The organism is Sorangium sp. So ce406 (assembly GCF_051474675.1).
Classification (GTDB): domain Bacteria; phylum Myxococcota_A; class Polyangia; order Polyangiales; family Polyangiaceae; genus Sorangium; species Sorangium cellulosum_G.
In genome coordinates this window covers 2,940,343-2,997,288 of the sequence record NZ_CP150340.1, presented here as the reverse complement: position 1 = coordinate 2,997,288, position 56,946 = coordinate 2,940,343, and the positions used below count along the sequence as shown (strand labels likewise).

The following is a 56,946-nucleotide window of genomic DNA, read 5'->3' as shown; positions in this document are numbered from 1 at the left end:
GACAGACGCGTCGTCGAGCTCCGGCGGCGCTGCGACCACCGGCGGCGGCTCCGCGACCACCGGCGGCTCCGCGACCACCGGCGGCTCCGCGACCTCCGGCGGCGGCTCCGCGACCAGCGGCGGCTCCGCGACCTCCGGCGGCGGCTCCGCGACCAGCGGCGGCTCCGCGACGGCGAGCAGCAGCTCCACCGGCGGCGCGACGACGGAGCCGTTCAGCTTCTTCGTGACCAGCCTCGCGGCGATGCGGGAGCTGTCGGGCTCCCAGGACGGCTTCGGGGGCGATCTCCGCTTCGGCGAGACGGGCCCGGGCGCCGGTCTCCGCGGCGCGGACAAGATCTGCGCGACGATCGCCGAGAAGAGCATGCCGGGCGCGGGGAGCAAGACGTGGCGCGCGTTCCTGAGCGCCGCGGCAGGAGAGGACGGCAAGCAGGTCGACGCAATCGACCGGATCGGCGAGGGGCCCTGGTACGATCGGCTCGGCCGGCTGGTCGCCAACAACAAGGGCGAGCTGATCGGCGAGCGTCCCAGCGGGGCCGACGAGGCGATCGGCGATGATCTGCCGAACGAGGATGGCGTCCCGAACCACCAGCCCGAGCCGAGCCAGCCCGAGGTCGACAACCACGACACCATGACCGGGAGCAACCAGCAAGGCCGGCTGTCTGGCCCGACGGCGACGTGCAACGACTGGACGAGCGCGTCGGGCGACAGGAGCTCCGGGAAGCCGCGCCTCGGCCACTCGTGGCCGAGGAACTTCGGCGGCGGGGGCGGCGACTTCAACATGGCCCACTGGATATCGGCCCACGAAGCGCCGGGGTGCTCGCCCAGCGTCAACCTCGTGGACGCGGGAGGACCGGCGCAGGGCGCGACAGGCGTGGGATCCGGCGGCGGTTACGGCGGGATCTACTGCTTCGCCCTGACGCCCTGACGCCCTGACGCCCTGACGCCCTGACGCACGCGTCCCTCCGCGCGTGGCGCCGACGGAGGCCGCCTGGTAAGCCGGGAATGATGAGAAACCGTGGCGCTTTCCCCCTCCTTTTCCTGCCCCTCGTCGTGGCGAGCCAGAGCGGCTGTCCGGTCGACGAGGGGGCCGCGTCCGCGGTGGTGTTCGACCGGTCGGTGCTCCACAGGGTCGAGATCACCGTCGATGACGCGCATCTGAACCAGCTCGCGACGGACCTCGACGAGCGCGTGCCGTGCACCCTGACCTACGACGGCGAGGTCGTCACCGGCGCCGGCATCCGGCAGAAGGGCAACGCGCTCGTGGAGCTCTCGGAGAAGCCGAGCTTCAGCCTCAAGTTCGACGAGTTCGACGAGAAGGCGGATCTGCACGGGCTCAAGAAGCTCCTGCTGAACAGCGCCAAGCAGGACCCGACGTTCATGCGCGAGCAGGTCGGCGAGGAGCTGCACGCCCGCGCCGGGTTGCCCGCGGCGCGCAGCGTGCACGCGGTGGTGACGCTGAACGGCGTCGACAAGGGGATCTACGTCGTCACCGAGGCGATCGACAAGCGGTTCCTGAGGCGCCATTTCGGCGAGGTCAACGACGAGGGGGCGCTCTACGAGGGCCCGTGCTGCGGCGACTTCGTCGAGGATATCGACGCCGTGGAGCTCGACGGCGGGGACGACGACGGCGCGGCCGAGCTCCGCGCGCTCGCCGACGTCATCCGCGACGCGCCGGACGAGCAGCTCGCCGCGCAGGCGAGCCAGCACCTCGACCTGGATCGGTACATCACGACCTACGCCCTCGAGGCGCTGATGGGCCACTGGGACGGCTACGCGTACCGGGCGAACAACTACTATCTTTACGAGAACCCCGTGGACGGGCGCTTCGTGTTCATGCCCCACGGGATGGATCGAATCCTGGAAGACCCGTGGTTCGACACCGAGACGGCGCCCGTCGCCGTGCTCCCGGGCCGGATCCGCGAGATCCCGGCGCTCGACGAGCGCTTCCGCGCGGAGCTCACCCGCCTCGCGAGCGAGGCCTGGGACGAGGGCGCCTTGCTCGCGGTCGTCGATCTGGCGGCGCGGGTGATCGGCAACGCCAGCGCCGGCGAGGCGACCCGGGCCGATCTGCGCGAGTTCACCGCGAACGTGAACGCCCTGCGCGACGACCTGAAGCTGCGCCGCGACCTGATCGATCCCGCGGTCGCGTGCGGCGACGGCGACGTCGGGGGGCTCGAGACGTGCGATGACGGCAACACGACGGGGGGCGACGGGTGCAGCGCGAGGTGCCGCATCGAGCCGTGATCGGCGGCGCCCTCACGCCACCCCGGGACGGCCGATCACCCCGTGATCCCCACCGTGATCCCCAGCACGAGGCGCGCCGGCGGGGGCAGGAGATCGGCGTCGTCCACGAGGGTTGACGGCATGCCGCGGTGCTCCCGCGCGACGAAGCCACACTGCAGCGCGCGCCGCGGGGCGCCGCTGCGGTTGCGGGTCCCGGCGTGCCAGAGGTGGCCGTTGAAGACGAGCAACGAGCCCGCCTCCGCCTGGACCGTCGTCTCCTGGGGATGACGGCTCGCGGGATCCGCGAGATCTTTCGGCGGCCTCCGGCGCAGCTTGTGAGACCCCGGCACGAGCCGCGTCGCGCCGTTCTCGGGCACGACCCTGTCGAGGTAACACAGCGCGGTCACGACGTGGAACAGGCCCGGATCCCCCTGCGCGCCCCAGTCCATGTGCAGGCCCTGCTGGCCCAGGCCGGGCCGCGGGCAGCGCCACGCCACCGCCCCCAGCGCGAACGGCCGGCGGAGCACGTGCCACGCCGCCGCGAGCAGCCGCGGCCACTGGAGGACGCGGAGGATGGCGCCCTGGCGCTCGCCGAGGCACGCCAGCTGCTGGTTGCCGCCCTGGGCCGTGACGCCCTCGCTCCCGTCGCAGTCCGCGCGCAGCGCCTCGAGCCACGCCGGGTCGATCGCCGCGCGGAACAGGACGTGGCCCGCGTCGTCCAGCGCGCGCTTCTCGTCGGCGGAGAGCGCAGCCGGCCCCGCGCCGAGCGCGGCCAGGGCCTCCTCGAACGCGCCGTCCGGGTCGAGCGTCGGATCTCCCACGGCGCCCAGCATACACCGGCGGCGGCCGCGCTGGCCGCGGGCGCGCGGCGCGACGTCAGGGCGACATCACGCGCCGCCGCGCGCGGGGCGGAGCGCGAGCGGCGCGGTGCCGGCGAGCAGCCCCGCCGCGAGGGCGACCACGCCGCCGAAGCCGACGCAGGCGCAGCCGAGCGCGCCCGTCAGGGCGGCGACGCCGCACGCCGACGCCCACGAGGCCCCGAGCCGCTCGGACCGGCGCAGCGCGCGCGAGAGCAGCACGCCCGCGGCGATGCCGCCCGTCAGGCACGCAGGGACGCAGATCGACACGCACCCTTCCGGCGTGCACAGGTGACCGTAGACGCGCGCCGCGTGCGCCGCCGCGAACGGCACGAGCCCCGCCGCCACGCCCGGGAGCACGCCCCGCCCGAGCTGCCGCCCTCGCCAGGAGAGCAGCGCCGCGGCGACGTAGAGCGCCGCGCCGATGACCGCGGTGGTGAGCGGGCGGTCGCTCATCAGCGCCGCCACGAGCGCGATCGCGAGCGTCGGGGACGCCGCCCAGGCGGCCTGTCGCGCCCTCCCGCGCTCGTACGCGCGATAGGCCCTCTCCTTCAAGCCCACGAGCGCCTCAGGTTCCATAGATCCTCCTCCACGCCTCCCGGAGGCGGGCAAATGCGCGCTCGCGGCGCTTCCGGAACGCCGCGCCCGACAGCGAGGGGTCGCGGTCGCTCTCCAGCACGGTCGCCCGCAGCGTCTCGCGATCTGCCTCGGCCAGCGTGCCGAGCACCTCGCGCGCCGCGTCGTCGAGATCGCGGGCGATCGCCGCGTCCTCGGGCGTGGGCGCGTCGGCCGCGATCGACGGGACGAGCTCGTCCGGCGCTTCCCTGGACCGCGACCGCCGCCGCCGCGTCGTGCGGCACTCCCACGCCGCGATCGCGAGCGCCCAGGTGAGCGCGTCCGCCTCGGGATCGAACGAGCTGGCGCGGTCGAAGACCTTGAGGAGCGCCTGCTGCGCCGCGTCCTCGGCGTCCGCCTCGCCGCCGAGCATGCGGCGGCAGAACGCGCTGATCGCCGGCCACAGGGCCGCATAGACAGGATCGAACGCCGCGCGATCGCCGTCAGCAAGGCGTCTCATCGACGCGTTGAGCAGCGATCGCGCGCGCGGTTCCAAGGGCGATGGTCCTCAGCCGCAGGGGCAGTCCGGGCAGGGGCAATCCGCGCACGGACAGCCGCCCGCGAGCTGCGTACCCGCGTAGGCCGCCGTGGGGATTCCGAGGACGGCCGCGATCAGGGTCACCTTGAGCCAACGACGCATGGGCGTTCTCCTTTTCTGCTTCTTGTTCCGGTCCGGCCGGCTGTCGTCGCCTGCCTTCCTCGGCTCTAGGCGCGAGCAGGGCCGAGCGTGACACCCGCGGCGATCGAAATCCTGGCGCGCCCGTCGTTGCAGCCCTGGCGGGCCCGGCTTACCACCGGCGGCGCTTGCACGCGTTCGCTCGCATCACCCTCGCCGCCGGCATCCTCCTCCTCGTCACCGGCGTGCTCTTCCTCGCGAGCGCCGCGCTCGGCTGGCTGGGATGGGCCTTCGACCCGGACATCGGAGCGCTGTTTGGACGGGCGCGATCGCTCCAGGCGCCGGCGGGCGTCGCCATGGCGCTCGTCGGCGGGCTGCTCGCCGCGCTGAGCCGGGCCACGCTCGGCGACGAGGCGGCGGCGCGCGCCCAGCGCGATTTCGAGGTCCAGGTCCGCCGGGCGCACGGCTGGATGTCGCTCCTGCTCGGAGCGGCGGCGCTGCTCCTGGGAACGGGGCTCGCGGCGCACACCGCGCGGACCGGCGAGCTGGTGGTCGCGCTCGCCCTCGGGAGCCTGATGCTCGGCGGGAGCCTGTTTGCGCTGTGGCCGAAGGGCTCGTCGCTCCCGCGCTGGCTCGCCTGGCCGCTCGTGCTCGGGTTCGCGGGGGTCAACGCGAGCAGCGCGGCGCGCGCGGCGCTGGGCATCGCGCGGGCAGACGCCGGCTGGGAATCCCTGGGCTCCGGGCCCGCGTGGCGCTCGCCCCTCGTGCTCTTGACGCGCCGGGGGACGCTCTTCGCCACCACCCGCGGCGACGAGAAGAGCAGCCATCTGAGCCGCGACGGCGGCCGCTCGTGGGAGCGCCTGCGCCTGCCCGGCCATCCGGGGACGAGCCTGGTCGAGGACGCTGCCGGCGGGCGGATCTGGATGGCGCCGGGCGCCGGGCGCGCGCTCACGTTCTTCGATGAGGCCAGGCGAGGCTGGTACGAGGTCCCCGCGCCGGTGGAGGGCGCCATGCGAGGCCTCGCCGTCGATGAGCGGCAGGTGCTCGCGGCCTACGCAGCTGGGCTCTACCAGAGTCCCCACGACAGCGACGGCTGGACCGCGTCGCCGGAGGTCGAGCGCTGCTCGGCGCTGGCCGCGTTCCGGGACCGCCGCCTCGTCGTGGGCTCGCGCTGGCTGCTCTCGGACGACGGCGGCGAGCGCTGGCGCGAGCTCGACCGGCGTGGCGTCCCCGATCTCGCCGCGAGCGCGGCGCTCGGGCCGACGCGAGCGTACATCCTGGTGCACGGCGGGCCGATGGGCGGCGCGTGGTTCGTGGCGGTCGCCGGCGAGCGCACGCAGCTCGAGGCGGCGCCGTGCACGACGGGCTCGGCCGTGCAGGTCAACCCGGAGCGCGAGGACGAGCTCGTGATCGGTTGCTCGGGAGAGGGCGTGCTGCACAGCGCCGACGGCGGGAAGAGCTGGCGCTCGCTCGGCCTGGCGGGCGCACAGGTCGAGTCGATCGCCGTCGACTACGCGCAGCGCTGGGTTTACGCCGGCGCGCACGCCATCCTCGGGGCAAACGGCCTCTTCCGCCGGAGCTTCTGATCTCCGCACCTCCCGGGCCGCGCAAGCGCCGCTCGCGCCCAGAGCGCGCCTCGACTCCCGATTCCAGCTTTGCAGGTCATTCCGCCAGACAGGCTGAACGTGCTAGGGTGGCGCGCCTATGTCCGGCCGCTTGTGTACCGCTGCCCTCGGCGTCCTGTGGCTCGTCGGGTGCACGTCGTCGCGGCGCGACACCGGCTCGACCGCCGGCCCGGCGGGGAGCGCCGGCGTGGCGGTCGCGGAGCCGGAGGGCGCACGACCGGCGGACGCCGTCGCGCCGGCCGTCGCTCCGGCGCCCTCGCCGGCGGCTCCGGCCGCCGCGGTCGCGCCCGCCGTGGCCGCAGGGGAGCCGACGGCGCCGGCGGCGCTCGCGCGCGTGTACTCGAAGAGCCGCGAGGTGATGATCCGGGCGGCCCCGCGGCCGAAGTCCCAGTGGATCGGCCAGCTCACGATCGGCAGCTCGGTCCGGCTGAAGAGCGCCGAGCCGCTCCGGGGCGCGGGCGACTGCCCGGCGTTCTACGCCGTCGAGCCGCGCGGCTACGTCTGCGTCGACGGCGAGCGCGCCACGCTCGACGCGGCCGATCCCATGCTCCAGACGCTGGCCGCCCACGCCCCGCTGGCGGATCAGCCGTTGCCGTACCGCTACGGCGAGTCGCTCGGGCTCAAGCGCCTCTTCCAGGTGGAGGGCTTCGAGACCCCGGAGTGGCCCTCGGGGATGCACGATACGCGGCACATGCAGGTCCGCCCGCGGTCGTCGGTCGCGTGGACGCGGGAGGTCGAGGCTGGCGGAGCGACGTGGCTCTGGGCGTCGGATCTCACGTTCGTGCCGAAGGACAAGGTCAAGCCGTACGAGGGCGCCACCTTCCAGGGCGTGCACCTCACCTCCGAGGTCCGCCTCCCCGTCGCGTTCTTCCGCCGCAAGCCGCGCCCCAAGTACCGCCTCACCGAGGAGAAGCAGCTCGAGAAGACGGACGCCGTGTGGGAGCGCCTCGACAGGGTCGGGCTGACGGGCAAATCGAGGCAGGTCGGCAAGCTCACCTACCTCGAGACCCGCGACGACGGGTACTGGGTGCTCGAGCGCGACGCGGTGGTCGTCAAGCCGCGGAAATCGCGGAACCCGTGGGGGCGCCCCATCCAGCTCGGCGGCGGCGCGCCCGAGGCGGTGGCCGAGGGGCCGAGGAACACGTGGATCGAGATCGCCGCGCTCGAGGGCTGGCTCATCGCCTACGAGGGCGACCGGCCCGTCTTCGCGACGCTGATCTCGGCCGGGCGCAACGGGGCCGAGGATCCGGAGAGGACCGAGGCCGAGCCCTTCGTGCCGCCCTCGACGACCCCGCTCGGCCAGTACCGCATCAACCGCAAGTGGATCACGAAGACGCTGATCACGCCCCACGTCGACGAGGACGACTGGATCGAGGCGGAGGTGCCGTGGAGCCAGCACTTCTTCAGCAAGTACCTCCTGCACGCCGCGTACTGGCACAACAACTGGGGCGACGGGCAGAGCGGCGGGTGCGTGAACCTCTCGCCGGTCGACGCGAAGTGGCTATTTCACTGGACCGAGCCGGCCGTGCCCGAGGGGTGGTACGCCGTCCAGGTCACGCGCAAGGACCCGTCGACCCGCCTCGTGATCCACCGCTGATCCGCGGCCGCACGCGCGCTTGGCGCGCGCCTATTTCGCGGCCGGCGCGGCGCCGCCGCCCTCGCCCGTAGCGGCCATGCGCCGCATGCAGAGCTTCAGGCCGGCGCGCAGGTTGCCCACCGTCGTCACGCCCGACAGGTCGAGCCCCAGCGCGATCATCGTCTGCGCCACGTTCGACCGGATCCCCGTGATGATCCCCTCCGCCCCCAGCAGCCGGATCGCGTTGATCATCTCGATCAGGTACCCCGCTGTCCCGGTGTCGACCGCGTCCACGCCCGTGAGATCGAGGATCGCGAACCGAGCGTCCTTGTTCACGATCGCGTCGAGCAGGTTGTCCATCACCTCGGAGATCCGCAGGCTGTCCACCACCCCCACCATCGGCAGCGTCAGCACCTTGTCCCATACCTCGATGATCGGCGTCGACAGGTCGCGGATGACCCGCTGCTGCTTCTCGATCAGCTCCAGCTTGTTCCGGAGCTCTTGCTCTCGCTGCCCCGCCGCGGTGGCATCCATGGTGATGCTGACCGCGCCGGGCTCCCCGTCGTGGCGCACGGGGACGACCCATGTCTCCCAGTTGATGCCGTGCGCCTCGGTGACGGTGTGCGCCGCATGCCCTTCGATCGCCTCCCGGACGGCCTCCACCGCCTCCGGCGCGCCCGCGTAGAGCTCGTAGAAGCTCTTGCCGACGTGCTCCCCCGGCTTGATGCCGGAGACCTCCAGCCCCTTGCCGTCGTGGAACCTGAAGGTGCCCTCGCGATCGTACCTGCACACGGCGACCGGCAGGTTGTCGAGGAGGGTCCGGAGGAGCAGCTCTGCCTCTCCGACCTTCGCCTCGGGCTCCTTGTCGATCTCCGCGCCCGTCAACGGCTCCCCTGCCCCCATGATGCGACCGCTATTTCGCCGCCGGCGCGGCGGCGCCGCCCTCGCCCGCAGCGGCCATGCGCCGCATGCAGAGCTTCAGGCCGGCGCGCAGGTTGCCTACCGTCGTCACGCCCGACAGGTCGAGCCCCAGCGCGATCATCGTCTGCGCCACGTTCGACCGGATCCCCGTGATGATCCCCTCCGCCCCCAGCAGCCGGATCGCGTTGATCATCTCGATCAGGTACCCGGCCGTCCGCGTGTCGACCGCGTCCACGCCCGTGAGATCGAGGATCGCGAACCGAGCGTCCTTGTTCACGACCGCGTTGAGCAGGTTGTCCATCACCTCGGAGATCCGCAGGCTGTCCACCACCCCCACCATCGGCAGCGTCAGCACCTTGTCCCATACCTCGATGATCGGCGTCGACAGGTCGCGGATGACCCGCTGCTGCTTCTCGATCAGCTCCAGCTTGTTCCGGAGCTCCTGCTCTCGCTGCCTCGCCGCGGTGGCATCCATGGTGATCGTGACCGCGCCGGGCTCCCCGTTGTAGCGCACGGGGACGAACCATGTCTCCCAGGTGAGGCCGTGCGCCTCGGTGACGGTGTGCGTCGCCTTACCCACGAGCGCCTGCTTGATGGCCTCCACGGCCCCCGGCGCGCCCGCGTAGAGCTCGTAGACGCTCTTGCCGAGGTGCTCCCCCGGCTTGATGCCGGAGACCTCCAGCCCCTTGCCGTCGTGGAACCTGAAGATGCCCTCGCGATCGTACCTGCACACGGCGACCGGCAGGTTGTCGAGGATGGTCCGGAGGAGCAGCTCTGCCTCTCCGAGCCTCGCCTCGGGCTCATTCTGGATCTCCGCACCCGTCATCGACATCGACGTACCGCCCCCCGTCATGGAAGCCTTCTACCCCGCGCGCGTGCTGCTCGTCGAGGGTCTGTCGACCCCCGCCGGAGCGTTTCGTGAACCCGCCTGAGGAAATATCGCACCGCATCGCTGAGCTCGCCCGGCGCTCGCTGCGCGATCGACGCACTCGCCATCTCCGCGGCCGCGGCTCCCGTGCTCGCCCGAGGATCGCCGCGCGCCTTATTTCACCGCCGGCGCGACGCCGCCGCGCTCGCCCGCCGCGGCCATGCGCCGCATGCAGAGCTTCAGGCCGGCGCGCAGGTTGCCCACCGTCGTCACGCTCGACAGGTCGAGCCCCAGCGCGATCATCGTCTGCGCCACGTTCGACCGGATCCCCGTGATGATCCCCTCCGCCCCCAGCAGCCGGATCGCGTTGATCATCTCGATCAGGTACCCCGCTGTCCCGGTGTCGACCGCGTCCACGCCCGTGAGATCGAGGATCGCGAACCGAGCGTCCTTGTTCACGATCGCGTCGAGCAGGCTGTCCATCACCTCGGAGATCCGCAGGCTGTCCACCACCCCCACCATCGGCAGCGTCAGCACCTTGTCCCATACCTCGATGATCGGCGTCGACAGGTCGCGGATGACCCGCTGCTGCTTCTCGATCCTGTCGATCTGTATCTGGAGCTCCCGCTCTCGCTGGCTCGCCTCGGTCGCGTCCAGCGTGACGGTGATGAGCCCATCGGGCTGCCCGCGCTGGTCGCGCACCGGGACTTGCCATGACTCGAAGACGACGCCGTGCGCCTCGTAGATCTGGTGCGAGGCTTCCCCCGCCAACCCCCGCCGCAGGTCCTCCACGGCCTCCTCGTGATCCGCGTAGAGATCGAGCACGTTCGCGCCGACGAGCTGGCCCGGCTTCATGCCGACGACCCCGAGCCCCTTGCCGTCCTGGAAGGTGAAGACGCCCTCGCGGTCGTACCTGGCCACGCTGATCGGGAGGTGATCGAGGACGGCGCGGAGCAGCAGCTCCGCCTCTCCGCGCTCCTCCGCGAGCTCATTCTGGATCTCGTCGCCCGCCGTCAGCTCGCCAGCGCCCGTCATGGGAATCTTCTACCGCGGGCGCGCGCTGCGCGTCGAGAGTTCGCCGACCTTCGCGGAGCCTTTCGTGACCGCGCCGAGGGAACCATCGCGCCGCCTCGCGGAGCAAGCCTGAGCCCGCCTGGCCCGCCGGCGCGCGCATGAAAAACACCCCTGGCGCCCGCTCGTCCCCGCGCGCCGCGGATCCGGCAAGTGTACAACGAACACCGAACTTCGCGTACAAGATACACCGATGGAGGTTCGCATGTCTGTCTCGTATGAGCACCCGCGGCCGGCGCTGACGGTGGATTGCGTCGTGTTCGGCCTCGACGACGGGGACCTCAAGGTCCTGCTCATCCGGCGGGACCTCGAGCCGTTCCGCGGCAGGTGGGCGCTCCCGGGCGGCTTCGTGCGCGTCGACGAGGCGCTGGACGACGCCGCGCGGCGGGAGCTCGCCGAGGAGACGGGGCTCTCGGGGGTGTTCCTGGAGCAGCTCTACACGTTCGGCGCCCTCGGGCGCGACCCGCGCGAGCGCGTCGTCTCGGTGGCGTACTACGCGCTGGTCAAGCTCGGGGATCACCGGGTCAAGGCGGCGACCGACGCCCGCGAGGCCGCGTGGTTCGCGGTGGACGACACGCCGGCGCTCGCCTTCGATCACGAGGAGATCCTCGCGGTCGCGCTGGAGCGGCTCAAGGGCAAGGTGCGGTACCGGCCGATCGGGTTCGAGCTCCTCCCGCCGAAGTTCACGCTCTCGCAGCTCCAGCGGCTCTACGAGGCGATCCTCGAGCGCCCGCTCGACAAGCGCAACTTCCGGAAGAAGGCGCTCGGCACCGGGCTGCTCGTGGAGCTCGACGAGGTCGAGCAGGACGTCGCGCACCGCGCGGCGCGGCTCTACCGGTTCGACCGGCGGAAGTACGAGCGGCTCGAGAAGGACGGCTTCAGCTTCGAGATCTAGGCGCCCGCCGCGGCCCACCGGCCCCCCGGACGCCACACCCCCCCGGACCTGCGCCCGCGCAGGGCGCGCTCCGCCCGGCGAGGGCGGCCGGCCCGCCTCCGGCCGGGTTGACAAGTGTACGATCGACACTAAGCTTGGTGTGTAAGTTACACGAACGGCCGGCCGCTCACCGCGTCCGGGCGCGGAAGGGAACACCATGCCTCGCGAGGTCGCTTTCTTGGCTGACATGGGTGGCGACGCGGCCTTCGAGGTCGCCGGCGGCACGGTGACCGGGGCCGACCACCTCGCGGCGGGGCGGCCCAACCAGGACGCCTATGCCTTCCGGATCGACGGCGGCTGCCTGGCCGCGGTGGTGTGCGACGGCTGCGGCAGCGGCGCGCGCAGCGAGGTGGGCGCGGCGCTCGGGGCGAGGATCGTGACCGAGCAGGTGCTCGGCGCGCTCCGGCGCGGCGGAGACATCGAGTCGCCGGAGACGTGGGAAGAGGTGCGGCGCGGCGCGCTCGCGCCGCTCCGGGCGGCGGCCGGCGGCATGGGCGGGCGCCTCACCGAGGTCGTGTCGACCTTCTTCCTGTTCACCGTGGTCGGCCTCGTCATCGCCGGCGACAGGGCGTGCGTGTTCTCCCTCGGAGACGGCCTCATCGCCCTCGGCGACGACCTCCTGCGGCTCGGCCCGTTCCCGGGGAACGAGCCCCCGTACCTCGGGTATGGCCTGCTCGATCGCCCGCCCGGCGGCGAGGCGCCGCGCTTCACCGTGCACCGCGCGTTCCCTGCGAGCGCGCTCCGGGCTGCCCTGCTCGGGACCGACGGCGCCGTCGATCTGCTGGAGTCGTCAGCGCGGCAGATCCCGGGCGGCGGCGGCGAGGTCGGCCCGCTGTCGAGGTTCTGGGAGGACGATCGGTATTTCCGCAACCCCGACGCGGTGAGGCGGCGGCTCGCGCTCATCAATCGAAACGTGGCGCGGCCGGTGTGGAAGGAAGAGCGCATGGAGCGCGAGGGCGGGCTGCTCCGCGACGACACGACGCTGGTGGTGGTGCGGAGATCCCCGCGGCAGCGCGATTGACGCGCGCCGCGCGCGGCTCGGCGGAGGACAGCTCGGCATTTCTTGCGCCCGAAGGAGGCGAAGGTGGACGCATATCTGGGCACGAAGCGGATAAAGCTCGATCCTCGGGCCTCGATCGGCAAGGGCGGGGAGGCGGACGTGTTCGACCTCGGCGACGGCCGCGCGCTCAAGGTCTGGAAGACGCCCGATCACCCGGATTACGCCGGTCAGGGCGCCGAGCAGCGCGCCGCCGAGGCCCGCATCGAGCGCCACCAGGACAAGCTGCGCGCGTTCCCGACCGCGCTGCCCGATCAGGTGATCGCGCCCGCCGAGCTCGCGACCGACAGGTCGAAGAAGCGCATCGTGGGTTACGCCATGCGCCTCGTGCGCGGCGCGGAGCCGCTCCTGCGCTACGGCGAGCCGTCGATGCGCCACGGCGGCCTCTCGGCGGCCGCCGTGTCCGGGGTGCTCGCGCGGCTCCACCGGACGGTGGCGGCGATCCACGACCGGGGCGTGGTGATCGGCGACTTCAACGATCTCAACGTGCTTGTCGCCGGCGGCGAGGCGTTCGTCATCGACGCCGACAGCTTCCAGTTCGGCCCGTTCCTCTGTCAGGTGTTCACCGAGCGCTTCGTCGATCCGCTGCTCTGCGACCCTTCCCTCCCCCGCCCGATGCTGGCGCGGCCTTACGCGCGCGAGTCCGACTGGTACGCGTTCGCCGTCATGGTCATGCAGAGCCTGCTCTGCGTCGGGCCGTATGGAGGCGTCTTCCGCCCGCGTTCCGCGGCGGCGCGGGTGCCCGAGAGCGCGAGGCCGCTCCGCCGCATCACCGTGTTCGATCGCGAGGTGCGGTATCCGAAGCCGGCGATCCCGTACCGCGTCCTGCCCGACGACCTGCTCGACGCGCTGTACCGCGTCTTCGTCAAGGACGAGCGCGGCGTGTTCCCGCGCCGGCTGCTCGACGCGCTCGCCTGGACGAGGTGCCCTTCGTGCGGCGTCGAGCACGCGCGCGCCGCCTGCCCGACCTGCGCTTCCGCCGCGCCGGCCGCCGTGAAGTCGTCCACCGTGGTCCACGGCGAGGTGCTCGCGACGCGGATCCTGAGCACGCGCGGGGTGATCCTTGCCGCGTCCGTCGGCGCCGATGGGCTCTCTGCCCTGGTGCACGAGGGCGGGCGATTCGTGCGGGAGGACGGCGCCGTCGTCATGTCCGGCGCGCCCCACCCCGCGATGCGCTTCGCGGTGCAGGGCGCGGCGACGCTGATCGGCCGCGGCGGCGAGCTCGTGGTGCTCTCGCCGGGCGCCGCGCCCGAGCGCATCCAGGTGGATTGCCTCGGGACGAGGCCGATCTTCGCCGTCAACGAGCGGGCCCGCTACTGGGCGCGCGGCGGCCAGCTCCTGCGCAGCGGCAGGCCGGGCGCGCCCGCGCTCTCGGGCGAGGCGGGCGCCGTCGCGATGGGCGATGTCCTCGAAGGGCAGACGATGTTCTGGGTCGGCCCCCGGTTCGGCCTCGGCTTCTACCGCGCCGGCAGCGTCTCGATCGCGTTCGTCTTCGACGCCGAGCGGCCTGGCCTCAAGGACACGGTCAAGCTGCCTTTCCCCGGCGGCAAGCTCACCGCGGCCACGTGCGTGTTCGACGCGGGCGCCGGGCGAAGCTCCCGTGGCGAGCGCTCGCGCGGCGACCGCGCGCGCGCGTGGCTGTTCCTCGCCGCCGAGCAGGCCGGGCGCACGGTGCATCGCTGCGTTGTCGTGCGCGAGGACGGCGAGGTCGAGGCCGCCGCCGACGGCGACGCGGGGGGCGGCTCATGGCTCGGGGCGCTCACCGGCAAGTGCGCGGCGTCGGGGTTCCTGCTCTCGGCGACCGACAGCGGCGTCGTCCGCGTCGAGGTCCGCGGGGGAGCGCTCGTCGAGGCGCGGCAGTTCCCCGGCACCGAGCCGTTCGTCAACCAGGCTTCCCGGCTGCTCGTCGGCCCCGAGGGGCTGTTCGTCGTCGACGCGCAGGCGATCACGCTGCTTCGCATCTCGTGAATCCACGGCTGTTCTTCAGGCCCGCGCGCGCGGGCCGTTCGAGAGGAGAGAGACCATGAAAACGACAGAGCTCCCGCTGCCCGCCTTCTACGATCCGAAGAACGCCGAGCGGTGGGGTTATCACCCCGACGAGACGGCGCTCCACGGCGCGGCCGCGGCGTGGAGGAAGGCGCACGGCGTGAAGCCCTCGGCCGCCGACGCGCAGAACGTCCACCTCCTGCTCATCGACGTGCAGAAGGACTTCTGCTTCCCGCAGGGCTCGCTCTACGTCGCGGGCAGGAGCGGCACGGGCGCGGTCGACGACAGCCGCCGCATCGCGGAGTTCATCTACAGGAACCTCGGGTCGATCACGAACGTCACCGTCACGATGGACACCCACTTTGCATACCAGATATTCTTCCCGGCCTTCTGGGTGGATCGCGAGGACCGGCCGCTCACTGCGCACCGGGAGATCACGACGGCGCAGATCGACGCGGGCGAGGTGCGGCCGAACCCGGCCGTGGCGCGGTGGCTCTGCGGCGGCAGCTACCCGTGGCTCATGAAGCAGGTCCGGTATTACTGCGAGGAGCTCGAGAAGGCGGGCAAATACAAGCTCTACTTGTGGCCGCCGCACTGCATCCTCGGCAGCGACGGGCACGCGCTCGCGGGGGTCGTGCACGAGGCGCGGATGTTCCACGCGTTTGCGCGCGGGGTGCAGTCGTGGGTGGAGGTGAAGGGCGGCAACCCGCTCACCGAGAACTATTCGGTGATGCAGCCCGAGGTGCTCACGCGGCACGACGGTCAGCCGCTGGCGCAGCGGAGCACGCTCTTCCTGAAGACGCTGCTCCACGCGGACGCGGTGATCATCGCCGGCCAGGCCGCGAGCCACTGCGTGCGCAGCTCGATCGAGGACATCCTGACGGAGATCGCGCTGACCGATCGGGCGCTCGCGAAGAAGATCTACGTCATGACCGACTGCATGTCGCCGGTGACGGTGCCCGACGGCAAGGGCGGCTTCCTCGCCGACTTCACCGCCGAGGCGGACAAAGCGCTGAGCCGCTTCGCCGCGGCCGGCATGAACCTCGTGAAGAGCACCGACCCCATCGCGCGGTGGCTCGTCTAGCGCGGTGATGGCCGGGCCGGTGAGGTGAAGAAGAGAAGAGAGAATTTGAACCACAGAGGCACAGAGGGCACAGAGGGCACAGAGGGCACAGAGGGCACAGAGGAAGAGAGAGAGAGAGAGAGAGAGAGAGAGAGAGAGAGAGAGAGAGAGAGAGAGAGAGAGAGAGAGAGAGAGAGAGAGAGAGAAGAGATAGATAGATAGATAGATACATAGAGCCAAATACTTGCTCTCCTTCTCCCCTCTGTGCCCTCTGTGCCTCTGTGGTTCAAATCTCTTCTCTTCCTCTCATCGAGCCATGGAAGAGCGCCGGCGAACGCGCGACCAGCGCCGGCCGCCCCTGATTTCGCGCGCTTGAAACGTGTGACCGTGGAGGTTTCGATGAACATGAGCAAGGACGACGGAAACAGGCCGGCTCGCGACGGCTCGCTCGATATCGAGCAGCTCTTCGAGGCGGCGCGGGACGAGGGCGCGCTCTCGCCCGAGGCGATGCAGGCGCTGCACATCACCGACATCGGCGCCCAGATCCAGGCAGGATTCGGCGTGCAGGTGGACGACGTCGCGTCGTCGGAGGTGGTGCTGGTCACGGTGATGCCCGACGACTCGGGATCCATCAAGTTCGCCGGCAACGCCAAGGCGGTGCGGGACGGGCACAACCTCGTGGTGAGCGCCCTCGCCGACTCCAGGCAGCGCGACTCGATCCTGGCGCACAATCGTTATCTGAACGGGACGGTGCTGTACCCGTATTGCCCGATCGCGCAGGCGGTGAAGATGGACACGAAGAACTACGATCCCCTGCTCGGCACGCCGCTCTACGACCAGACGGTGGTGCTCCTCGGCACGGTGATCGCGAAGGCGCAGGAGTTCGCGCTGAGCGGCGTCCCGGCGCGCACGGTCACGCTGATCATCTCCGACGGCGCCGACGCGGGCTCGACGTGGGCCAAGGCGAAGGACGTGTGCGCGCTCGTCCGCGACATGCGGCGCGCCGAGTCCCACATCGTGGCGGCGATCGGCATCAACGACGGCAACACCGACTTCCACGCCGTCTTCCGCGACATGGGCATCGAGGACCGCTGGATCCTGACGCCGAAGAGCGACGCGGCCGACATCCGCAAGGCGTTCGCGCTGTTCTCCCAGTCGGCGGTGCGCGCCAGCCAGGGCGGCGCGTCGTTCTCGAAGACGGCGGCCGGGGGCTTCGGCGGATAAGGCAGGTCAGGCCGCCGCCACCAGCGGGAGCACGCCGTAACGGCGGCGCAGCTCGTCGAGATCCACCGCCATGACCGACCAGAAGTCCCAGTCGTCCATCAGGTCGATGTTCATCCTCGTGCCTCGGACGAACGATCGCACGATGTCGTCGGCGAGCCCCGGCGTCGCGAGCATCCCCTGCTGCGCGGGCGCGAGCACCGTGAGCTGGACCCCTTGCTGGAGCTGGACGAGCAGGAACACGAGGATGCCGAACGGGTTCTCGCGGCGATACCCCGCCTGGAAGGCGATCGTCATCGCCTCGCCGCGCAGGTCCGTGCCGTAGCCCGCGAGGATGTGGCTGAGATCGTGGGTGAGCACGCCCTCGGGCACCCCGCGCTTCTCGCCGGGAAAAGAGAAGCCGTTCGCTCGATAGAAGGTGAAGAGCGCCTTACCGAGGGTGCCCTCCCTGTAGCTCTCGAGAGAGCGGTAGCGCGCGGCGACGGGCTCGTTCTCCGCGAGGCCGGCGAAGCTCGCGAGGTTCCGGGCAAGGCCGTAGACACCGCCCTCGTCCAGCATGCGCCGCACGCTCCTGCCGAGCAGCGCGTTGCGGGCGATGTCGATGCGCAGTAGGAGCAGCCGACGCTCGTGGAGGCGATGGATCTGGCGGACCGCGTCGGGGCGGGCCCCCAGCGCGGCGGCGAAGCGCTCGACCTCGAGCACCTCGCGCTCGTCGATGCGCTCGCCGCACAGCGTCATGGCGCACAGGCCGTTGACGAGCTGCTCGCGGAGCGCGGGGTCCCCGACCGCGCGCGCGAGCTCCTCGGGCGCGATCGGGGCGAGCGCATCGACGTCGACGTCCGTGTGGAGGAGGTGCCGCTGCACGGCGGCGATGGCGGCGCGGCGCGGCTCGTCGAGGGGGCCGGCCGAGGTGAGGACGTCCTTGATGGCGCGCAATCCCGCGCGCGCCTGCTCCTGGCTCGGAATGATGTAGGTCATGCCAGCAAGGATGCGGACGAGCGCGCGTCCCGTCCTTGACCGGCGGCGCCAACGTGTTGCCCCGGCGCGCCGTCAGGCGGAGCGGCGGTACGCCGCGGGGCTGTGCCCGGTCCAGCGGCGGAAGGCGCGTGAGAAGGCGCTCACCTCGGAGAAGCCCAGGAGGAACGCGACCTCGGAGATGGTGCGGCCGCGCTCGCGCATGTGGGCCACGGCGAGCTTGCGGCGCGCCTCGTCGAGGACGCTCTTGTAGCTCTCGCCCTCATCGCCGAGCCTCCGTTGCAAGGTCCGCGCGCTCATGCCGAGGGCGCGCGCGGCGGCGGCGACGTCGGGGACGCCGCGCCCCAGCGACTCGATGAGGTGGCGCTCGAGGGCGCTGCGCACGCTGGGCTCGGCGGGGAGGCCGGCGAGCAGCTCGTCGGCGTGCCGGCGGAGGACGGCGCCCAGCGCCGGATCCGCGCGCACCGTGGGGGTGTCCAGGAACGAGGCGTCGAACAGGACGGCGTTCTCGTCCGCGTCGAAGGCGAGCGGCACGGCGAGGAGGCGATCGTACTCGCCGCGATCCGCCGGGGCGGCGTGGGCGAAGGTGATCCGGTGGGGCGCGAACGGCACGCCGGTGAGGGCGCGCGCGCGCAGGACCCACAGGCCCATGATGAAGCTCGAGAGCTGGGGCGGCGCGACGGCGCCGGCGAAGCGCTGCGAGACGCGGGCGCGCGCGCCGTCCACCGTGAGCCGCACGTCCAGGGCATCGTGGATGAGCCGCTGATACCGCAGCACGCAGTCGATCACCTCGCGCACCGTGGCGCACTGGCCGGTGACGAAATCGACGACGTCGAAGAGCTGGCCCACGAGCAGCTCGGCCGCGTGCAGGCCGAACGCGGGGTCGCGCGCGAGCTCGGGGATACGGGTCCACGCGCGGACGACCGTGTCGTGCGGAACGCGGGCGGTGGGGTCCTCGAGCAGGGCGGGGTCGACCTCGGCGGCGGCGAGGGCCGCGCGCGGGTCGACGCCCGCGCGCGACGCGGTGAGGACGCAGAGTCGGATGGCCTTGATGCAGCCGGTGGGGCGCATGACGCTCGACTCCCTGTCCTATCCCATCCTGCGCCCGCCTTCACGGGCGCGCGTCCTGGCCCGGCAACGAGGGAGGCGGCTGCACGCAGGAGCCCGCGCGCCGGGGTCTCGCGCGGCCGACCTGCGAGCCGGCGTTTCGCCCCGCGGAACTGGCGCGCGCGACGCCGTGCCCGCCATCGGCTACGCCTGCTCCGCCGGCCTCCTCGAGGCGCGGCCGGAGCGCCCGGGGCGCAGAGGTGGTTCTTCATGACGGTCGTGCGGTGGAAGGCATTGGAGCGACGCGTGATCCAGCACTCGCCGTGGCGGAGGATCGAGGACGTCACCTTCGAGCTTCCGGACGGGCAGGTCCGCACGTTCTCGCTCAAGAAGGAGGGGCAGGTTGTCTGCATCCTCCCGATTTCACTGAAGAATCGCGTGATCTTGGCGCGCCAGTACAGGCCGGGGCCGGACCGGATCCTCGACGAGCTCCCCGGCGGCGGCGTCGAGCCGGGCGAGACCCCGGAGCAGGCGGCGGCGCGCGAGCTGCTCGAGGAGACGGGGTATGTCGCCGGGCGGCTCCTGCCGCTCGGCCGCCCGCTCGAGTGCGCCTACTCGACGATCGAGCGCCACGCGTTCCTCGCCGTGGAGTGCGCGCGTCGCGGGGCGCAATCGCTGGACGAGACCGAGTTCATCGACGTGATCGAGAAGCCGATCGAGGCCTTCGTCGCGCAGCTCAGAGAGGGCGCGTGCACGGACCCGGAGGTCGGGTGGATGGGTCTTCACGAGCTGGGGTATCTGAAGACGCACGAATGATCCGGCCCGCTCCGGCGTAAGCGCGGCGTCGCGCGCGCCGCCTGCACGTCCATCGCTGCCAGGCGCGCGCGCCGCGCTATGTTGCGGCCGATGCCCAAGCGCGATCGCGCCCCCCTCGTCCCGGGCGTCGACGGCTCCGGTCGCACGCCCAACGCGCCATCGACCTCGGGCGGCAGGGCGCGCGCGCGCCTGCCGCACGTGGACGACCGGCTGGCCCCGCCCGAGACGCGGGTGGAGTACCTCGACGGCGCCGAGCTCTTCGCCGCCCCGGCCGAGCCGCCGCAGGCAACCCAGCACTTCGCTCTGACCTACGTGCTCGGCGCTCACGTCGCGAAGGGCTACCGCGGCGCCGTCGACATGCTCACCCGGACCGACGAGGCCAGCGACTACGCGCCCGACGCCAGCGTCTTCGCGCAGAAGCCTGACCGAGGAGGCCGCCGACGGCTGGAGGAGATGGCGTTCGAGGTCTGCGAGAAGCAGGCCCTCGATCAGGATGGCGCAGCAGGCCATCACCACCGTGCTGCGGTCGCGCGGGATCGACGTACCGGCCGGGGTGGCGCGCGCGATCGCCGGCTGCGACGACGTGAACAAACTGCGGCGATGGCTCGCGAAGGCGGCCACCGCGACGACGGCGGCCGAGGTCGTCGCGCGCTCCCGGCGCAAGCGCTGACGGCGAGCGCGGCGCGACCGCGCCCCGCGTCACTCGGCGTGACCGCCGCGGCGCACCTGCTTCTTCTCGCCCGTCCGCCGCTTCTCGTCGAGCCGCCGCGCCTTCGACGCCCGCGTCGGACGCGTCTTCCTCCGCAGCACCGGCGGCTCGAGCGCCCGCAGCAGCAGCGCGCGCAGCTTCTCGCGCGCGTCATCCAGGTTGCGCTGCTGGTCGCGCGTGAGCTGGCTCACGATCAGCAGACGTCCCTCGGCGTCGAGCCTCCCGCGGGCGATCTCGCGCAGCCGCGCCTTGGCGTCGTCGGCGAGCTCCGGCCACGCCGCGAAGTCGAGGCGCAGCTCGACCTTCGAGGCGACCTTGTTGACGTTCTGACCGCCGGGGCCCGACGCGCGCACGGCGCTCCAGCTCAGGAGCGCGGCAGGGACGGTCAGCTCATCCTTGATGACGAGGGGTTGGGACACGGTGGCTCGCTCTGCCCGGCGGAGGCCGCGCGCGACGCGCGGGCGGGCGCCCTGCACCTAGCACACGCCGCGGACGAGCTCAGCGCCTGGCGTGGCGCGTTGCCCCGACGCTCGCTGCGATCGGGGCACGACGCGACACAGCCATCCGCCCGTGCCGGGGCCGCCGGGCCGGCGCGCAGCCCCTCACCCCGCGGCCATCGCGGGCGCCGGGGCGTCGTCGCGCCGCACGCGGTGGAGGATGAGCTCCTCCAGCCAGCGCTCGAAGGCCTTGCCCTCCTGCTCGTCCGGGTCGTCGCGCGTCACCTCGACGCCCTTCTCCGCGCGGCCGCCGCTGCGCTCGATGACCGTCTCGACCAGCGAGGTCCACGTGTAGGTCTGGATCGCGCCGCCCAGCGTCTCCATCACCAGCAGGTCGGCCAGCGTCGACGCGCGGTTCCACGTCTGCACCTCGAAGCGGACCGCCCCGTCGCCCGCCGGCTCGGCCAGGAAGCGCACGGCGCCCGCGAGCGGGTGGCCCTCGAGCGTCGCGAGGGTGATCGCGCGGGGCGCGACCTCCTCGACGCGCACCTGGACGTGCCCGCGCAGCGGCAGCGCCATCGTGAGCGTCGCGCCCGGCGCGATGCGCTTCGGGCTCGCGGGCTCGGCGCCGACCACGACCGTCTCGCGCGGCGCCAGCGACGGGAACTCGTCGCGCAGCAGCGCGATCAGCCCCTCCGCGTCGAGGCGCGAGCCGCGGATCACCGCGCGGTACAGCTTGCGGTGCATCGGGCCGATGCCCTCGGACGGCAGCCGCTCGGGCAGCGAGTCGCCCAGCTTGCCCAGCGCCTCGTCGAGCGGCGTCGCCTTGACGCCGAGCACGTCGAGGGCGTTCTCGCGGCCCTCCGGGATGACGTTGCCCTCGGTCACCATCGTGATCTGGTCGGCGTTCACCGGCGTCTCGATGCCGAACTTCGCCGCGAGCTTCGCCCCCGTCGACTCGATCCACGCCGGCAGCGGGAGCCGGGTCGGGTGCCTGTCGGTCATGGCCTCGAAGCGGTCGAGCACCTTGTTCATCGACGTCACCTCGGGGCCTGCCAGGTCGAGCTCGCGCCCCGCGAGGTCGGCGCGCTCGGCCGCGGCGGCGAGCGCCTCGCCGCAGTCCTCGCACCAGACCGGCTGGAACGGATCGTCCCCCTTCCCGACGAGGGGCACGACCGGCAGCGTGCGCATCATCTTGAGCAGGAGCGAGATCTGCTCGTCGCCCGGGCCGAACACGTTGCCGGGGCGGACGATGATCCACTCGCGCGAGAAGGTGCGGGCGATGTCCTCGCCCTGCTTCTTCGAGCGGTGGTAGGCCGACTCGCCCCGGTCGGCGCCCAGCGACGAGACGTAGACGAAGCGCAGGACGCGCGCCCGCTCGGCCTCGGCGACGAGGTTGCGCGTGCCCTCGACGTTGACGCGCTCGAACGTGACCTCCGGCGGCCGCTCCGCGACCACCGCCGCGAGGTGGACGACCGCGTCGCACCCCTCGGCCGCGCCGTGCACCGACGCGGCGTCGCCGATGTTGCCGTCGAACGCCTCGACGTCGCCCTCGAACGCCTTGCGATCGTCGCTCGCGTGGCGCGACAGGAGCCGGACGCTGTGCCCCCTCCTCAGGAGTCGCCGCACCACCTCCGGGCCCACCACCCCTGTGCCGCCGGTCACCAGTACCTTCATCGCGCGTTCTCCTTTGCACCCATCGGTGGCCGTCGACAGGCGAAGGCCGTGCCAGGCCCGGGTCGCGGCGCGCCCGGGATTTGCTGGAGCGCAGCCGCATGAGCCCCCGCGCGAACGCCTCACGACGCCCCGCGAACGCCCCGCAGCGCGCCGGAAGCGCCTCGCAGCGCACCGCGAACGCCCCGCAGCGCACCGCGACCGCCCCGCAGCGCGCCGGAAGCGCCTCGCAGCGCACCGCGACCGCCCCGCAGCGCACCGCGACCGCCGCGCCGGCGCCGGCGCCGCTCGTGACGCCCGACGGTCGCTACCTGATCGTGCGCGGACGCCTGTGGCGTCGGACCAACCCCGCGCTGCCGGAGGACGTGCGCGAGCGCCTCGTCGCGGAGCTCATGGCGGCGCGGCGCGAGGTCGGGCGCGCGCTGCGCGCGGGCGACGAGCGAGCGCTGCGGGAGGCGCGCAGCCGCGTGCACGCGGCGAAGATCGCCCTGGGCGAGCGAGGTCCGCCGTGGTGGACGGACGGCGCGCCCGACGAGAACCGGCGCCTCGTCGCGTCCACGGCCTACGCGCGCTGGTACGACGAGCTCCGCAAGGGCGAGGCGCCTGTGCGATAGAGGCGCGCATGCAGCGCCAGCCCGACCCTCCCGCCACGTCGCCGGGCGCGCCGCGCCGCGGCCGCGCGCCCGCTCCCCGCGTGAGCCCGCTGCGCTGGCTCGGCGTCGCGTCGGGCCCGGCCGCCGCCCTCGCGATCGCGCTGATCCCGAGCGGGCTCCACGCCATCCCCGGCCACGGCCACCGCCCCGCGTACGCGGCCGCCGTCGCGGCGTGGATGGCGCTGTGGTGGCTCTTCGAGGTCCTCCCCATCGCGATCACCGCGTGCTTGCCGCTCGTGCTCTTCCCGCTGCTCGGCGTGTTCGGCCACGGGCCCGCCGGCGACGCAGCCCGCGCCGTCGCGCCGTTCCTCGACGCCTACATCTTCCTGTTCCTGGGCGGCATGGCGATCGGCGCGGCCATGGAGCAGTGGAGCCTGCACCGGCGGGTGGCGCTCCACATCATGCGGGCGATCGGCGCCGATCCGAGGCGACTCCTGCTCGGCATGCTGGTCGCCACGAGCGCCATCTCCCTCTGGATCTCCAACACCGCGACCGCCGTGATGATGGTCCCGATCGGCCTCGCCCTGCTCGCGCAGCTCGAGTCGGCCGCCGGCGGGCGACGGCTCTCGCACTTCGGGACGGCGATCATGCTGGCGGTGGCCTACGCCTCCAACGTCGGGGGCATCGGCACGAAGATCGGCACCGGCGTGAACTCGATCTTCTGCGGCTTCCTCGCGGAGAAGCTGCACCGCGACGTCGGCTTCTTGCAGTACATGGCGCTCGCCCTGCCGTTCGTGGTCCTGTTCGTCCCGCTGCTCTGGCTCGCCCTGTGGCGCGTGGGCAGGCGGGACGGGCTCGCCGCCGGCCACGCGCGCGACGTGCTCGACCGCGAGCTCGCCGCGATGGGCCCGATGAGCCGCGGCGAGAAGAAGGTCGCCGCGGTCTTCGCGGCGGCCAGCGCGCTCTGGATCCTCGCCGACCCGCTGCGCGCCGCGATCGCGCCGCACCTCCAGGCCGCGCTCCGGGGCGTCGGCGCCGCGATGGGATCGGACGCCGCGGCCACCTTCGCGGTGCGGGGCAAGCACGTCGAGGCGGGCGTGGCGATCCTCGCGGCGTTGAGCCTGCTCGCCCTGCGCGCCCTCTCGCTCGCCTCGCTGCGGCGGATGCCCTGGGGCACGCTCGTCCTGCTCGGCGGCAGCTTCGCGATGGCGGCCGGCATCGAGGGAGGCGGGCTCTCCGCGTGGATGGCCGCGCAGCTCGCGGCCGTCGCCGAGGCGCCGCTGCTCGCGCAGATCGGCCTCGCCAGCGCCGGCACGATCGCCCTCTCGGCGCTGGCCTCCAACACCGCGACGGTCAACGTCGCCCTCAACGTGCTCCCCCGCGATCTCGGCGTGCTGTTCGCGGCCACGATCGCCGCGTCGTGCGACTTCATGCTGCCCGCCGGCACGCCGCCCAACGCGATCGTGTTCGGCAGCGGCTACGTGCGCCTGCCGGCGATGATCAGGACGGGCTTCCTGCTCGACGTGGCCGCCGCCCTGCTCATCACCGCGTACGTCTACGGCTATGCGCGGCACCTGTTCGTCGGGTGAGCGCATGAGGCTCCGCGGCGAGAATTCGTGTATAAAGCCAGGAATTGCGTCGATTCCGGCCAGCGGGAGGCAGGAGGCCTATGGAGGGAAATGTCATGATCGCGACAGACATCCTGTCGAGCTCGCCAGGCAGCGCGCCGCATCCGGCGGATCGGACCGTGAGCGAGGGAGGGCCGCGCGGATGAAGCTGGCCACCTCGGCGTCCACGGCGGCTACGGCGAGCGCGGCGTTCGGCGAGGCCATGTCCGCGCTGCGCGCGGGCCTCGGCGCGGAGCCCGATCACGTGTTCCTGAGCTACACCGAGCCCTACGACGTCGGCGAGCTCGCGCGCGCCACCGCGGCGCTCCCGTCCTCGGTTCGCGTGCACGGCTCGAGCTCGTGCCTGTCCGTCATGACCGGCGCCGGCGTCCATGGCGCGCCCGGCCCCGGCCTCGCCCTGCTCGGGATCGCCGACGCGGAGGGCGCTTATGGGGTCGCGGCCGAGCGGATCGACGGCGCGCCGCGCGCGGCCGGCGCGCGCGCGGCGCGGCGCGCGATCGAGGACGCGGGGCGGGCAGGCGAGCTCCCCGCCCTGCTCTGGCTCACCGCGCAGACCGGCGCGGAGGAGGACGTGCTGCTCGGCATCGAGGACGTGGTCGGCCCCAACGTGCCTGTGTTCGGCGGCTCGTCGGCGGCGGACTCCCTCGACGGGCGCCAATCGCAGATGGAGCGCGGGCGGGCCCACGAGGGCGCCGTGCTGCTGTCCGCCCTCTACCCGTCAGGGGAGATCTCCTATGCGTTCAGCAGCGGCTACGTCCCCACCGAGCACCGCTGTCGCGTGACCCGCGCCGAGGGAAGGCGCCTGCCCGAGATCGACGGGCTGCCGGCCGCCGAGGTCTACAACCGCTGGACCGGGGGGCTCATCTCCGCGCAGCTCGGCGGCGGATCGATCCTGGAGCAGAGCGCGTTCCACCCGCTCGGGCGGCCCTCGGGCTGGATCGGCAAGGTCCCCCAGTTCCTGCTCATCCACCCGAGCACCGTGGAGAAGGACAACTCCATCACGCTCAGCGCGAACATCCACGACGGGGACGAGCTCGTGCTCATGCACGGATCGCGGGAGAGCCTGATCGGCCGGGTCCGCTCCGTCGTCGACGCCGCGCTGGAGGCCGCGCCGCCCTCGTTCCGCGCGCAGGGCGCGCTCGTGATCTTCTGCGCCGGGTGCATGCTCGCCGTGCGCGACGAGATCGAGCGCGTCGCCGAGGGGGTGGTCGCCTCGCTCGGGGCGACGCCGTTCCTCGGCAGGTTCACCTTCGGCGAACAGGGGTGCTTCATCCGGGGCAAGAACCAGCACGCGAACCTCTCCATCGCCGTCGTCCTGCTCGGCCACTGAGATGTGATGGAGGACGAGGCCGCCCGCGAGACCATCGCCGAGCTAGAGCGCGCGCGTGAGGAGGAACGGGCGCTCCGGCTGGAGGCCGAGGGGCTGGCGGAGGCGCTCCTGCTCTTCACGGAGCCGGGCACCTTCGCGGAGACGCTGGCGCGCGTCGTCGACGCGACAGCGCAGCGGGTCGGCGCCGCCGCCGGGGTGGTGATCGCCTTCGCGGATGGGTCGGACGGCCGCGTCCTCCTCTCGACCGATCCACGCCTGTCCGGGACCGTGTGGGAGGCCGGGCCTGCGTTCACGCGCGCGCTCGCGGGCCGGCCGGTCGCCAGCTTCGATCTGAGCCAGCTCGTCGAGTGGCAGCGCCAGCCGGCGTCCATCCTCCAGCGCTACGGCTCCGCGCTCCACGCGCCGCTCGAGGCCGGCCCCCTGCGGGCGCTGCTCGTGCTCGTCCATCCGGCCCGCGCCTTCTTCGACGCGCGCCACGTCAGCCTCGTGCGCCGCCTCCTGCCCGCGGCGGCGCAGGCGCTCGCGCGCGCCCGCGCCGAGGAGGAGCTCGCCCGGGCGCGCGAGCTCGCGCACGAGCGGGAGATCACCGAGAAGCTGACGCTCATCGAGCACCAGCGCGCCGTGATGCGCGCGCTGTCCACGCCCATCCTCGAGGTCTGGAGCCGGATCCTCTGCGTCCCCGTGATCGGCGCCGTCGACGAGGAGCGGTGCGCGCACCTGATGGATCGGCTCCTCGCCGCCGTGACGGCCAGGCGGGCGCGCGCGGTGGTCATCGACGTCACCGGGCTCGACCGGATGGAGGCGAGCGCCCTCGCGCTCTTCCTGCGCGTGGCGACGGCCGTGCGGCTCCTCGGCTGCGCCTGCGTGCTCGCCGGCATCGGCCCGGAGGTCGCCCGTGATCTCGTGCGGGAGGGCGTGCCGTGTAGCGAGCTCGTGACGTACCGCCGCCTGCACGACGCGCTGAAGGCGCTGCTCCCCTCCTCCCGCCGGTGATCCGGTGACGGACCGCCGGCGCGTGCGCCCGGCCTGGCAGCGGCGCTTGGCTTGCCGCGCGCCGCTGCCAGGCCCGGCGACAACGTCCCGCCGCCAGGTCCGGCGCCCGCGCGCGGCTCAGGACGCCTTGCGCCGCGCCGACTCCCAGCCGCGCCGCACGGCGCCCCTGGCCTGGTCCCAGGTGCGCCCGCTCTTCATGTCGTTCCACTCCTCCCGGAGCTTGCTCTCGACCCGGTCGTCCCAGTCGCTGTGCTCGCTGTACTGGCCCGCCGCGCCCCAGCCGTAGCGCAGCCCGGGCTCGACGTCGTCCCAGTCGCCGTTCGGCACGTGGGGCGGCGGGATCGGCTGCTTTCCGAGCGCCTGCTTCACCGTGTCGTCGATGTCCTGGTTGAGCTCCTGCCCCTTGTTGTTGGTGAAGTCCGCCTTGGTCTGCTCCCAGTCGCGGCGCAGCGCTTCCTTCACGCGCTCCCACCCGGACGTCTTGTGCTCATCCCACCACCTCGGATTGCTCGCATGGCTCATCGGTACCTCCTTGGATTCGATCGAAGGGGCGCCGGCCCGGAGGCCGAGCGCGCTGCGAGGAGGCGCTGATACACGAACGGTGCCGTCGCGTTCGAACGCAGGAGACCTGCATGGATCACCGTGTCTGCATGCAGCACGCGCGATCGCGGTCTGCCCTCTCCTCCGCTCCCCGAGGCGCGCCTGCGGCAGGCGGCCACGGGTGGGACAAGCTGCCTCAAGCCGTCCCTTCGAGGCGGCGAAGCGCCGCGACGCTCCCCGAGGCGCTTCGATTCAAAAGAGGCAGGCCGGCCGGTCGTGTACGATGGCCTGCATATGACCGAACGGGCGGGGCGGGACGGGGCACGGCTTCGCGCAGCACCAAGCTTGTCCTTCTGGGTCGCAGGGCCGCTCGTCTTCGCGCTGCTCGTCTTCGTGGGCCCGGGGCTCTGGATCGCCGCGTGGGCCATCGAGCGCGCGATCCTCACGAACGAGCTCGGGGTCCACACGCGCACGCACGACGAGTGGACCCGCCGCATGAACGACCGCCTGATCGAGGCGGAGGCGAGCGTCGCCCGGTACGGCCGCATCCTCACCATGGCGCTCGAGGAAGACCCCGCGGGCTCCCCGGAGCGGTTCGACGCCCTGGTCGGGCCCGCGCGCGACGGCGGGATGGTGTCGCGCAAGGAGGGCTTCACGGTCGGTCGAGACGCCGTCGTCTGGCTGCCGGCGGGCTACCCGCTCGACGACAGGGAGAAGCTCTTCCTGCTGGAGGCGAAGCGCGTGACCGAGCTGTACTCGGCGGGAGCGCCGGGTGAGCCCATCAATACATGGATCATCCCCAGCCGGAACGGGCTCGTGATGTACTGGCCCAGCTACACGAACTACATCGACCAGGTCGACACGACCGTCGATTTCGTCAACTCCGAGTGGATGACGCTCGTGCTCCCGGCGAACAACCCCGAGGGGAAGCCGCGCTGGACGCCGACGAGCTACGACCCGGCGGCGCGCGAGTGGATGGTGAGCGTCGTGGCGCCGTTCTTCCGCCGCGGGGTGTTCGCGGGCAGCGCCGGGCACGACGTCACGGTCGACGCGGTGATGGCGAGCTTCCGGGAGCTCTCGCTCTACCCGGGAACGGAGAACGCCCTCGTGAGGGGCGATGGAACGCTGCTCGTGTCGAGCGTGCACCAGCGCGAGATCCACGACAGCAAAGGGACGCTGACGGTCGACTCCGTGGGCGACGCGGAGCTGAAGCGCGCCTTCGAGACGGCGAAGGGCGCGGGCGCCGGCCCGGCGCGCGTGGTCGGCGGCAACGATCAGCGCGTGATCGTGGCGGCGCGCCTCGCGGCGCCGGACTGGTATCTCCTCACCGACGTGCCCCGCGCGGCGCTCCTCTCGTCGGTGAAGGGGCTGTACTGGAACTACTGGCTGATCGCGGCGGTCTCGATCCTGGCGATCGTGGCGCTGCCCGTGCTCGTGATCATGCGCGTGACCTTGCCTTCCGTGCGGAAGCTGGTCACGGCGGCGGAGCGCATCCGGGGCGGCGATCTCGATCAGCGCTTCGAGGCGTCGGGCACCCGGGAGTTCGTGCACATCGGCGACGCGCTCAACGCCATGGCGCAGCAGCTCCGCGCGTCGTTCGCCGCCCTGGAGAAGACGAACGAGGAGCTCGAGCAGCGCGTCGAGCAGCGCACCGCCGAGCTCAAGGAGGCCACGATCGCCGCGGACGCGGCCAACCGGGCGAAGAGCGACTTCCTCGCCAACATGAGCCACGAGCTGCGGACGCCGCTGAACGGCATCCTCGGGTACGCCCAGATCCTGAGGCGCTCCACGCGCCTCGGTGAGCAGGACCAGCGCGGCGTCGACGTCATCGCCGAGTCCGGCGCCCACCTGCTGACCCTCATCAACGACGTCCTCGATCTGGCGAAGATCGAGTCGCGGACGATGGAGCTCCACCCCAACGATTTCGACTTTGCGTCGTTCCTGCGCGCGACGGTCGAGATCTGCCGGGTCCGCGCGGAGCAGAAGGGGATCGAGTTCGTCTACAAGCCCGGCCCCTCGCTGCCCGCGGGCGTGCGCGTCGACCAGCGGCGCATGCGCCAGGTCCTGCTCAACCTGCTCGGCAACGCCATCAAGTTCACCGAGCGGGGCCGCGTCACCTTCACGGTCGTGGAGGTGCAGGACGGCGCGCGCGAGGGCCTCCCGGACGACGGCGCGGGCCGAGAATCGCGGACCGGGAAGCGCACGATTCGCTTCGAGATCGAGGACACGGGCAGCGGGATCAGCGCCGAGCACCTCGACCAGATATTCCTGCCCTTCAAGCAGGTCGGCGACAAGAAGCGTCACAGCGAGGGCACCGGGCTCGGGCTGGCCATCAGCCAGCGGATCGTCGCGCTGATGGGCAGCTCCATCCAGGTCAGGAGCGAGCTCGACAAGGGCAGCGTCTTCTGGATGGACCTGACGCTCGCCGAGGCGCCGAACTGGATCGACAAGGCGAGGCTCACCGAGCAGGGTCGTATCGCCGGCTACGAGGGCGCGCGGCGGAGGCTCCTCGTGGTGGACGACAAGCGCGAGAACCGCGCCGTGATCGTCAACATGCTGGAGCCCCTCGGGTTCGCGGTGACGGAGGCGAGCGACGGCCAGGAGGGCCTGGACAGGATCGCGAACGAGGCGTTCGACTTGATCATCACCGACATCGCAATGCCCGTGCTCGACGGCTGGGAGATGATGCGCCGCATCCGGAAGATGCCAGAGCGCGCGGGGGCGATCGTCATCGCGTCGTCCGCCAGCGCCTTCATCACCGACCAGGACAAGAGCCTGGAAGCAGGCGCCAACGACTTCATCCCCAAGCCGCTGCAGATGGATGAGCTCCTCGAGAAGGTACAGCGACACCTCTCGCTGGCGTGGATCCACGAGCGGCAGGACGGCGCGCGCGAGGAGGCGGCGCCCAGGCCCGACCCGGGGGTGCCCCCGGCGGTCGACCCCGCGGACATCCCCCCGCCTCCCGTCGAGGATCTCAGGGCCTTGCGCGACCTCGCGCACAGGGGGCTCGTCAACCAGATCCAGAAATACGCCGACAGGCTCGATCAGGCGAGCCCCGGGAACGCGCCGTTCACCAGGCACCTGCGCAAGCTCGCCAGGGACTTCCGGCTGGAAGCCATTGAAGAATTCGTCGGCCGGCACCTCGACAGCGGCGCCCCGTGAGCGGCGCTACGTAAGCGCGCCTTTTTCATTGTGAAAAACTTCACTTCACGTACGTTCAAAAAATGCTGCCCGCATGCTGCCTGCGCCGCATCCTGGCTGTATGCACCGGTGCTACAGCCGCTCTTCTCGCTGCCGCTCTCCCTGCGGCGGCCGCCACGCCGTTCACGACCTTCGAATCGGGCCAGGTCCGCCCCATGGCCCTGTCGAGGGACGGCAAGCTGCTCTTCGCGGTGAACACGCCCGACAACCGGCTGGAGATCTTCCGCGTCCAGGCGGATCGTCTGCGGCTCAAGGCGTCTGTGCCCGTGGGCCTCGAGCCCGTCGCCGTGGCCGCCCGCGGTGACGACGAAGTCTGGGTGGTGAACCACCTGTCCGACAGCGTGAGCGTCGTCGATGTTCGAGACGAGGAGAAGGCGCGCGTCGTTCGCACGCTGCTCGTCGGCGACGAGCCGCGCGACATCGTGTTCGCCGGGCGGGGGCGCTCGCGCGCCTTCATCACCACGGCCCACCGCGGGCAGAACATCCCCTTCGATCCGCAGCTCACGACGCCCGGCGTCGGGCGCGCGGACGTCTGGGTGTTCGACGCCGACCACCTCGGGACGTCGCTCGGCGGTACGCCGCTCTCCATCGTGACGCTCTTCAGCGATACGCCGCGCGCGCTCGCGGTGACGCCGGACGGCAGCCGCGTCTATGCCGCCGCCTTCCACTCGGGGAACCGCACGACCAGCATCGACGAGAGCCTCGTGCCGAACGGCGGCGAGGCCGAGGGCGGATTGCCCTGGCCCACCACCAATTTCGAGGGCATTCCCCAGCCGGAGGTCGGGCTCATTCTCAAGTTCGACGGGGCCCACTGGGTCGACGAGCTCGGTCGTGACTGGGACAGCGCGGTGCGCTTCTCGCTGCCCGACAAGGACGTCTTCGTGATCGACGCGCTCGCCAATCCGCCGCGCCAGGTGGACGGGCCGCGCGGCTTCTTCACGGGCGTGGGGACGATCCTGTTCAACATGGTCGTGAACCCGGTGAGCGGGAAGGTCTATGTGTCCAACACCGACGCCCGCAACGAGGAGCGCTTCGAGGGGCCGGGCCTCTTCGCCGGCCACAGCGTGCGGGGCCACCTGCACGAGAGCCGGATCACCGTCCTCGGCCCGGGCGGCGTCGTCCCGAGGCACCTCAACAAGCATATCGACTACGACGCCTGCTGCGCGCCGGTCTCGAACGGCGAGAGCGCGAAGAGCCTCGCGCAGCCGACGGGGATGGCCGTGACGCGCGACGGCGCGACCCTGTATGTCGCGGCGCTCGGCTCGGACAAGATCGGCGTCTTCGACACCCGGCAGCTCGAGAAGGGCACGTTCGTGCCCAGCGCCGCGAGCCAGATCCACGTCCCCGGGGGCGGCCCGACCGGCCTCGTGCTCGACGAGGACAGGCAGCGGCTCTACGTGCTCACGCGCTTCGACAACGCGATCTCGGTCATCAACACGCGGACGCGCCGCGAGGTCACGCACGTGCCGATGCACAACCCCGAGCCTCCGAGCGTCGTCCGGGGGCGCCGCTTCCTCTATGACGCGTCGCTGAGCTCGAGCCACGGCGACTCGTCGTGCGCGAGCTGCCATATCTTCGGCGACTTCGACAGCCTCGCGTGGGATCTAGGGAACCCGGACGGCACAGCGCTGGTGAACCCGGGGCCGTTCTGCACCGATCTCTTCGGCCAGGACCCGACCCTCCATCCGATGAAGGGGCCAATGACGACGCAGAGCCTGCGCGGCATGGCCAACCACGGGCCGATGCACTGGCGCGGCGACCGCACCGGCGGTCATGACGCGCCCACCTCGCAGCCGGACAGCGGGGTGTTCGACGAGCGGGCGGCGTTCCAGAAGTTCCGGGCGTCGTTCGTCGATCTGCTGGGGCGCGACGAGCCGATCTCGGAGGAGGACATGGAGGCCTTCACGGACTTCATCCTCCAGGTCACCTATCCGCCCAACCCCATCCGGGCGCTCGACGACTCGCTCACGCCCGATCAGCGCGCGGGGCGCGACTTCTTCGGGGGGCCTGTCTCGAGCATCCTCGGCGAGTCGTGCATCGGGTGCCACGACGTCGACCCCGACGCCAACCCGGACGACTTCGCGCCTGGCTTCTTCGGCAGCGACGGCGGATCGGCCAACGCCAACGAGTCCCAGGTCTTCAAGGTCCCGCACCTGCGCAATCAGTACCAGAAGATCGGGATGTTCGGCATGGCGGAGTCGTTCGTGTTCCCGTTCGGCGGCTCCAACGCGCACATGGGCGACCAGGTCCGCGGCTTCGGTTTCCTCCACGACGGCGGGGTCGATACGCTCTTCCGCTTCAACTCGTTCTCCGATTTCGTCCAGATCCCGGAGAACCCCGGCGGCTTCCCCATCGGCCCCGAGGGGGACCTGCTGAAGCACCAGGTGGCAGCGTACATGCTCGCGCTGGAATCGAACCTGAAGCCGATCGTCGGCCAGCAGATCACGCTCACGTCATCGAACGCGGCGGTGGCCAGTCCGCGCATCGCGCTGCTCATCGCGCGCGCCAACGCCGGCGACTGCGATCTCGTGGTGAAGGGCTGGTCGCACGGCGAGGAGCTGGGCTTTCTCTACACCGGGAATGGCCGGTTCGAGCCCGACCGTGTGCGCGAGCCGCGGCGGTGGGACACCGAGCTCCGTCAGCTCCCCGGGGGGCACCGCGGCGAGCTGACGTACACGTGCGTGCCGCCCGGATCGGGGGAGCGGATCGGCATCGATCGCGACGGCGACGGCTTCCGCGACGGGGACGAGCGGGACGCGGGCAGCGACCCGGCCGACCCGACGAGCGTCCCGTGACGGAGGGTTGACGGAGGGCCCCTCAACCGGCGAGCCCGAAGAGAGACCGTGCGCTCCGCCGGCACCGCCCCGCGCCTCGTACCGGAGAACCCGCCGCTCGTCGGGCAAAACCCCGGCCTGGTCATCCATCGCTCGATCTCGCCACCCCGTCTGGCAACGTGGGTGTCCCATGACGTCCCGTACAAGACGAGATCCTCCGTCGATGGTAGTTGCCCTCACCGCGCTGATGGTTCTGAACACCGCATGCGGGTCGAGCTCCGGTACGCCGGACGCGCCTGACGACCTCCGCAACGAGCTGGATCGCCGCCTCGATGCCGCGGCGATGGCCGGGTTCTCCGGATCGGTGCTGGTCACGGTGGACGGGGTCACGGTGCTGGCGCGCGGCTACGGCCTCGCGGACCGAGACAGTGGCGTGCCCGACGTCGCCGACACGGCATACGATTTCGGCTCCGTCATGAAGGACCTCACGGCGGCGGCCATCTTCCAGCTCGAAGGCGAGGGCAAGCTCAGCGTGACGGACCCGCTCGCGACCCTCTTCGACGACGTGCCGGCCGACAAAGCCGAGATCACCGTCCTGCAAGTCGTCCAGCACAGCGCCGGGTTCGACGAGTACCACGACACCGAGGGAGACTTCGAGCCCATGGCGCGCCTCGAAGCCCGCCAGCGGATCTTCGCGCAGGAGCTGCGGTTCGAGCCGGGAAGCAAGGTCGATTACTCGAATTCGGGCTATACGTTGCTGGCCGACGTCGTCGAGACCGTCTCAGGGCGAGGGTTCACCGAGTACGTGCGCGACGAGCTCCTGACGCCGGCCGGGATGCAACACAGCGGCTTCTTCGGCGACCCGGTGTGGGAACGGGTCGACACCGCCATCGGGTACGGTGACTCGACGTTCGGGAGCAACGACCCGGCCGCGTGGCCGTACACGTGGTCGCTGGTCGGCAACGGCGGGCTGGTCACGACGGTCTCCGATCTGCAGCGCTGGCTGGTCGCCGTCTGGGGCGGGGACGTGCTGGACCCGGCGGCGCTCGACGCCTACCGGACGCTGTACCTTTCGGGCGGAACCTTCGAGGGCAAGACGGTTTACGGCTATGCCGGGGGCAGTGACTACGGCTTCGGGGGATACGCGGTGGACTGCCCGGAGGCGAACAGCCGCGTGATCCTCGGGACGAACGCGAACGAGGCGTTCGATATCGAGCAATTTGGGGGCGAGCTGGCCAGATTCGTTCTCTCGTCGAGATAGGGCGAGCTCAGCCTGGCTGACGAATGCCCACGGTGTTCTCCAGCAACCGCTGCCGGACCTCCCGCGCCCGATCGCGCGACACGGGGACGCGGAGCGTGGGGCCGACTTCGACGATCAGCTCTCCCGCGAGCCGGCTCAGCCCCTGCGCGTGCGCGGGGGCGATGAGCCAGTTGCGGTGCACGCGTAGAACGCGGCTGCCCAGGGCTGCCCCGAGCGCGTTGAGGGAGAGGTCCATCGAGAATACACCCTCGACGTGGTGGACGTAGGTGAGGCGATCTACTGTCTGAAATGCCAGCATGCCATCGAGGTCCAGGAAGACCAGGCTGTTGCTCTTCCGGGCGACAAGGCGCCGCCGCGCGGCGCCATGGGTCGGCGGCCGGCGCCGCTCGAGCAGCCGTGCCGCGCACGTGGTGATGCGATCGAGCGTGAACGGCTTCAGGAGATAGTCGACGACGCCCAGCTCGAACCCGTCGAGCGCATACTGCGCCGAGGCGGTGGCGAGCACCACCGCCGGGGGGCTCGCCATGCCGGCGAGCGACCGGGCGAAGTCGAGCCCCGAGCGATCCCCGGGCCGATCGACGAGGCGGACGTCGACGAACGCGACCTCGATGCCGAGCTCAGGGCGCTCGAGCACCTCTCGGGCATCCTCGATGCTCGTCACCGCGGCGATGTCCCCGAAGCTTCCCGTGTCGCGCAGCAGCTCTACCAGGAAGTTGCGAGCCGGCCATTCGTCTTCGATGATCAGAGCGGACAGGGGCTTCATGCGGTCCTCTTTGGCAACACGATCTCGACGCGTGTCCGGCCGGGCTTCGCGTCGACCCACAGCGAAGCGTGGGCGGATTCGAGGGCGATGCGGCGCCGCACCAGGTCTAGCCCCCGCCCCCCGGGGCGGGCGGAGCCCGGGTCGAAGCCTGGCCCGTCATCCTCGACGATGCAGCGCAAGCGGTCCGCGTCGTGGGCTATCCGCAGGGCGACACGGCCGCGGTCCGGCCGACGGAGCGCGCCGTGATGAACCGCGTTCTCCAGCAGCGGCTGCAGCAGCAATGCCGGAAGGACGCAGTCCTCCGCCGAGCGGTCCACGTCCCACTCGAACGCGAGCCGCCCGACGTGCCGGGACTCCAGGATCCGAGCGAAGCCCCGGAGCCAGCTCACTTCGTCGCGCACCGTGTGACGGTGCCGTCGCGACTCCTGCATGGCGTCCCGCAGCAGGTCCCCGAGCGTCGCGATGAGGTTGCGGGCTTCGCGCGGCTCTTCGGTCACGAGGCCTGCGATCGTGTTGAGGGTGTTCAGCACGAAATGGGGTTCGAGCGCGGCGCGGATGCGCGCGAGCTCGGCCTCCTGGCGGAGCGCGTGTCGCTCCTGCTCCAGCCTTCGCTCGGCGCCGATCCGGCGCGGCAGCTCGACGAGCAGGGCCCAGAAGCCGAACAGCGCGTCACCGTCGAAGAAACCGACGACGGCGGTGGCCCAAAACGTCTGTCGCGGGACTTCGGCGAAGGACTCGGGCAGCGCCAAGACGAGCAGGAGGACGGCAAGGTGGGTCAGCGAACTGGCGATGCCGGCCGTCAGCGCGAGGGCAAGCAGCTGCCGCCAGACCGGCATGCGTTGCGTGTCGAGTCTGTGCGCCACCACCGTGAGCGCGCCGAGAACCGCCGACACCCACGCCGCGATCCCCAGTGCTTCCCGGGCGTCGAACTTGCTGGTGCTGACCCAGTCGAGCAGCCAGAGCACGGCCGTCGTGATCAGCACGGCCTTGCCGAGGTGGGCCTTCCCGTGGCTGGTGGGTTCGCGCGCCGCCGCCGCGACGCCACCAGTCTGGGCTAGCATCGTCCGGGTTCGGCCATGGGTTCCTGGGGGAAAGACATCACGGGAACGTGGCGTCCGCAACGTCATGGCCGCGCGCGGACCCGGCGGACGGCCACCGCGACGAGCACCCGCCGAGGTTGGCGCCGGCGAGCGCGGCGAGGACGAGGGCGAGGCAGAGGCGACGAACGCGCACGCGGTGGGTCGATGTGGGCATGAGCCCCCGGAATGCACCCCCGGGCTCATGGGTGCGGGCGGGCGCCAGCGTCCCGCTCGGCGCGGAGGCCGTCCGGATCTCCTGATTTCGCATCGAAGACGACCACGCCGGCACCACGAGCCGCCTCGCATCGACGCCGCCCCGAGCAGTCGGCGCCGAGCCAGATGGTTTGAACGACAGCTCCCATCTCTCGCCTCCCCGCCTCCCTGTGAATCTCTCCTTCTTCCTCTCCGCCCACCCCTCAGTCGATTGGACAACCGAAGCCGCCGGATCAGGACACGGCCCCGGCGCCCGCGAGGATGGCCAGCGGAATGCCAACGGCGAGCGCACGGCCCTTGATACGAGCCGGAATCTCGAGGTCGATAGCCACGATCTTGACCTGCATACCCCTCTCCTGCCGATTGCAGGTCGGAGCCTATCGGCCACCCGGGGCCGCACCTCGGCGAAGCGCCATACCGACGTGCGCAGAGCCAGGCTGTGGGGTGAAGGCGGCCCCTTCGACGCATGGGTACATCATTGACATAACGTCGCTTTTCCAGGCGGGCCGGATCGCATGGAAGGGTGTCCTGTCAACCCAGAGCAGGTCCCGCAGCTGGTGCTTGACGCCGCCGAAATCCCGTCGGGATCCACAGCCCGGGCGAGCACGACGCCCTCGAGGCTTGAGCGGCCGCCGTGCCGAGGCATCACCTCAACCTCTTCGGAAAATTGAACAGGGAGGCGGGGAGACGGGGAGGGAAAATCTATAAACACTCCCTGTCTCCATGCCTCCCTGTTCAATTTTCCTGCTGAAAAGGACTGCCAATAAGGAGATCCCTTATGTCGCCAAGGTGAGCGCCGAAGGTTCTGCCGGAGCGGCAGTTTTTCTCGACTGGGCGTCTGCGTGCGGAGCGTAGGAGACGCTCGGGTATCCGTGATAGGTTCGGTTCATGGTGGCATCGGTCATCGGGGGGCGCGGTGGCGACGGGCGTGGGCGTCAGCGCGGGCCGTCCGCGAGCTGGGTCCTCGCGGCCGCGCTCGTGACGGTCGCGAGCGATGGGAGGGTCACGCGAGCGACCGGTGAAGAGGAGAACGGTCGGAGGAGAGCGCTCCGTCTACCTCGCCGGCCAGCTCGACGGTCCCGGTGACTTCGGCTTCGGACCTGTCGGCGGGCAGCGCGAATTCATCGTGGTGCGGTTGGTCAGATAGCCGTTGACAGAACATTCTTCCACGCGATCCGGCCCTCATGAAAAACGACGCTGTATCTACAATCACTCCATGCATCCGACGGCGCGCCTCCACGGCACAGCCCGCCGAGCGGCGGCTGCCCACCCGCACAGCGCCGCCGCTGGCTGCCGGCAAATGTAAGGAAACAGGAGCGCCGGTGCGACAAAGCAGATTGTCTCCGCCGTGTTTCTTGTCGCTAGGCTCTTGCTTGGTTTCCCCGCACACTCGTACAGTCACCGAACATAGTAAACCTTGCGAGTAGCGTGAATCCTGCGCCGAATGCCTTACCCAGCGCCCCGGCCGAGCTCGGTCCCGGGTCCGTGCTGGGCCGTTACGAGCTGCTGCTGCCGATCGCGGCAGGCGGCATGGCCATGGTGTGGGCGGCGCGGCTGAAGGGGACGCGCGGCTTCCAGAAGATCGTCGCCGTCAAGACGATGCTGCCGCAGCTCTCCGAGGACGACCAGTTCGAGCGCATGTTCCTCCTGGAGGCGTCGCTCGCGTCCCAGATCCGCCACCCGCACGCCGTCGAGATCCTCGATCTCGGCGAGCAGGACGGCGTGCTGTTCCTGGCGATGGAGTGGATCGACGGCGTTCCGCTCAGCCAGGTGATGAAGGCCTCGAAGCGGCAGAACGGCATCCCCATCCCGATCGCCGTGCGCATCGTGGTGCAGGCCTGCGCCGGCCTGCACGCCGCGCACGAGCTCAAGGACGCGAGCGGCAAGCTCGTCGGCCTGGTGCACCGCGACATCTCCCCGCAGAACATCCTGGTCACGTACGACGGCATGGCCAAGGTGGTGGACTTCGGCGTGGCCAAGGCCACCGCGTTCAACGACAGCACGACGCGGGCCGGCCAGCTCAAGGGCAAGGTGAGCTACACGGCGCCGGAGGCGGTGCGCGGCGACGCGATCGACCGGCGCGTCGACGTGTTCGCGATGGGCATCCTGCTCTACGTGCTCACCACCGGCGTCCACCCGTTCCGCAGGGAATCCGAGGGCGCGACGCTGTTCGCCATCTCGTCACCGGACCCGGTGGTGGCGCCGCACACGTTCCAGCCCGGCTACCCGCCGTTGCTCGAGGCCGTGCTGCTGCGCGCGCTCGAGAAAGAGCGCGACCAGCGCTACGACACGGCCAAGGACCTGATGCGCGCGCTCGACAGGGCGCTGCCGCCCAGCCAGCGCGCCACCGACGAGGACGTCGCGAACTTCATCCGCGAGCTGTTCGAGGACCAGCAGCAGCAAACGCGCGCGGCCCTCACCGAGGCGCTGGAGCGCGCCGACCGCAGTCCGGTGAGCAGCAACCTCGGCATCTCCGACGTGACCGGCACGAGTCACTCGACGGTGAGCGCCTTCCACACCGTCGACATCCGCCGCGCGGCCTCGGGTGAGACCGCAACGAGCACGCCCGACATCGAGATCCCTCCGTTCGCGCGCTCCAACAGCCGCGTGCTCCCCGCCGTCGTGATCGCCGGTCTCGTCGCCGCCGGCGTGCTCGCCTTCCTGCAGCTCCGAAGCGCCGACGCACCAGCCGATCTTCCTTCCGTCGCAGCGCCCGCCGCCCCGGCGCCGGCGCTCCCCAGCACGCAGGCGTCAGCGCCTCCCGAGGCGGAGGCGCCCCCTGCGGCCGAGGCGGACGCCGACGGCGCCCCCCCGGTCGCGCCGTCGGCCTCCGCCTCGGCCAGCGCAGCGCCGGTGACGGCCCCGCGCCCGGTGTCACAGCCGAGCGGGCCCCGCCGTCAGAACAAGCCCGCCGAGCAGATCAAGCCGCCGAGCCCGGCGCCAACCCCCGCGCCGTCCAGGTCGTGGAAGCAGGATCCGGGGTTCTAGCTCGACCCCCTCAGAACGCTCCCGAGAGGCTCGCGCCCATCTCGGAGCCGCCCACGATGGGCGCGAGCTCGAGCGAGATCTTCTCGGGCTCTTTGGGCTTCTTCCGCTGAAGGAGCAAGATCGCGGTCGCCGTGCCGACCGCGGCGACGCCGACGCCGAGCGCCACCTGCGCGCCGTAGTGATAGAACTTGAGGTCGTCGTAGCGCGACTCCATGGAGGCCGGGCACGACTTGCCGCCAGGACCGCAGGCGTCTTCCAGATCCTTGAGCGCTCCCTGGCGGAGCACGAACAACACCCCGGAGCCGATCAGGCTCGCGGCGCCGACGCCCCCGATGACGTACGGCACCACCTTGGACGGCGGCTTCTCCTGCAAGGCGCCCGCCTGGATCAGCAGCTCTTGCGGCAACGCTTCGAGCGTCACCTCGACGCGCGTCACCCCCCCCTCCTTCAGCTCCACCGTCTCTTGAAACAGCTTGTGATTGGGAGCCTTGGCGGTGAGCGCGTGAGGCCCGGGATCGAGCGGCACCTCGACGCCGATGGACGTACCGCCGAGGGCGACGCCGTCGAGCTCCATGGCCGCAGAGCCCGCCCCTTTGCCGCGCACGATGACGAGCTTCGGGATCCGGGCCCGCAGCCGGCCGATCGCCTGCTCGACCTCGGCACGAAAATCGGACCCGACGGCGTCGGCCTCCGCGAGCGCAAGCTCGTAGCCGCCGAGCGCGGCCACGAGCCGCCCCAGATTCTCCTCGCAGACGGCGATGTGGAAGCGGACCTGCGGGGTCATCCGTACCTGGCCGACCTCGCGGAACCGCTGCAGGGCCGCGGCCCAGTTACCCGCCTGCTCGAGCTCGGTCGCCTGCTGGAACTGCGCGCGAGCTCGCTTGAGCTCGTCGCCGTCCTGAGCGAGCGCGGGCGCCTCCAGCAGCAGCAGCAGCACCGCTGCGACAGGGAACATTCGTGGAAAATTCCTCGCCACTGCGGCGCGGAACATTCGTGGAAAATTCCTCAGCGCTGCGACGCGGAACATTCGTAGAAAATTCCTCATACGACGCTTGCCATCGTGAGCTTGCCATAGTGACTTGCCTTCTCCGCCGCTGTCAACGCGGCGTTCGCGCCGCGCGACGCCGCGCCGCGTCGTCGGAGGTGCGAGCGTGCCGGCAGAGCTCCGCGCGCGGATCCTGGCGCTGGCTCGATTTATGGCCGCGAAATCCGCCGGAGAATGGTACTTTTGTCGTTGGATGTCGACCCCGACCCTTCTACGTTGCTTCGCGCTGCTCCGCGCGTTCTCGGCCGCCGTGCTGACGGCGGGGATCTCCGCCGTTTCGTGCAGCGTGCCGGACTTCGAGTTCGCGCCGGCCGGCCTGCCGGCGCACTGTACCGACGACGTGCAGTCCGACGGCGAGACGGGCCTGAACTGCGGCGGCGAGTGCGAGCCTTGCCCGCTCGGCTCCGCCTGCGCCGCGAGCCGCGACTGCGCCGAGGGCGAGTGCATCGACGGCCTTTGCCAGGAAGCGGGTTGCATGAACGGCGCCCGCGACGGCTCGGAGTCGGACGTCGATTGCGGCGGCAGCTGCGACAAGAAGTGCGCGACCGACGAGACTTGCAACCTTCCCAGCGACTGCGAGAGCCGCGTGTGCCGAGAGGGCCTGTGCGTCGGGGCGACCTGCACCGACGGCGTGACCAACGGCGGCGAGAGCGACGTGGACTGCGGCGCCGAGTGCAAGCTCTGCGAGGACGGCGAGACGTGCCGATCGAGCAGGGACTGCCTGAGCGACGATTGCATCGGCGAGGTGTGCGGCCCCACCTGCTCGGATGGCTTCGCCAACTGCGATCGTCTGGCCGAGGGTGAGTGCGAGGTGAACGTGCGCACCGACGTGGACAACTGCGGCGGCTGCGGCCAGAAGTGCGCGCTGCCGCACGCGACGGCCGAGTGCCAGGGCGGCGCCTGCAGGGTCGAGGCGTGCGAGGCGCCTTACGCCGACTGCGACGGTGATCCCGAGAACGGCTGCGAGGTGAACACCTCGACCGACTCGAGCCACTGCGGCGGGTGCGACACGCTGTGCCCGGCCGCGAACGGCGACGCGTACTGCGAGCAGTCGGAGTGCAAGATCGAGTGCGACGAGGGCTACACCGACTGCAACGGCGCCATCGACGACGGCTGCGAGAGGGCGACCACCCGCGACGTGCTGCACTGCGGCGGGTGCGGCATGGCGTGCACGCCCACGGAGGGCGGCAGGCCCTGGTGCCGCAACGGCGTGTGCGGCGAGACGGTTTGCCCGGCCGGCAGGGGCGACTGCAACGGCGACCCCGAGGACGGCTGCGAGGTGGACCTCGCCGCGGATCCGGAGAACTGCGGCACGTGCGGCGGCCTGTGCACGGTCGCCAACGGCACCGGCAAATGCACGGCCACCGGCTGCGCCATCGACACCTGCGCGCCGGGCTTCGCCGACTGCGGCGGCGGCTACGCCGACGGCTGCGAGACAAGCACGGACACGAGCCTCAGCCACTGCGGCGGCTGCGGAGAGGCCTGCACCATCGCCGGCGGCACCCCCAAGTGCGAGGCCGGCGACTGCAAGGTGAGGACCTGCAACAGCGGGATGGGCGACTGCGACGGCAATCCGGACAACGGCTGCGAGACGAACATCAACGTCAACCAGACCCACTGCGGCGCCTGCGCGGCCGCCGGCGGCGTCGACTGCAACACCATCTACGCGAACGCCACCGCCACCTGCCAGGCCGGCGCCTGCAGCTTCGCCGGGTGCCGGGCGGACTACGCCAACTGCAACAGCTCGCTGACCGACGGCTGCGAGGCCAACGTCAGGACCGACGAGGGGCACTGCGGCGACTGCAGCACGCAGTGCAACACCCTCCACACCACCAGCAACCAGTGCATCGACGGCACCTGCAACCCGGTGTGCACGACCGCGCAGTACGACGACTGCGGCGTACCGAAGAACGGCTGCAACATCGACCTGTGGAACGACGAGAGCAACTGCCTCGGCTGCAACCTCGTGTGCCAGAGCGGGGCCAGCGCCCACGTCGTCAGCAACAACTGCAGCGCGTCGGGCTGCAGCCCCGTGTGCAGCGGCCTGTGGCGCGACTGCGACGGCAACGCGATGAACGGCTGCGAGAAGGACACCTCCAGCGACATCAACGCGTGCGGCGCTTGCAACACCCGGTGCCTCCTGGCGCACGCGAGCGCCACCGCCTGCACGGCCGGCACCTGCGTGCCCACCTGCGACCCGGGCTGGAAGGCTTGCGGCGCTCCCAGCGCCGGCTGCACAACCCAGCTCGGCACCGCCAGCAACTGCGGCGACTGCGGCCACGTGTGCTCGGGGACGAGGTCCATCTGCTCGAACGGCAACTGCGTCGTCACGCCGGACATCGTCGTCGTCAACTCGGGCACGACCGGCACCTTGAGCACCATCGGGGACTCGGCGCCCCTCATCAACGTGACCCACGCGCTGCAGACGCCGCGGGACCACGATCGCATGGTCCTTGTCGGGGTCGTCGCCTCCGAGAACTCGCTCGTGCCGGTGAGCGTCACCTACGACGGCACGCCGATGACGCTCTTCAACACGCAGCGGGTGCCGGGCGAGAGCAACGCCGCGGCGCACATCTATTACCTCCTGGACAGCCAGCTTCCGGCCGGCGCCGGCAACCAGCCCGTGGTGGTGCAGATGGCGAACTCGAACACCTGGGGCGTGTACTTCGCCAACGTGGTGGAGCTGAAGGGCGTGCACCAGGCGAACCCGTTCGCGAGCACCACCACGACCGGCATCCACACCAGCGCGACGGACTGCGGCGCCACGGCGATCCGAGGGGTCAGCACCAACTTCAGCGCGAGCGGGTCGTTCGTGTACACGGTGATGGCGGCGCGCAACGCCAACGCCAGCCCCACCATCAGCCCCGGCGCGGCGACCTCCACCATGAACCGGCGCCTGACCGAGCCGGCGACCATGGTCGCGCTGGCCGGCTACCTCGTGGCCAACTCCAACACAACCATCTCCTGGACGATGGGCGGCTGCTGGAGCACCGCCGGCGTCGGCGTCGCCGTGCGGCGCGCCGGCCTCTGAGCACCTCGAGGCGCCGCGCTCGATGTACGCGGCGCAGAGGTCGCGTGCGGGGTGCCTGGCTGCTCGTGGGTCTGCTGCTCGCGCCCGGGGGCGCGTGCGCCGCCGCGCCGGATCGCGCCGGCGCGCCGCCCGCCCCGCAGGCCGCGGCAGCGCCCGGCGCGGCGGCTGCGCTGCGCCCGGCGCTGCCCGCGCCGGCGCGGGGCCGCCTCGACGCGGCCGTGGCCGCGAACCGCGCCTGCGAGGGCTGCCACGACGAGGTCGCGCGGGAGTGGCGCGCCTCGCTGCACCGCAGCGCCGACACCGAGCCGGCCTACCGCCGGGCGTTCGCCATCGAGCCCATGCCCTTCTGCCGCGGCTGCCACGCGCCGGAGGCCGTGCCGGCGGAGCCCGAGCCCGAGGCCGTGGGCGCCCTCGGCGTCGGCTGCGTGACCTGCCACGTCACCGCCGCCTCGTCCGCCGACGCCTCGGCCGGCGTGCTCGCCGCGCCCTGGACCCGGCCCGGGCCGCCGCCCGCCGCGCCGCACCCCGTCGTGCGCGACGCCCGCTTCGCCGGCGCGGCCGCCTGCGCCTCCTGCCACGAGTTCTCCTTCCCCGCGGCGCGCGGCAGCCGCAGGCCCGAGCACCTCATGCAGTCGACCCTCACCGAGCACCGGCGCTCGCCGGCCGCGGACCGGCCCTGCGCCGACTGCCACATGCCCGCGGGCGCGGCGGGCCGGCGCAGCCACGCCTTCGTGGGATCGCGCGACCCGGCCTTCGTCCGCAGCGCGGTCTCGGTGTCGGCCCGGCGCACCTCGGCCACGGCGGTGGAGATCACCCTCGCGCCCGCGAACGCGGGGCACGCGTTCCCGACCGGGGACCTCTTCCGGCGCCTGGAGATCAGCGCCGAGGCGCTGGGGCCCGACGACATGGTGCTGGGACAGACGGACCGATTCCTCGCGCGCCACTTCGCGATCAGGCCGGGCCAGGTCGGGCGGCACCTCACCGCCGACGACCGCGTGCACGCGGCGCCGGTGACGGTGCCGCTCGAGGTGGGGCCCGCCGGAGAGGGCCGGGAGATCGCCTGGCGGGTCGCGTACCAGCGGGTCGCGCACCCCGAGGGCGTGGACGAGCGCGACGCTCTCGTGGAGGGCGAGATCACGGTGGCGTCCGGGAGGCTCGCGCCGTGAGCGCGGCGGCTTGCGGGCGAGCGACGAGGAAACGAGCGGAGGAGGCCGAATAGCGATGCGCGGAAGATCGATGGGCGCGGGCGTGCTGTGGATGATCCTCGCGGGCTGCGGCTCCGCGCCGCCGCCGGATCCGGCGGGCGCGGGCGCGCGCCCGTCCGGCGACGCGCCGGCGCCGTCCGGCGACGCCGCCCAGGAGGCGCAGCCCGCGCCCGGGGCCTCCGCGCAGGCGGCGCCGGCCTCGCCGTTCATCCCGGTGGCCCGCGCGCCCTTCGATGAGGTGCGCCTCTTGCCCATCGAGGGCGCGATGCTCCTCGCCAGCGGCGTCAGCGCCCAGGACGAGGCCGACGGCTGGTGGGGCTACCCGCTCGGCGTGCTGCTGCCGGACGGCACGATCGAGGTCCAGAAGTCGCTGCGGCTGCCGTCCGGCGCCCGCCACGTGGCCGGCGTGGTGGGGCGCTGGCCCGACTCCATCGACGTCATCGCCACCGGGGACACGGGGCGGACCGGCATCGCCGAGCTCTGGACCCTGGGGCCGCGGGGCTGGCAGCAGCGCCACGAGAAGCACGGGAACTCGTTCGTGGGGCTGGCGAAGATGGGGGCCTCGGTGGTCGCGCTGCAGGCCCCGGTGATGGCGCCGTTCTTCGCGTCGCAGTTCGTGGCCGTGCGGGGGCCGAAGCCCGGGCTGAAGCTCACCCCCTCGGTGAAGAAGGAGTGCTTGATAGAAGGCCTGGACCACCCCATCCAGCGCACGGCGGTGCTCCCGGTCGCGGTGGGCTCGACCGGCGACGGCAAGGTCCTCAGCTACGGGCGGAGCTGCGCGGGCGACCCGTCGCTGGAGCTATGGCAGCCCGGCGCGACGACCTCGACGATCCTCGGGCTCGATCGCGCGAAGCGCGAGGATCACCAGAGCGCCTCGCCGCAGGTCCTCACGGGCGCGGCGAACGACGCCTGGATCTTCGACGGGTTCGTATCGCGCTTCGACGGCGCGACATGGAAGGAGGTCGAGGGGCCGAAGCCCGAGGCAGGCGTCGCCGACGCCGCCGTCGCCGGCGACGGGACGCTCTGGGTGCTGAGCGACGGCGCTGTGTTCGCGCGCCGCGGGGAGACGTGGGAGCGCACGCCCCTGCCCGAGGGCGTCAAGGCCCACGACCTGGCGACCGCGAGCGACGGCACCCTGTGGATCGCGGCAGGCGGGGCGCTCCTGCGCCACGGCAAGCCCGGCGAGCGCTCCGGCGGCTCGACCGTGCCGCTCGACAAGGCGCCCGGACCGGAGCTGAAGTCGTCGCAGCGTCAGCTCGTCAAGCCGGGTGGTCCGGCGTGCCCGCGCAACCTGGTCGTGCTCTACACCTTCAGCAAGATCACCCCCGACGACTACGACTTCCCGCTCACCCGCAAGGCCCTCAAGGGGCACACCGAGTTCGCGAGCGCGCGCTTCGCGGTGACCCGCGACGGCGGCCAGAGGTTCTTCGCCGCGCTCGTGCCGAGCTTCGACATGGGCCAGAAGCTCTCCGCGCTCATCCGCAAGGAGGTGCAGGGCTCGAACCCCAACGTCGTCTGCGCCGACCCGGAGGTCCTGCGCGAGCTGAAGCTCGATCTGAAGTCGGGCGAGGTGGTGAAGTAGCCCTGAGGGATCCCCTTATTTAGCAGCCCTTTTCAGCGGGGAGCGGGTCAGAAGTCTTGCCAGGGATCTGCCTCGCGAGAGGAGAGATTCAACGCAAAGGCGCAAAGGCGCAAAGGCGCAAAAATGCATGAATTTGTTCTTAATTTTGCGTCTTTGCGTCTTTGCGCCTTTGCGTTGAAATCTCTATCCGGATTCATGGCCGGGCTCCTGGAGGGCGGAACTGGTCCTTGTCATCCCTGTGATGGGAGGCCGACGCTGACCAGGTAGGCTTCCAGAGCCGATGCATGATCGGACGACACGATGGCGCCGATATATCCGTCCGGCCGGACGAGCACCCAGTCGCCGGGCGACACGCCATAGGCAGCGCGGAGATGGCCGCCGTCATCGACGATGTCGCCGTGCGGCCCGACGGCGTGAATGTGGAGCCCGGGGCGCGGCTTGACGGCCGAGCGCCGGTCCAGCCCGTAACCCAGCAAGGTCCAGTGCGGCCCCTGGAAGAGCTTGAAGAGCCGTGTCGGCACCCCCGCCGCGCCGCGGACGGGGGCGTCCGGCGCTCGGTCGCCGGCGAGGATGCCGCCGCCGCGCTCCGGCGTTTTCATGGCCAGCGACGACTCCGGGTATCCCAGATCGAGCTGGTGCACCTCGCGCCCGCGGCGCATGACACCTCGCTTTGCCGCCTCCAGCAGCTTCGTCGCCAGGCCGAGCATCCCCGCGGCGATCGGCCGGCGCTCCTCCTCGTAGGTCGCGAGCAGCGCCTCCGGCGCGCCTCCCAGGACGGCGGCGAGCTTCCAGCCGAGGTTGTAGGCGTCCTGCACGCTCGTATTGAGGCCCTGCCCACCCGTCGGCGGGTGGATATGCGCGGCGTCGCCGGCGAGGAAGACGCGCCCGTCCCGGTAACGGTCGGCGAGGCGCGCGTTCATGGTATAGGCCGAGGCCCAGGAGACCGAACGGATCACGATGTCGCCCCGGCCCGTGCGGCCCGCGACCATCCCCGTGAGGCCTTCCGCGGAGAGATCGACATCGCCCTCCAGAGGGATCGGCGCCTGCAGCTGGAACATGTCGGTGCCGGCGAGCGGGCACAGCGACATCCGCGTTTCCATCGACGTTGTGTTGAACTGATGCCAGGCGGCCCTGCTGAGCCCATCCAGGACGACGTCGGCGACGACGGCGCGCACCCCCAGGGTCTTGCCGGGAAAACCGATCCCGAGCGCGTGCCGCACGACGCTGCGGCCGCCGTCCGCGCCGACCAGATAGCGGACGCGGACGGTCTCCTCGCCCGTCGGGCCAGCGATGCGGGCGCTGACGCCCTCGCCATCCTGCTCGAAGCGCTTCAGCTCGCGGCCGAACTCCGGGTAGCTCCCGAGCTCCGCCAGACGCTCGCGCATCGCGGCTTCGGTCAGGAACTGGGGCACGAGGAGCGCCAGACGATAGGGCTCGCCGGGCGTCGGGTCCTGAGGCTCCATGATCTGCGACTCCTCGTAGCCTCCGTCGTCGCGATACTCCCGCTGAGGCGGGTACAGGCCGCCGGCCGCGACGACGCGGTCGAGGATGCCCAGATCCTCGAACACCTCCTGGCTGCGCGGCTGGATCCCCTTGCCGCGCGAGCCGGGAAACGGCCCGTCCAGCCTCTCGATGAGCCGGAACGCGACGCCCCGACGGGCGAGCTCAATGGCCAGGGTCAACCCAGCAGCACCCGCGCCAACGATCAGGACATCCGTCGAAAAATGTGATTCCACGGCGAGCTCCGCTTTATCTTGGACTGCGTTTCAGATATGTGTACTATGCATATAGTTACACCGAGCGAAGCGTCAAGAGAATTTGTGCAAAATACACGGACTACAAAAAAGAAGCTCCGCGAGCTCCACGGCGCCATGGTCGATCTGGTGGCGCTCATGAATCAGCCGCAGCGCGACCAGGCGCTGCTCGCGGAGGCGGGCATCTCCCTGGATCGAGCCCTCTTTCCGCTGCTGGTGGGGATCGAGCGCTACGGGCCGATCGGCGTGGTCGAGCTCTCGGAGAGAGCCGGGCGCGACTACACGACCGTCAGCCGCCAGGTCGCGAAGCTCGAGAGCCTGGGGCTGATCGAACGTCGGCCAAGCCCGGCCGATCGTCGCGTCCATGAGGCGGTGATCACCGACAAGGGGCGGCAGATGACGGAAGCACTGGACGCCGCGCGTCAGAGGATTGCGGCCCCTACCCTCGCCAGGTGGAGTGAGGAAGACTTCAACGACCTGGTGCGCCTGATGCGCCGGTTCGTGGACGACTTGATGGCGATGTCGAGCGGAACGGATAAGACCTGAGGGGCAGATCGCGCCCCTCCTCGACGGGGTGTCGCCCGGGAGCGGACGCCGGTGGCGGCCAGCGGTCGGCTTGCATTTGCGGGTGCGCGGCAGGTAGCTTGGTGGAGCCGCGGGCGCCCGACCCGGGTCGGTCGCCTGCGGCGTTGTACCCAGGAATCGCCTCTCTTTCGATCGTGGCACTGGGTTTGCCCGGGGGCGTTCGCCCGGTCGGTCGGGCGAGGAGGTTTTGGACGATGCGCAAGCTGTGGGCGGCTACGGTGGTGGCGGCTGCGGCGCTGACGACAGCGCCGCGACCCGCCGAGGCGTGCGGCGGATTCTTTTGCGGACGACAGCCGGTGGACCAGACCGCGGAGCGGATCTTGTTCGCGACGAACCAGGACGGGTCGGTCACGATGGTGACGCAGATCCAGTATGCGGGCGCGGCGCCGGACTTCGCCTGGGTGATTCCGCTCGCCGAGGTGCCGGCGGCGGACAGCCTCGCCGTGTTCCCGCAGCTCGCGCTCACCGCCCTCGATGCAGCGACGGGCCCGCAGTTCCAGTGGCCCGACGGCCCGACCTGCTACCCCCCCGTGTTCGACGGCGCGGGGCCCACCGCGGGCGGCGGCGGCGTCGATGACGGCGGCGTCACGGTGCACCTCCGGGAAGAGGTCGGGCCGTACGACGTGGCCGTGATCGAGTCGACCGATCCCGAGGCGCTCGTCGCCTGGCTTCGTGGCAACGGGTTCCGCGTCAACGACGCGATGGCGCCGTACATCCGCATCTATACGAGCGAGGGGATGAAGTTCCTCGCGCTGCGGCTCCAGCCGGACGCCGAGGTCAGCGACATCCAGCCGTTCCGCTTCACGCTTCCGTCGGGGTCGCCGTCGATCCCGATCCGGCTGACGGCGATCGCGGCCGAGCCGGAGATGGGCATCACCGTGATGCTCCTCGGCGACCGGCGCTACGGGCCGGCCAACTGGCCGGACGTCGAGATCGACGACGACCAGATCGTCTGGAGGCCGTACGAGTGGCCGATGCAGACGAACTGGACGGCGCTCGTCGCGCGCGGCGTCGACGAGGCCGGCGGTCGCGGCTTCGTCACGGAGATGAGCGGACCGACGGCCACCATCGCCGAGCAGGTCCGCAACACGATGAGCTCGGACGAGGCGCAGGTGGCCGCGCGCGACGCGCTGCTGCCGCTCCTGGAGGGCAACGCGACCATCACCCGGCTCTACACCCGCCTGTCGCCCGAGGAGATGACCGTCGACCCGATCTTCCGGCGCACCGACGGTCCCGAGGTATCGAACGTCCGCGTGCTCCCGCGGTACGTCGAAGGCCGCGACCTGTGCGTGGACGCTCCGGGCGGCGAGTCTGCCGCCGCGTCGCCGTGCGACTTCGCGGCGTGCGGCGCAGGCGGCCTGTGCCGCGTCGTCGAGGTGGAAGGCGGCGCCCAGCCCGTGGCCGCCTGCGCGTGCGTGCCGGGGACGACCGCGCGCACCACGTTCGATCCGTCGGGTCGGCCGACGGTGACCTGCCAGGACCTCCGCATGTCGTTCCTCAACCCGGGTGACCGGGCGCTTCCCGACGCGCCGCCGCTCGCGGATCCCTGTGCGACGTTCGATTGCGGTCCGAACGGCGAGTGCGTGCCCATGAACATGACGCCGACCTGCCGCTGTTCGACCGGTCATGTGGCGGTCGGCGCCATCGCCGCCGACGGCAGCCGGGAGACGACCTGCGTGCTTCCCGACGAGCCCGTCCCCGCGTCCTTCTACGACGGGCGCGTCCCGCAGCTGCCCGATTCGCTGCCGGGCGGCCGACCGGTCGACGTGCCGCCGCCCGCCGTCGAGGCCACCTCGGGAGGCTGCAGCGCCGGCGGCCATGCTGGCAGCGCCGGCGGCCTCGGCGGCGCGCTGCTCGGGCTGCTGTTGGCCGTGCGCCGCCGCCGGCGCTCGTAGGAGTCGCCGCCGTGCCCTGCTCGACGTCCGCCGCCGGTCTCGTCGTGCTCCTTGCGCTCGCCCCCGGCTGCGCCGGCGGGGACGAGCCGCCGGCGCCGGGCGTCGTCGAGCTCGGCACCGGCGAGTGGCAGTTTGAGCCGCTGGCCGACGGCCAGGAGGTCGAGCTCGCCCACGGCGCGCAGGGCGGCTGGCACCTGTGGACCAGCGTCCGGACGCTCGGCCTGGAGCCCGAGGGCGTAGAGCTCGAGGTCACGACGACCGTGATCGACGACCCCTCCTCTGCGACGACCAGCCGCGGGCGGATCGAGCTCACGGAGCTCGAGGACGGCCGGTGCGAGTTCATCGGATGGCCGGCCGTGCTCGGCGAGCCAGCTTGTGCCATCGGCCAAGCGCTCCGGATCAGGGGGGTGGTGACCGACGCGCGAGGCACGGTCGCGATCGGCGAGCGGCAGGTGCGCCCCCGATGGAACAGCGACGAAGCCTGTGCTGGCCGGCCGTAGGGAGCCCGGGCCGCGCGGGCAGACGTGGCAGGCCACCACAGAGTACTTTGAACGATCGCTCTGCGTGACGGCATCAAGAGCACCGCAGAAGCTCCCGCCATCAGGCAGCCGATGTCGGTCGCATCGCGCCGTTGCTCTATCGTCGCCCTGTGAAACGGCGGCGACACCGGGCATTCGGGCGCGCTCGCGTCCTTGATTCGGCCTTGTAACCGGCCCTGGTGGGGGGAGGACGCGGCGCGCAGGGGCTCGGGCTGAGCCGCAGGGTGAGCCTCGCGGCTCAGAGTCGGCAGATGCCGGTCGCGTCGCGGGAGCAGGAGGCGCTCGTCTTCGAGCTCGATGTGCTGCCGAAGAAAGCCTGCGTGCCGGTGATCGTGCGGAGCAGGCTGCACGTCCAGCGGCGCATGGAGGGCTCTTCGAACAGGTTCGAGGCCACGCACTCGGGGCGCTTCGCGCACACGTCCGTGCAGGCGATGTCGTCCCAGCCCGTCGCGTCGAAGGACGCGATCTCCTCGCCCGTGCGGAGCCTGCCGATGAGGTCGCGGGTCTTCATGCCCATGGCCGACATGATGAACTCGTGATTGCGCGGGGAGATGAGCGTGTAGCCTGCGCGGTTGCCGAAGGAGTCCCAGGGGTTGGTGCCCGAGTAGACCCCGAGGAGCGTCATCGCCTGGCCCGGGGGCAGCCCGTTGGAGCCGCCGAGGCTCCCCAGGGCATGGACGCCCCAGGCGGGGCCCCAGGCGTAGAGCGGGCCGCCCGTGTCGCCGCCGCGGGTACCCGCGGTGCCTTCCGGGGAGGCGGGATCGTTCGTCAGGAGCCAGCTCAAGGCGTAGTTGCTCCCCGACTGGCGGACGGAGGTCACGTGCTCGGCCAGGATGCCAAAGGTCGAGGGGTCGCCGTTGTGGGCCCCGAGGCCGGTCTGGAACGCCAAGCTGCCGTAGGCCGGGTCGCGGCTGTTCAGCCAGGCGGGCACCTGCCAGGGCACGGTCCGGTCGAGCTCGAGGACGGCGATGTTCCACGAGACGTGGCCGGGGTCTTGCCAGTTGGTCGTCGCGTTGACCCCGGCGCGCTCGAAGACGCGCTCCACCTTCGCGCGGGGTGTGAAGGCGTCGTCCGGCGCGCCGTCCCAGAAGAACCCGATCATCGACCGCGTCGACGGCATGCAGCTCGCCGCCGTGATCACGTGACGAGGACCGATGATCGTGCCCGTGCACCGGACGGCGCCGATGCCGGGCACGTCCGTATTGACCGAGACGGTCGAGTGCCAGGCCCAGTCGGTGGCCCCCAGGAAACGCACATTGTTTCCCGAGCCGTCGTAGAGCGCCGCAGAGGCGTCGCCCGTCTCCTCGATCTCGTCGGCCTGGGTCGACTCGGCGCCGACGTCGCTCTGCTCGTCAGCGAGCTCGACCGGCGCGCACGCCGCGGCGAGGAGGCATGACACCAACGCCGAAATATAAGACTTGTTGTTAAACATGTTCACCGGCCTCATATTGCATCCCTCTCGCGATCGATTCGCCGCTGCGCGGCAAATCTCAGGTCTCTACCCGGGCGCGGCCGAAACGCAGGAGCCGTCGTCGCCCGTTTCTTCGTGCGGATCGTCGGCCCGTCCTGCGCGCTCCCGACAGGTCGCCCGCGCCTGGCGAGGGGCATTGCACCTCGCAGGCCAAGCGCGCCGGGAGGCCGCGCCGCGCGACGGCGAACGCGCCCGCGGAGGTATTCGCCGTCGCGCTGCGCCGCCGACGGCCCGCCCGCGGCGACGGGCAGCCCGCGGTCACCTGTCCTGTCGTCGCCTGGGAGGCCACATCGACGAGCCGATGTGGCTTGCCAGGCGACAAGGGGCGGCGCAGCGCCCGAACCGTGGACACCGGCGACGGCCACGCAAAGGAGAAAAAGTGCACCCGATCGTGGACCTGCAGATCGAGTACGCGATCGCGACGCGCGGGCCCGAGGCGTCCATCTTCCCTGCCCTCGCAGAGCTCGGGGCGAGCGCGACGCTCTACGGGGAGCCGGTCAGCCGCTGCGGGGGGAGCGGGCCAGTGCCAGCCGACCGAGGACCACGCCGATCAGCCCCAGCACCAGGGCCAGGATGGCCCCGCCTCGCCCATTGCCGGTGCCGACGCCACCGGTGGAGGTGGCGAGGTGCAGCCCAGCGAGGAGCATGCCGATCACGCCCAGCACCAGGGCCACGATGGCCCCGTCACGCCCGTTGCCGGTGCCGATACGACCGCCGGAGCGGGCCAGCGCCAGCCCACCGACGACCGCGCCGATCAGCGCCACCACCGCGGCCACGGTGGCCCCGGCTCGCCCGGAGCCGGTGCCGATGACCCCTTGCGCGGCCGCCGGTGCGGCAAGCCCGACCCCCCCGAGCAGCGCGGCCGCGGCCGCGAAGCGCTTCCTTGCCCTGTTCACCCTGACGGTGGCGCGCGGCCGTGCGGCCGCCCGCGGGGCTGCTTTGAACTTGTTCCCAGGATCGCCGACCTTCGTGTCAACCTGGAGCGAGCGTTGCGTCATGACCCATGTCTACGACCGTCGGGCAACCCGGTCTTGGACGAATTGGAAGCGGTCCGGCGCGTCGCCGGTCGCGCTGCGGTGCGCCCCGGCGCCGGGCCTTCGCGGTCATCCGATCAGGACACCTCGAGGTCGCGCGTGGCGCCGGCCCCTTCCCCGCGCCCCCTCCGGCGCGGCTGACGCGGCGATGGCGATGTGGTGCAACTTGACGCGCTCGCGGGAGGACTGGGCGATGAGCGCGGTCGGCGAATCACCGGAGAGGGCCACGAACTCGCGGATGAGGTGCGACTGATCGCAGAACCCTGACGCGGCGGCGAGCCGGGCCCAGTCCGGATCGCGCTCCCTCTCGGCCGACGAAAGCGCCCGCCGAAAGCGGGTGATCCGGGCGAAGGCCTTCGGGGCGAGGCCGGTCTCGGCGGTGAACACGTCGATGAGCCGGCGGTGGCTGATGCCGAGCGTGGCCGCCACGTCGGCGACGCGCCGCTCGCCTCCCTCGAGCGCCGCGATCGCGTGCGGCACCAGGGGATGACCGGGGCGCGCATGCGCCAGGCGCTCGAGCAGCGCGCGCTCGAGCAGCGCGAAGCGAGCGCGCGGGTCCGGCGCCGCGCACAGGCGCTCACGGAGCTCCGCCGCTCGCCGCCCCCAGAGATCCGCGAGGTCGACGTGCGTGTCGGTCAGCGCGCCGGGCGGCGCGCCGAGGAACGGCCACGCGCCGCCAGGGCGGAAGTGGACCCCGACCATCGACGCGTGCTGGCGTGTGTCGACGCCGAAGGAGGCCTGGTACGCGCCCGACACGACGGCGCCGGCGTGGCGGCGAACGGCGGGGCCGTCGTGGATGCGAAGCTCGTCCTCGTCGAGGTTGACGACGAGCTGGAGGGTGCCCGAGGGCAGGATGCGCTCGGCCGCGCGGGGCGGAGCAGCCGAAAGGCACCAGAGCTCGGCGACGTGCGCCGAGAGCGGCGGACCCGGCACGTGGCGGACATACAGCACGTGGACATCATGGCCGACGATCACGTCGCCGGCCACACCGCTGCGCGGCGGTCGCCCGCGCCGGCGAGCCTCCCGGCCAGGTGGAGCGTCCCGCGACGGAACGCTCACTTCATGTAGCGTCTGTCGAGCTTGCCGAGCTGGCTGGTGAAGCCGGCTCTCTGCATCTCCGTGAAGTGCGGATCGTGCATCGCGTGAAGCGTCACGGTCATGTGCGCGCCGTGCGCCAGCGGGGTGAAGAGGACGTCGATGTGGCTCTCGTAGGCCTCGACGCCCGGAAGAAAGTCGATGACGCTCGTGATGGTGAGCGCCTTCTCCGGCGAGAAGGCGCTGAAGCGGGCGCGCACCTCGTGGGACGTCGGCTGCCCGCCGCGCTTCATCGCCTCGATCATCTCCTGGGAGTCGGCGATCATCGTGTAGTGGAGGAGCCCGTTCTCCTTCGGCTCGATCGCGTGGACCTCGACCCGGAATCCCTCGGGACCCCACCAGGATTCGAAGCCGTCCTTGGTCGCCCAGAGCTCCCAGAGCTCCGAGACCGAGGCCGGGTAGGTGCGTTCGATGAGGATGCTGGCTTTATTGGCTATCGCGTTCATTCACTTCGTCCTTTCTTGGTCCCGCTCTTCCGCGCCGTTCGTCTCGCCTCGAGCGCATCACCGAACCGATCCAGGCGCTTCTCCCAGAGCGACCGGTAGCGCCCCACCCAGTCGTCGAGCTGCCGGAAAGGCTCCGGGCGCAGCGAGTAGAGGCGCCTCGTGCCTTCCGCCCGCACCGCGACGAACCCGGCCTCCCCGAGGATCCGCAGGTGGCGCGAGACGCCGGACTGCTGGATCGAGACGATCTCGACGAGCTCACCGACCGCGCGCTCGCCGTCGAGCAGCGCCTCCACGAGGAGACGCCGCGTCGGGTCGGCCAGCACTTCGAACAACTCCGAGCTGGGCATGGGCGCAATATGCACTAGCGTGTATATTCACGCAAGTAAATATTGTCGCGCGCCGGCGGTCCTCCTGCTCGCCGCCGGCGTCCATGCGATCGCGCCGCTGGGCAGCACCGGGGTGTTACCCTACCTCTCGGACGAGGTGCGCGAGGCCGTCACCGCCCTCGTCGTCAAGCGCGTGGCGGGCCGGGCTCCACTGCTGGTCGAACGTGTCGAGCATCACCGCGTAGAGGACCGTGCACCACGCGACGACGCGACGAAGAGGCCGCCTCGCGCCGGTGGCGGGCATGCGGAAAAGATGTAACCTCGCCGGCGCATGCATCCTTCGAGGAAGACACATCGCTCCATGGCCTGCGGGGCGTCTGGGGAGAGGCCGCCCACGTGCCGCCGCTCCTGATCCTCACCTACGTTGGATTCGTGAGCCTCGGCCTGCCGGACGCGGTGCTCGGCGTCACGTGGCCCTCGCTGCGCACCGCGTTCGCGCTCCCGCAGAGCGCGCTCGGCGCGCTCCTGGTCGGGACGGGCGTCGGGTATTTCTCGTCCAGCGTCGCGGCGGGGAAGCTCGTGGAGCGGCTCGGCGTGGGCAAGCTGCTGACGCTCAGCAGCGGGCTCATCACGGTCGCCATGCTCGGTTACACGACGACGCCGGCCTGGCCGCTGCTGATCCTCTGCGGGCTGATCGCCGGGCTCGGCTCGGGCGCGATCGACGCGGGGCTCAACACCTACGCGGCGAGCAACTTCTCCGCCCGCCACGTGAACTGGCTGCACGCCTGTTACTGCGTCGGCGCGGCGCTCGGCCCGCTCATCGCGACGGCGGCGCTCGCGACCACCGGCTCATGGCGCTCGGGCTACGCGATCATCGGCGCGATCATGTTGGTCCTGACCACGGCCTTTGCCGTGGTCAAGGGAGCGTTCCGCGCGCGGGCGGCGGCCGCCGGAGGCCCGCAGGAGGCGCCGGGCGTCCCCGTCCCGCTCGCCGCGGCGCTGCGGCAGCGCCGCGTGTGGCTGCAGATCGCGGTGTTCTTCCTCTACACCGGCCTCGAATTGGTGCTCGGGCAGTGGAGCTTCACGCTCAACACCGAGGCGCGCGGCGTCGCGGCGGAGACGGCCGGGGTGTGGGCGGGCGCCTACTGGGGCAGCATCGGCGTCGGGCGCGTCGTGCTCGGCATGGCGGTCGATCGGGTGGGCGCGGACCGGCTCCTGCGCATGGCCACGCTGACGGCGCTGCTCGGAACCGTGCTGTTCGCGGTGGGCCCGGCCTGGCCAGGG

General features: G+C 71.6%; 50 protein-coding genes and 1 pseudogene (2 of these 51 cut by a window edge). 28 read left to right on the top strand and 23 right to left on the bottom strand.

Annotated elements, in window-relative coordinates; all coding sequences use genetic code 11:
* Together WME96_RS11295 and WME96_RS11290 are read left to right on the top strand one after the other, a co-directional pair.
* A protein-coding gene (locus WME96_RS11295) for a hypothetical protein (RefSeq protein ID WP_437290154.1) crosses the window boundary here: on the top strand, nt 1-925 show its 3' portion. The gene continues 116 nt to the left of window position 1, outside the view; only the last 925 of its 1,041 coding nucleotides appear in the window; its start codon lies off the left edge, out of view; the stop codon is at nt 923-925.
* 80 nt (nt 926-1,005) lie between these two features.
* Nucleotides 1,006-2,244 carry a CotH kinase family protein gene (locus WME96_RS11290; protein ID WP_437290153.1) on the top strand — a complete coding sequence of 413 codons (1,239 nt, stop codon included), beginning with the start codon at nt 1,006-1,008 and terminating at the stop codon, nt 2,242-2,244.
* Between the two features lie 35 nt (nt 2,245-2,279).
* Here the strand turns inward: WME96_RS11290 and WME96_RS11285 are convergent, their stop codons facing one another.
* From WME96_RS11285 to WME96_RS11270, 4 genes are all read right to left on the bottom strand, one after another.
* Nucleotides 2,280-3,044, bottom strand: coding sequence for a phytanoyl-CoA dioxygenase family protein (locus WME96_RS11285; protein WP_437290152.1), 765 nt, complete (start codon nt 3,042-3,044; stop codon nt 2,280-2,282).
* 66 nt (nt 3,045-3,110) lie between these two features.
* The gene (locus tag WME96_RS11280; protein ID WP_437290151.1) at nt 3,111-3,659 is read right to left on the bottom strand and encodes a hypothetical protein; all 549 of its coding nucleotides are present in this window, start codon (nt 3,657-3,659) and stop codon (nt 3,111-3,113) included.
* Entirely contained in the window at nt 3,649-4,155 is a 507-nt protein-coding gene (locus WME96_RS11275) for an RNA polymerase sigma factor (RefSeq protein ID WP_437290150.1), read from the bottom strand. The genes WME96_RS11280 and WME96_RS11275 overlap by 11 nt, the downstream gene beginning before the upstream one ends.
* 48 nt (nt 4,156-4,203) lie before the next feature.
* Nucleotides 4,204-4,335, bottom strand: a complete 132-nt coding sequence (locus tag WME96_RS11270; RefSeq protein ID WP_267888043.1) for a hypothetical protein — start codon at nt 4,333-4,335, stop codon at nt 4,204-4,206.
* Nucleotides 4,336-4,499: 164 nt separating this feature from the next.
* Between WME96_RS11270 and WME96_RS11265 the strand changes: the two genes are divergently transcribed.
* Complete coding sequence (locus WME96_RS11265) at nt 4,500-5,897, top strand: hypothetical protein (RefSeq protein WP_437290149.1); 1,398 nt, start codon at nt 4,500-4,502, stop codon at nt 5,895-5,897.
* A 130-nt stretch (nt 5,898-6,027) separates the two neighbouring features.
* Nucleotides 6,028-7,533 (top strand): L,D-transpeptidase, encoded by a 1,506-nt coding sequence (locus tag WME96_RS11260; RefSeq protein ID WP_437290148.1) that lies wholly within the window; start codon nt 6,028-6,030, stop codon nt 7,531-7,533.
* A 30-nt stretch (nt 7,534-7,563) separates the two neighbouring features.
* On the opposite strand, the gene WME96_RS11255 is transcribed toward WME96_RS11260, so the two are convergent.
* From WME96_RS11255 to WME96_RS11245, 3 genes are all read right to left on the bottom strand, one after another.
* A complete protein-coding gene (locus WME96_RS11255; RefSeq protein ID WP_437290147.1) occupies nt 7,564-8,415 on the bottom strand; it encodes an STAS domain-containing protein in 852 nt (283 codons plus the stop codon).
* A gap of 10 nt (nt 8,416-8,425) precedes the next feature.
* Nucleotides 8,426-9,286: an STAS domain-containing protein gene (locus tag WME96_RS11250; RefSeq protein WP_437290146.1), complete on the bottom strand. Its 861-nt coding sequence runs from the start codon at nt 9,284-9,286 to the stop codon at nt 8,426-8,428.
* Between the two features lie 189 nt (nt 9,287-9,475).
* Nucleotides 9,476-10,336, bottom strand: a complete 861-nt coding sequence (locus tag WME96_RS11245) for an STAS domain-containing protein (RefSeq protein ID WP_437290145.1) — start codon at nt 10,334-10,336, stop codon at nt 9,476-9,478.
* A gap of 241 nt (nt 10,337-10,577) precedes the next feature.
* Between WME96_RS11245 and WME96_RS11240 the strand changes: the two genes are divergently transcribed.
* The 6 genes from WME96_RS11240 (at nt 10,578) to WME96_RS11215 (ending at nt 16,636) form a co-directional block, all read left to right on the top strand.
* Nucleotides 10,578-11,267, top strand: a complete 690-nt coding sequence (locus WME96_RS11240; RefSeq protein WP_437290144.1) for an NUDIX hydrolase — start codon at nt 10,578-10,580, stop codon at nt 11,265-11,267.
* A 226-nt stretch (nt 11,268-11,493) separates the two neighbouring features.
* On the top strand, nt 11,494-12,327 hold the full coding sequence (locus tag WME96_RS11235) for a protein phosphatase 2C domain-containing protein (protein ID WP_437292304.1): 834 nt from the start codon (nt 11,494-11,496) through the stop codon (nt 12,325-12,327).
* Nucleotides 12,328-12,390: 63 nt separating this feature from the next.
* Entirely contained in the window at nt 12,391-14,331 is a 1,941-nt protein-coding gene (locus tag WME96_RS11230; protein ID WP_437290143.1) for a hypothetical protein, read from the top strand.
* A 55-nt stretch (nt 14,332-14,386) separates the two neighbouring features.
* Nucleotides 14,387-15,433 (top strand): nicotinamidase, encoded by a 1,047-nt coding sequence (locus WME96_RS11225; RefSeq protein WP_437290142.1) that lies wholly within the window; start codon nt 14,387-14,389, stop codon nt 15,431-15,433.
* A 24-nt stretch (nt 15,434-15,457) separates the two neighbouring features.
* Nucleotides 15,458-15,634, top strand: coding sequence for a hypothetical protein (locus WME96_RS11220; protein ID WP_437290141.1), 177 nt, complete (start codon nt 15,458-15,460; stop codon nt 15,632-15,634).
* A gap of 177 nt (nt 15,635-15,811) precedes the next feature.
* Entirely contained in the window at nt 15,812-16,636 is an 825-nt protein-coding gene (locus WME96_RS11215) for a hypothetical protein (protein ID WP_437290140.1), read from the top strand.
* A gap of 6 nt (nt 16,637-16,642) precedes the next feature.
* On the opposite strand, the gene WME96_RS11210 is transcribed toward WME96_RS11215, so the two are convergent.
* Both WME96_RS11210 and WME96_RS11205 read right to left on the bottom strand, forming a co-directional pair.
* Complete coding sequence (locus WME96_RS11210) at nt 16,643-17,611, bottom strand: hypothetical protein (protein ID WP_437290139.1); 969 nt, start codon at nt 17,609-17,611, stop codon at nt 16,643-16,645.
* A 72-nt stretch (nt 17,612-17,683) separates the two neighbouring features.
* On the bottom strand, nt 17,684-18,679 hold the full coding sequence (locus WME96_RS11205) for an AraC family transcriptional regulator (protein WP_437290138.1): 996 nt from the start codon (nt 18,677-18,679) through the stop codon (nt 17,684-17,686).
* A 282-nt stretch (nt 18,680-18,961) separates the two neighbouring features.
* On the opposite strand from WME96_RS11205, the gene WME96_RS11200 reads away from it, so the two are divergent.
* Nucleotides 18,962-19,471: an NUDIX hydrolase gene (locus WME96_RS11200; RefSeq protein ID WP_437290137.1), complete on the top strand. Its 510-nt coding sequence runs from the start codon at nt 18,962-18,964 to the stop codon at nt 19,469-19,471.
* 493 nt (nt 19,472-19,964) lie between these two features.
* Nucleotides 19,965-20,141, top strand: coding sequence for a hypothetical protein (locus tag WME96_RS11195; protein ID WP_437290136.1), 177 nt, complete (start codon nt 19,965-19,967; stop codon nt 20,139-20,141).
* Between the two features lie 29 nt (nt 20,142-20,170).
* Here the strand turns inward: WME96_RS11195 and arfB are convergent, their stop codons facing one another.
* Both arfB and WME96_RS11185 read right to left on the bottom strand, forming a co-directional pair.
* Nucleotides 20,171-20,599, bottom strand: coding sequence for an alternative ribosome rescue aminoacyl-tRNA hydrolase ArfB (gene arfB / locus WME96_RS11190; RefSeq protein ID WP_437290135.1), 429 nt, complete (start codon nt 20,597-20,599; stop codon nt 20,171-20,173).
* Between the two features lie 183 nt (nt 20,600-20,782).
* On the bottom strand, nt 20,783-22,294 hold the full coding sequence (locus tag WME96_RS11185; protein WP_437290134.1) for a DUF1990 family protein: 1,512 nt from the start codon (nt 22,292-22,294) through the stop codon (nt 20,783-20,785).
* 287 nt (nt 22,295-22,581) lie between these two features.
* Here WME96_RS11185 and WME96_RS11180 point away from each other — a divergent pair, with 287 nt between their 5' ends.
* The 4 genes from WME96_RS11180 (at nt 22,582) to WME96_RS11165 (ending at nt 26,835) form a co-directional block, all read left to right on the top strand.
* On the top strand, nt 22,582-22,905 hold the full coding sequence (locus tag WME96_RS11180) for a hypothetical protein (protein WP_437292303.1): 324 nt from the start codon (nt 22,582-22,584) through the stop codon (nt 22,903-22,905).
* Nucleotides 22,906-22,913: 8 nt separating this feature from the next.
* Entirely contained in the window at nt 22,914-24,473 is a 1,560-nt protein-coding gene (locus WME96_RS11175; RefSeq protein ID WP_437290133.1) for an SLC13 family permease, read from the top strand.
* Between the two features lie 181 nt (nt 24,474-24,654).
* Complete coding sequence (locus WME96_RS11170; RefSeq protein WP_437290132.1) at nt 24,655-25,842, top strand: FIST signal transduction protein; 1,188 nt, start codon at nt 24,655-24,657, stop codon at nt 25,840-25,842.
* Between the two features lie 6 nt (nt 25,843-25,848).
* Nucleotides 25,849-26,835, top strand: coding sequence for an STAS domain-containing protein (locus tag WME96_RS11165; RefSeq protein ID WP_437290131.1), 987 nt, complete (start codon nt 25,849-25,851; stop codon nt 26,833-26,835).
* A gap of 117 nt (nt 26,836-26,952) precedes the next feature.
* On the opposite strand, the gene WME96_RS11160 is transcribed toward WME96_RS11165, so the two are convergent.
* The gene (locus WME96_RS11160; RefSeq protein WP_437290130.1) at nt 26,953-27,357 is read right to left on the bottom strand and encodes a hypothetical protein; all 405 of its coding nucleotides are present in this window, start codon (nt 27,355-27,357) and stop codon (nt 26,953-26,955) included.
* Nucleotides 27,358-27,720: 363 nt separating this feature from the next.
* Between WME96_RS11160 and WME96_RS11155 the strand changes: the two genes are divergently transcribed.
* From WME96_RS11155 to WME96_RS11145, 3 genes are all read left to right on the top strand, one after another.
* On the top strand, nt 27,721-30,537 hold the full coding sequence (locus WME96_RS11155) for a response regulator (RefSeq protein WP_437290129.1): 2,817 nt from the start codon (nt 27,721-27,723) through the stop codon (nt 30,535-30,537).
* Nucleotides 30,538-30,599: 62 nt separating this feature from the next.
* A complete protein-coding gene (locus WME96_RS11150) occupies nt 30,600-33,371 on the top strand; it encodes a beta-propeller fold lactonase family protein (RefSeq protein WP_437290128.1) in 2,772 nt (923 codons plus the stop codon).
* 202 nt (nt 33,372-33,573) lie between these two features.
* Nucleotides 33,574-34,611: a serine hydrolase domain-containing protein gene (locus WME96_RS11145; protein ID WP_437290127.1), complete on the top strand. Its 1,038-nt coding sequence runs from the start codon at nt 33,574-33,576 to the stop codon at nt 34,609-34,611.
* Between the two features lie 7 nt (nt 34,612-34,618).
* Here WME96_RS11145 and WME96_RS11140 read toward each other — a convergent pair whose 3' ends face one another.
* Genes WME96_RS11140 through WME96_RS11130 form a run of 3 tightly spaced genes read right to left on the bottom strand, consistent with a single transcriptional unit; the run spans nt 34,619 to nt 36,628 of the window.
* On the bottom strand, nt 34,619-35,374 hold the full coding sequence (locus WME96_RS11140; protein WP_437290126.1) for a LytR/AlgR family response regulator transcription factor: 756 nt from the start codon (nt 35,372-35,374) through the stop codon (nt 34,619-34,621).
* On the bottom strand, nt 35,371-36,435 hold the full coding sequence (locus tag WME96_RS11135; RefSeq protein ID WP_437290125.1) for a sensor histidine kinase: 1,065 nt from the start codon (nt 36,433-36,435) through the stop codon (nt 35,371-35,373). Before WME96_RS11135 ends, WME96_RS11140 begins: the two co-directional genes overlap by 4 nt.
* Nucleotides 36,436-36,472: 37 nt before the next feature.
* Complete coding sequence (locus WME96_RS11130; RefSeq protein ID WP_437290124.1) at nt 36,473-36,628, bottom strand: hypothetical protein; 156 nt, start codon at nt 36,626-36,628, stop codon at nt 36,473-36,475.
* 1,523 nt (nt 36,629-38,151) lie between these two features.
* Here WME96_RS11130 and WME96_RS11125 point away from each other — a divergent pair.
* The gene (locus tag WME96_RS11125) at nt 38,152-39,654 is read left to right on the top strand and encodes a serine/threonine protein kinase (protein WP_437290123.1); all 1,503 of its coding nucleotides are present in this window, start codon (nt 38,152-38,154) and stop codon (nt 39,652-39,654) included.
* Nucleotides 39,655-39,664: 10 nt separating this feature from the next.
* Here WME96_RS11125 and WME96_RS11120 read toward each other — a convergent pair whose 3' ends face one another.
* Nucleotides 39,665-40,609, bottom strand: a complete 945-nt coding sequence (locus tag WME96_RS11120) for a PEGA domain-containing protein (RefSeq protein ID WP_437290122.1) — start codon at nt 40,607-40,609, stop codon at nt 39,665-39,667.
* Nucleotides 40,610-40,892: 283 nt separating this feature from the next.
* Here WME96_RS11120 and WME96_RS11115 point away from each other — a divergent pair, with 283 nt between their 5' ends.
* From WME96_RS11115 to WME96_RS11105, 3 genes are read left to right on the top strand one after another with little or no spacing between them, the layout of a single operon-like run.
* The gene (locus tag WME96_RS11115) at nt 40,893-43,730 is read left to right on the top strand and encodes a hypothetical protein (RefSeq protein WP_437290121.1); all 2,838 of its coding nucleotides are present in this window, start codon (nt 40,893-40,895) and stop codon (nt 43,728-43,730) included.
* A gap of 44 nt (nt 43,731-43,774) precedes the next feature.
* The gene (locus WME96_RS11110; RefSeq protein WP_437290120.1) at nt 43,775-44,896 is read left to right on the top strand and encodes a multiheme c-type cytochrome; all 1,122 of its coding nucleotides are present in this window, start codon (nt 43,775-43,777) and stop codon (nt 44,894-44,896) included.
* A 55-nt stretch (nt 44,897-44,951) separates the two neighbouring features.
* Nucleotides 44,952-46,517, top strand: coding sequence for a WD40/YVTN/BNR-like repeat-containing protein (locus WME96_RS11105; RefSeq protein WP_437290119.1), 1,566 nt, complete (start codon nt 44,952-44,954; stop codon nt 46,515-46,517).
* 230 nt (nt 46,518-46,747) lie between these two features.
* On the opposite strand, the gene WME96_RS11100 is transcribed toward WME96_RS11105, so the two are convergent.
* Entirely contained in the window at nt 46,748-48,253 is a 1,506-nt protein-coding gene (locus WME96_RS11100; protein WP_437290118.1) for an FAD-dependent oxidoreductase, read from the bottom strand.
* A 45-nt stretch (nt 48,254-48,298) separates the two neighbouring features.
* On the opposite strand from WME96_RS11100, the gene WME96_RS11095 reads away from it, so the two are divergent.
* From WME96_RS11095 to WME96_RS11085, 3 genes are all read left to right on the top strand, one after another.
* Complete coding sequence (locus tag WME96_RS11095) at nt 48,299-48,817, top strand: MarR family winged helix-turn-helix transcriptional regulator (RefSeq protein WP_437290117.1); 519 nt, start codon at nt 48,299-48,301, stop codon at nt 48,815-48,817.
* A 233-nt stretch (nt 48,818-49,050) separates the two neighbouring features.
* Nucleotides 49,051-50,751: a DUF2330 domain-containing protein gene (locus tag WME96_RS11090; protein WP_437290116.1), complete on the top strand. Its 1,701-nt coding sequence runs from the start codon at nt 49,051-49,053 to the stop codon at nt 50,749-50,751.
* An 11-nt stretch (nt 50,752-50,762) separates the two neighbouring features.
* A complete protein-coding gene (locus tag WME96_RS11085) occupies nt 50,763-51,251 on the top strand; it encodes a hypothetical protein (protein ID WP_437290115.1) in 489 nt (162 codons plus the stop codon).
* Nucleotides 51,252-51,528: 277 nt separating this feature from the next.
* Here the strand turns inward: WME96_RS11085 and WME96_RS11080 are convergent, their stop codons facing one another.
* Nucleotides 51,529-52,689, bottom strand: coding sequence for a trypsin-like serine protease (locus WME96_RS11080; protein WP_437292302.1), 1,161 nt, complete (start codon nt 52,687-52,689; stop codon nt 51,529-51,531).
* A 436-nt stretch (nt 52,690-53,125) separates the two neighbouring features.
* Here WME96_RS11080 and WME96_RS11075 point away from each other — a divergent pair.
* A pseudogene (locus WME96_RS11075) lies at nt 53,126-53,251 on the top strand (aldo/keto reductase); the annotation flags it as partial.
* Between the two features lie 7 nt (nt 53,252-53,258).
* Here the strand turns inward: WME96_RS11075 and WME96_RS11070 are convergent.
* The 5 genes from WME96_RS11070 to WME96_RS11050 all read right to left on the bottom strand — a co-directional run bounded on the left by WME96_RS11070 (nt 53,259) and on the right by WME96_RS11050 (nt 55,966).
* Nucleotides 53,259-53,759: a DUF6223 family protein gene (locus tag WME96_RS11070; RefSeq protein ID WP_437290114.1), complete on the bottom strand. Its 501-nt coding sequence runs from the start codon at nt 53,757-53,759 to the stop codon at nt 53,259-53,261.
* A gap of 105 nt (nt 53,760-53,864) precedes the next feature.
* Nucleotides 53,865-54,782 carry an AraC family transcriptional regulator gene (locus tag WME96_RS11065; RefSeq protein ID WP_437290113.1) on the bottom strand — a complete coding sequence of 306 codons (918 nt, stop codon included), beginning with the start codon at nt 54,780-54,782 and terminating at the stop codon, nt 53,865-53,867.
* 68 nt (nt 54,783-54,850) lie between these two features.
* The gene (locus tag WME96_RS11060; RefSeq protein WP_437290112.1) at nt 54,851-55,336 is read right to left on the bottom strand and encodes an SRPBCC family protein; all 486 of its coding nucleotides are present in this window, start codon (nt 55,334-55,336) and stop codon (nt 54,851-54,853) included.
* Nucleotides 55,333-55,683: an ArsR/SmtB family transcription factor gene (locus WME96_RS11055; protein ID WP_437290111.1), complete on the bottom strand. Its 351-nt coding sequence runs from the start codon at nt 55,681-55,683 to the stop codon at nt 55,333-55,335. Before WME96_RS11055 ends, WME96_RS11060 begins: the two co-directional genes overlap by 4 nt.
* Before the next feature lie 115 nt (nt 55,684-55,798).
* Nucleotides 55,799-55,966 (bottom strand): hypothetical protein, encoded by a 168-nt coding sequence (locus WME96_RS11050; RefSeq protein WP_437290110.1) that lies wholly within the window; start codon nt 55,964-55,966, stop codon nt 55,799-55,801.
* Between the two features lie 92 nt (nt 55,967-56,058).
* Here WME96_RS11050 and WME96_RS11045 point away from each other — a divergent pair, with 92 nt between their 5' ends.
* Nucleotides 56,059-56,946 carry the 5' portion of an MFS transporter gene (locus WME96_RS11045; protein WP_437290109.1) on the top strand. 288 nt of this gene lie beyond the right edge of the window, so the window shows 888 of its 1,176 coding nt (coding positions 1-888); the start codon lies at nt 56,059-56,061; its stop codon lies off the right edge, out of view.

Coding starts and splice junctions, on each gene's coding strand:
- WME96_RS11070 (WP_437290114.1), bottom strand. CDS start 53,759: ATGACGCAACGCTCGCTCCAGGTTGACACGAAGGTCGGCGATCCTGGG.
- WME96_RS11240 (WP_437290144.1), top strand. CDS start 10,578: ATGTCTGTCTCGTATGAGCACCCGCGGCCGGCGCTGACGGTGGATTGC.
- WME96_RS11235 (WP_437292304.1), top strand. CDS start 11,494: ATGGGTGGCGACGCGGCCTTCGAGGTCGCCGGCGGCACGGTGACCGGG.
- WME96_RS11055 (WP_437290111.1), bottom strand. CDS start 55,683: ATGCCCAGCTCGGAGTTGTTCGAAGTGCTGGCCGACCCGACGCGGCGT.
- WME96_RS11210 (WP_437290139.1), bottom strand. CDS start 17,611: ATGACCTACATCATTCCGAGCCAGGAGCAGGCGCGCGCGGGATTGCGC.
- WME96_RS11185 (WP_437290134.1), bottom strand. CDS start 22,294: ATGAAGGTACTGGTGACCGGCGGCACAGGGGTGGTGGGCCCGGAGGTG.
- WME96_RS11275 (WP_437290150.1), bottom strand. CDS start 4,155: ATGAGACGCCTTGCTGACGGCGATCGCGCGGCGTTCGATCCTGTCTAT.
- WME96_RS11245 (WP_437290145.1), bottom strand. CDS start 10,336: ATGACGGGCGCTGGCGAGCTGACGGCGGGCGACGAGATCCAGAATGAG.
- WME96_RS11095 (WP_437290117.1), top strand. CDS start 48,299: ATGCATATAGTTACACCGAGCGAAGCGTCAAGAGAATTTGTGCAAAAT.
- WME96_RS11135 (WP_437290125.1), bottom strand. CDS start 36,435: ATGCTAGCCCAGACTGGTGGCGTCGCGGCGGCGGCGCGCGAACCCACC.
- WME96_RS11050 (WP_437290110.1), bottom strand. CDS start 55,966: ATGCCCGCCACCGGCGCGAGGCGGCCTCTTCGTCGCGTCGTCGCGTGG.
- WME96_RS11255 (WP_437290147.1), bottom strand. CDS start 8,415: ATGGGGGCAGGGGAGCCGTTGACGGGCGCGGAGATCGACAAGGAGCCC.
- WME96_RS11270 (WP_267888043.1), bottom strand. CDS start 4,335: ATGCGTCGTTGGCTCAAGGTGACCCTGATCGCGGCCGTCCTCGGAATC.
- WME96_RS11195 (WP_437290136.1), top strand. CDS start 19,965: ATGGCGCAGCAGGCCATCACCACCGTGCTGCGGTCGCGCGGGATCGAC.
- WME96_RS11145 (WP_437290127.1), top strand. CDS start 33,574: ATGGTAGTTGCCCTCACCGCGCTGATGGTTCTGAACACCGCATGCGGG.
- WME96_RS11290 (WP_437290153.1), top strand. CDS start 1,006: ATGAGAAACCGTGGCGCTTTCCCCCTCCTTTTCCTGCCCCTCGTCGTG.
- WME96_RS11150 (WP_437290128.1), top strand. CDS start 30,600: ATGCTGCCCGCATGCTGCCTGCGCCGCATCCTGGCTGTATGCACCGGT.
- WME96_RS11170 (WP_437290132.1), top strand. CDS start 24,655: ATGAAGCTGGCCACCTCGGCGTCCACGGCGGCTACGGCGAGCGCGGCG.
- WME96_RS11250 (WP_437290146.1), bottom strand. CDS start 9,286: ATGACGGGGGGCGGTACGTCGATGTCGATGACGGGTGCGGAGATCCAG.
- WME96_RS11140 (WP_437290126.1), bottom strand. CDS start 35,374: ATGAAGCCCCTGTCCGCTCTGATCATCGAAGACGAATGGCCGGCTCGC.
- WME96_RS11205 (WP_437290138.1), bottom strand. CDS start 18,679: ATGCGCCCCACCGGCTGCATCAAGGCCATCCGACTCTGCGTCCTCACC.
- WME96_RS11105 (WP_437290119.1), top strand. CDS start 44,952: ATGCGCGGAAGATCGATGGGCGCGGGCGTGCTGTGGATGATCCTCGCG.
- WME96_RS11215 (WP_437290140.1), top strand. CDS start 15,812: ATGAACATGAGCAAGGACGACGGAAACAGGCCGGCTCGCGACGGCTCG.
- WME96_RS11160 (WP_437290130.1), bottom strand. CDS start 27,357: ATGAGCCATGCGAGCAATCCGAGGTGGTGGGATGAGCACAAGACGTCC.
- WME96_RS11090 (WP_437290116.1), top strand. CDS start 49,051: ATGCGCAAGCTGTGGGCGGCTACGGTGGTGGCGGCTGCGGCGCTGACG.
- WME96_RS11120 (WP_437290122.1), bottom strand. CDS start 40,609: ATGTTCCCTGTCGCAGCGGTGCTGCTGCTGCTGCTGGAGGCGCCCGCG.
- WME96_RS11175 (WP_437290133.1), top strand. CDS start 22,914: ATGCAGCGCCAGCCCGACCCTCCCGCCACGTCGCCGGGCGCGCCGCGC.
- WME96_RS11165 (WP_437290131.1), top strand. CDS start 25,849: ATGGAGGACGAGGCCGCCCGCGAGACCATCGCCGAGCTAGAGCGCGCG.
- WME96_RS11225 (WP_437290142.1), top strand. CDS start 14,387: ATGAAAACGACAGAGCTCCCGCTGCCCGCCTTCTACGATCCGAAGAAC.
- WME96_RS11280 (WP_437290151.1), bottom strand. CDS start 3,659: ATGGAACCTGAGGCGCTCGTGGGCTTGAAGGAGAGGGCCTATCGCGCG.
- WME96_RS11115 (WP_437290121.1), top strand. CDS start 40,893: ATGTCGACCCCGACCCTTCTACGTTGCTTCGCGCTGCTCCGCGCGTTC.
- WME96_RS11060 (WP_437290112.1), bottom strand. CDS start 55,336: ATGAACGCGATAGCCAATAAAGCCAGCATCCTCATCGAACGCACCTAC.
- WME96_RS11130 (WP_437290124.1), bottom strand. CDS start 36,628: ATGCCCACATCGACCCACCGCGTGCGCGTTCGTCGCCTCTGCCTCGCC.